Raw genomic sequence first — 54,663 nt, 5'->3', positions numbered from 1 at the left:
ATCTCCTGATCGTCGAAGCACGCTTCTATGACGACATGGCCGATGCCCTGCTGGAAGGTGCAACCGAGGCGATCAAGGAAGCTGGCGCGACCTGTGATGTCGTCACCGTGCCCGGTGCGTTGGAAATCCCCGCCGCTATCGCCATGGCGCTCGACGGTGCCGACAATGACGGCACCCATTACGATGGTTTCGTCGCGCTCGGCATGATCATCCGCGGCGAGACCTATCATTTCGACATTGTTGCCAATGAATCCGCGCGTGCGATCATGGATCTCGCGGTCAGCGAGTCGCTCGCCATCGGCAACGGCATCCTGACCGTCGAGAACGACGAGCAGGGCTGGCGGCGCGCCAAGCTCAAGGACCTCAACAAGGGTGGTTTTGCCGCCAAGGCGGCGCTGACCATGATTGCGCTCAAGAAGAAGTTCGGCGCCTGAAATGACGGCTGACGGTAACAAGGACGAGATCAAGCAGGCCAACCAGCGCGGCGCAGCGCGGCTGGCCGCTGTGCAGGCGCTCTACCAGATGGAGCTGTCCGGCACCGGTGTGTTGGAAATCGTCTCCGAATACGAGAACTTCCGGCTCGGCCAGGAACTCGACGGCGACCAGTATCTGAAGGCCGACGCCTCCTGGTTCCGCTCGATCGTCGCGGGCGTGGTCAAGGATCAGCGTGCGCTCGATCCGTTGATCGCCGATTCCCTGATCGAAGGCTGGCCGCTCTCGCGCCTCGATGCCACCATCCGCGCCATCATGCGGGCAGGGGTGTTTGAACTGATCGAGCGCAAGGATGTGCCGGTGGCAGTGATCGTCACGGAATATGTCGAGATCGCCAATGCCTTCTTCAGCGAGGATGAGCCCAAGCTTGTCAACGCGGTTCTCGATTCCGTTGCGCGAAAAGTTCGCGGCGACAAGAAGTAAGGCAGATATCTCATGGCAGCAGTGGCGGGTACGGGCAGCGAAATCGATCTCGGCTCGGCCAAGCGCAACGTCGCGCTGCTGACGACCGCACAGGCCATCCTCGGCAGTGCGCCGCCTATCGCATTCGCTGCCGGCGGCCTGGCCGCTTATCAGATGTTGGGTGACGACAAAGGGCTGGCGACCGCGCCGCTCACAGGGTTCAATGTCGGCACTGCGCTCGGCGCGATCGGCGTTGCGCTCGCGGCCCGGTATCTGGGAAGAAAGCTCGGCTTCATTGCAGGCGCCTGCATCATGGCGATGAGCGGCCTTATCGCGACCATCGCAGTCTTCCAGCAGAATTTCTGGCTGATGATTGCAGGCTTCATCGTCTGTGGCTTCTCGGCCGGCTTCACTCAGAAAATCCGGTTTGCTGCGGCCGACGCATCGCCGACGGCATACAAGGCGACTGCCATTTCCTGGATCCTTGCGGGCGGTATCATTTCGGGCCTTCTCGGGCCACAACTCGCGATCTATACAGAGGGCCTGTTCGAAACCGTGCCCTATGCCGGCGCCTTCATGATGTTCGTGCCGCTGGGACTTATTGCGGCGGCGGTCATGCTGTTCCTGAGACTGCCCGCGCTCACCGATCATACCACTGTCAGTGCTGAACCGGCACGGCCGCTGTCCGAGATCGTCATGACCCAGAGATTCATGACGGGCATGTTCTGCGGTATTTCCTCCTATTGCCTGATGACGTTCATGATGACCGGGGCACCGCTTGCCATGGTCTACGAATGTGGCTTCTCCAATGTGGAGTCCTTTTATGGCATTCAGTATCATGTGCTCGGCATGTTCGGCCCGAGCTTCTTCACCGGCAAGTTGATCAACCGTTTCGGCGCGGAGAGGGTGGTCGCTGCAGGGCTCGGCATTCTCATGGTCTGCGCTGTGGTTGCCCATGCCGGCGTCGAGCTGTGGAATTTCTGGGGCGCGCTGATCCTGCTCGGGATCGGCTGGAATTTCGGCTTCATCGGCTCGACGGCGATCGTCGCTTCGAGCTACCGGCCGAGTGAGGCCGACAAGGTGCAGGGCTTCAACGACATCATCCTCTTCTCCTCGGTAGCGCTCGCCTCCTTCGCTTCCGGACTGGTTTTCAACGCCTTCGGCTGGGCGGGGATGATTCTGCCGGTCTGGCCATTGGCGATCACAGGACTGGTGCTTCTGTTCCTCCTGTCACGCCGGAAAGTGGCTGTGGGCGACCCCGCCTAAACATTTTAAGCAAAACTACTGAATTCTTTGCACCCTTTCGGACGAATGGGTGGGGGGATACTTGACGCGGCATTTTGCAGCAAGCAATCTCGCCCGCGGTTCCGCACGCCTGCGCATCGGGGAGTATTTGCAGGGCGGCCGCGGCAGTCTTTGGGCGGGACGCGTGTCCGTCAAATTTGGAGGAATTGAGGAATGAGCATCATGTTTGCCGTCATAGTCTGCGGACTTTTGTCCGTAGCCTATGCGATCTGGGCAACCCAGTCGGTCTTGGCGGCCGACCAGGGCAATGCCCGCATGCAGGAAATTGCAGGTTATATCAGGGAAGGCGCGCAAGCCTATCTCACACGCCAGTACCGGACGATCGGCATTGTCGGCGTCGCTGTTTTCATTCTCGCATTCTTCCTTCTGTCGGCGGAAGCGGCCTTTGGCTTCCTGGTCGGCGCGGTGCTTTCGGGCGCCGCCGGCTTCATCGGCATGCATGTCTCGGTCCGCGCCAATGTGCGCACGGCCCAGGCGTCGTCCAAGAGCCTCGCGGCCGGTCTTGAAATCGCCTTCAAGTCGGGGGCCATCACCGGCATGCTGGTGGCGGGTCTCGCGCTGCTCGGTGTCTCCGTCTACTACTGGTTTCTCACCGACGTCATGGGCCATGAGCGCGCCAGCCGTGATGTCATTGATGCCCTCGTCTCGCTCGGCTTCGGCGCTTCGCTGATTTCCATTTTCGCCCGTCTCGGCGGTGGCATCTTTACCAAGGGTGCCGACGTCGGTGGCGACCTCGTCGGCAAGGTCGAGGCCGGTATTCCCGAAGACGACCCGCGCAACCCGGCAACGATTGCCGACAACGTCGGCGACAATGTCGGCGACTGCGCCGGCATGGCGGCTGACCTGTTCGAAACCTATGCGGTGACCGTGGTCGCGACCATGGTACTGGCGGCGATCTTCTTTGCCGGCACGCCTTCGCTCGAAAGCGCCATGATCTATCCGCTCGCCATCTGCGGCGGCTCGATCATCACCTCGATCATCGGCACCTTCTTCGTCAAGCTCGGTTCCGACAACAACATCATGAACGCGCTCTACAAGGGCCTGATCGTCACTGGCATACTCTCGATCGGAGCACTTGCGGGCGCCACCTATCTGACCGTCGGTTGGGGCGATTTCGGCAAGGAAGGCGCCATGGTCAATGGCACCAGCCTGTTCCTTTGCGGCCTGGTCGGCCTGGTCGTGACCGCGCTTATCGTGGTGATCACCGAATATTACACCGGCACCAACAAGCGGCCGGTCAATTCGATCGCCCAGGCTTCCGTTACCGGACACGGCACCAACGTCATCCAGGGTCTCGCGGTTTCCCTTGAGTCGACCGCGCTTCCCGCGATCGTCATCGTGTTCGGCATCATCGCCACCTACCAGCTCGGCGGCCTGTTCGGCACCGGCATCGCGGTCACCGCCATGCTCGGCCTTGCCGGCATGATCGTCGCACTGGACGCCTTCGGCCCGGTCACGGATAACGCTGGCGGTATCGCGGAAATGAGCCATCTCGATCCTGAAGTCCGCAAGGTGACCGATGCGCTCGACGCGGTCGGTAACACCACCAAGGCCGTCACCAAGGGCTATGCGATCGGTTCGGCCGGTCTCGGCGCGTTGGTGCTGTTTGCGGCCTATTCCAACGACCTGCAGCATTTCGCGGCGAACGGAACGCAATATCCGTATTTCGCGGATGTCGGGACGATCTCCTTCGACCTCTCCAACCCCTACGTCGTCGCCGGCCTGATCTTCGGCGGCCTCATTCCTTATCTGTTCGGCGGTATCGCGATGACCGCAGTCGGCCGTGCGGCCGGCGCGATCGTCGAGGAAGTGCGCCGCCAGTTCAAGGATAAGCCGGGCATCATGGCGGGCACCGAGAAGCCCGACTACGGCCGCGCGGTGGACCTGCTGACAAAGGCCGCGATCCGGGAAATGATCGTGCCGTCGCTGCTGCCGGTGCTGGCGCCGCTCGTCGTCTATTTCGGCGTGCTCCTGATCTCCGGTTCGAAGGCCTCGGCCTTTGCCGCACTCGGCGCCTCGCTGCTTGGCGTGATCGTCAACGGCCTCTTCGTTGCGATCTCGATGACCTCGGGCGGCGGTGCCTGGGACAATGCGAAGAAGAGCTTCGAGGACGGCTTCGTCGACAAGGACGGCGTCAAGCACCTGAAGGGCTCGGAGGCCCACAAGGCGTCGGTGACCGGCGACACGGTGGGCGATCCCTACAAGGACACCGCCGGCCCTGCCGTCAACCCGGCGATCAAGATCACCAACATCGTGGCGCTGCTGCTGCTCGCCGTGCTGGCTGGTTGATATCGCTGAAACAAGAAAACCGCGCCGGAGCGATCCGGCGCGGTTTTGTTTTGTTCGTTGCGAAAGCCGGGTGGAAAGCAGCCCGGCCGGAAATCAGTATTTCGTGCCGCGGTTTGTGTTGAGCAGCTGTGCCGCCGCGTCGGCCGGGTTGACGCCACCCTTGAGCAGACGCATCAGGAATGTCATCTCGCTGCCACCGGTCGGCGTCGTGCGGCCGAGCATGTTGATCACGCGGCCGTCCTCGAGCTTGTAGTTCGCCAGTCGATCGACTTCACCGTCCTTGTTGAAATAGACAGCCAGAATGCTCTGCTCGACGAGCTTGGGCTTCATGAAAGCCACCATTCGGGTGCGCTTCTGCGAAATGTAATAGAAGACCTCGTTGTCGAAGGTCGCCATTGCAGATGGCGAACCGAGCGACAGCAGCACTTGTTCGCGGCTCGAACCTGCCGGGGCCAGCGCCAGCGTCTGCTCATCCACCACGTAACCGTTTTGGATCGTATCGCCTATGCCCTGGCAGGAAGATAGCGAAACCGTCGTCGCAAGCGCAGCCATTACGATGCCGCTCGCTTTCAGGGTGCGGTTATTCTTGACTTCAATTCCCAACACTATCTCCCAAGATCGTCGCCCGGCGGACTGGGTCGGCCGCCATTTTTGTCTCACTGCCATCGAAGCGACGCAGTTTCCCTGAATAAGCCTGCGCCATTGCTTTTCGTGCCTGCTTCGGTAAACCAGCTTCTTTGCGGATGCAACAAGCCGTCCACGCTTGCATCGGATTTCAGAACGCCAAATCAGGGCAAATTGATGATTTTCAGACTGTTCCGGAAAAATAAGGTGAACCAGGCCATCATGGTTCGTCAGTATGGTATTCTGACAACAGCTGCCCGTGCGCCGGCGTTCTTTGAAGCCATGAACGTGCCCGATACAGTAATGGGCCGCTTCGAGATGCTTTCGATCGCGCTGATTCTGTATTTCCGCCGTACGTCCAGCGCCGGCGACGAGGTCAAGGCGATCGCGCAGGACATTGTCGAGGCCTTTTTCGAGGACCTCGACCACTCGATGCGGGAACTCGGCATCGGCGACAATGGCGTGCCGAAACGGATGAAGAAACTGGCGGGCATGTTCTATGGCCGGCTCGATTCCTACGCCCGGGCGTTGGAAAACTCCGACGAAATCGCGCTGGAGGCCGCACTTCTGCGGAATATTCATCCGGAAAACACGGACGAGACGCTTTCTATGCGCGGACTGGCGCATTATATGCTGAAGGCAGAAGAAGAATTGAAAAAAGTGCCCGAATCCATCCTCAGGAGCGGCGAGGCGCAGCTCGCCGGGGTGGAACAGGAGGAAGCATGATGAGGGACACGTCCGGTCCGCCGCCCTTCAGCTATCGCGTGAAGGTCGGCCATATCTCGCACAATGCGCTCGACGTCCGCATCGAGGCCGATGCCGGGGAGCGCGCGGCCCTTGCCAAGCTCTGGGACATTCTGGGCGTGGAGGCGCTATCGGCGGAACTCAAGCTGCGCCGGTGGAAGAAGGACGGCGTCAAGGTGTTCGGAACGGTGCATGCCGAAGTGACCCAGGCTTGCGTCGTGACCCTCGATCCCGTGCCCGAGACTATCGACGAAGAGTTCGACGAACTGTTCGCGCCCGAAGGATCGCCGCTGGCGCGCATTCCGGCGAACGACCAGGGCGAGATCATGATCGATCCGGATGGTCCGGATATTCCGGAGACGTTCATCGGCGATGCGATCGATGTCGGCGCGGTCGTGTCGGAGATCGTCGCCATGGCGCTCGATCCCTATCCCCGTAAGCCGGGCATCGCATTCGCAAATCACATTGAAGGCAGCCCGGAGAAGGACAGCAAGCCGTCCCCCTTCGCGGTACTCAAGAGCCTGAAAGGCGAATAATGGCGGTCGTCAGCGATCTCGCCACGTCGCCACACCGAACCACAATCGGCCGGCAAAACGGTCAAGGCAACAAGGAAGACGCAAGCGTGGTCAAGATTTCGATCGATGCGATGGGGGGCGATATCGGCCCGGAAGTCTGTATCGAGGGTGCCGCAATAGCGCTCGATCGCGAGCCTAGCATCCAGTATATCATCTTCGGGCAGGAAGCGGCCTGCAGGCCGATACTCGACCGGTTTCCGAAGCTCAAAGCCAAGGCCGAATTTCGCCATTGCGATGTTGCCATTCGGATGGATGAAAAGCCCAGCCAGGCATTGCGCCGGGGGCGATACACCTCGTCGATGTGGAAGGCGATTGAGGCGGTCAAGCTCAAGGAGGCCGATGTCGCGGTTTCAGCCGGCAATACCGGTGCATTGATGGCGATGTCGAAATTCTGTCTGCGCACCATGGCCAATGTCGAACGGCCGGCGATCGCCGGCATTTGGCCCACGAAGCGCGGCGAGAGCATCGTGCTCGATGTCGGCGCCACGATCGGTGCGGATTCTCAGGCATTGCTCGACTACTCGATCATGGGCGGCGCCATGGCGCGCGCGCTGTTCGAGGTCAAGCGGCCGACGGTGGGCCTGCTCAACGTCGGCGTCGAGGAGATCAAGGGTCAGGAAGAGGTGAAGGAGGCCGGCCGCCTGCTGCGCGAGGCCAATCTCGACACAATCAATTATTTCGGCTTCGTCGAGGGTGACGATATCGGCAAGGGCACCGTCGATGTCGTGGTTACCGAGGGCTTCACTGGCAACATCGCTCTCAAGGCGGCCGAGGGCACGGCCCGGCAGATAGCCGAATATCTCCGGGAATCGATCATGCGAAGCTGGACGGCCAAGATCGGTTACCTGCTGGCCAAGAGCGCTTTCGACCGGGTCCGCGAGAAGATGGATCCAAAGAAGGTCAATGGCGGCGTCTTTCTCGGATTGAACGGCATTGTCATAAAAAGTCATGGTGGAACCGATGGCGAGGGCTATGCCGCAGCCATCAAGGTGGGCTATGACATGGTCCGCAACGGGCTTTTCGAGAAAATTGAAGCCGATTTGAAGAAATTTCATGCCCTCGTCGTCCCGCCGTCGGACGTCGAGGAAGAAACGGCGACAGGGATTGTTTGAATTGAGCATGATCCGATCAGTGGTCCGCGGCTTTGGCTCGGCTCTGCCAAAGCGTGTGCTGACCAATCAGGAAATGGAATCCAAGGTCGACACCACGGATGAATGGATTGTACAGCGAACCGGCATCCGCCAGCGCTACATCGCCGATGAGAGCGAGACGACGGCGTCGCTCGGGGAAGCGGCTGCGCGCGCCGCGCTCGACAATGCCGGGCTGACGCCCGACGACATCGACCTGATCATCCTGGCGACTTCGACGCCCGACAACACCTTTCCGGCAAGCGCCGTGGATATCCAGAACCGGCTCGGCATGAAGCATGGCGCGGCGTTCGACATCCAGGCCGTCTGCACCGGGTTCGTCTATGCGATGTCGACGGCCGATCTCTATATTCGGGGCGGCATGGCCAAGCGCGTCCTCGTCATCGGTGCGGAGACGTTCTCCCGCATTCTCGACTGGAACGACCGCACGACCTGCGTGCTGTTCGGCGACGGCGCCGGTGCGGTGGTGCTCGAAGCACAGGAAGGGCAGGGAACAGCCGGCGATCGCGGTATCCTCACCTCGCATCTGAGGTCCGACGGCAGCCACAAGGACAAGCTCTATGTCAACGGTGGTCCATCGACCACCGGACAGGCGGGCTTCATCCACATGGAAGGCCGCGAGGTCTTCAAATACGCAGTCGGCATGATCACGGATGTTGTCTACGACGCCTTGGCCGCGACCGCACTCGAAGTCGAGGATATCGACTGGCTGGTCCCACATCAGGCCAATATCCGCATCATCGAAGGTTCGGCCAGGAAGCTCGGGATTCCGATGGAGAAGGTTGTCGTGACCGTCGATCAGCACGGCAATACCTCGGCTGCCTCCATCCCGTTGGCGCTTGCCGCGGCTGCCGGCGACGGCCGTATCAAAGAGGGCGATATCGTGCTTCTGGAAGCGATGGGCGGCGGCTTTACCTGGGGCTCGGTTTTGCTGCGCTGGTAATCATTACAGTATCATACGCCTGTTCATGATCCCGCTTGACCCGAACCGCCAACAACAATACTCTCCCGAAAAATCCACTTTAATCAGTGAATGATAAGCGGGGGATCATGAGCGGCAAGACTGTGACGAGGGCGGATCTGGCAGAATCGGTCTTCCGCAAGGTGGGACTTTCGCGCACCGAATCGGCCCAGCTCGTCGAAACTGTCATCGACGAGGTTTGTAACGCGATCGTGCGCGGCGAGAGCGTAAAACTCTCTTCCTTCGCCACCTTCCAGGTACGCTCGAAAAACGAGCGGATCGGCCGCAATCCGAAGACGGGCGAGGAAGTGCCGATTTCGCCCCGCCGTGTCATGACCTTCAAAGCCTCCAACGTACTCAAGAGCCGCATCCTGAAGAGCCATCTGAGCCGCAAGACTAAAAAGACCTGAGGCTGACTTATGGAGAAAAGCCCCGACGCTTTCAGGACGATCAGCGAGGTTGCCGACGACCTCGACCTTCCCCAGCACGTGCTCCGTTTCTGGGAGACGCGCTTTCCGCAGATCAAGCCGATGAAGCGCGGCGGCGGCCGTCGTTATTACAGGCCCGATGACGTCGAACTGCTGAAAGGCATCCGGCATCTGCTCTACGATCACGGCTATACGATCAAGGGCGTGCAGAAGCTTCTGAAGAACAACGGCAACAAATTCGTCGCCGCCGCCGCTTCCGGTGATCTCGCGACCATGGAGGCGCTCGCCGCCCAGAGCGAAGCCGAGGACGAGACGCACGCGCCACAGAATCAGCAGAAGAATGTGGTTTTCGAAGACGACCAGATCGTCGGACGGCCCAAGGCGCCATCAAGCCGGCGATTCTTCGGTCTGATCAGCGGCAATGAGGACCAGGACTTTTCCGCGACTGGCAATATGATCGGCAAGGAAGACCGGGCGTTGTTGCAGGAGGCGTTGTTCGATCTGCTCGAATGCAAGCGCCTGCTCGATCAGGTTCGCTGATTCTATCCAGAAATTGGCTGACTTGAGGCACCATACGTTTTTCGCAGCAATCCTCGTGCAAGCAACACGCGCTACACCCGACGCCATAGAATGACTCTATGACGAAAAGGGGAGCCGCCATGAGGACGGCAGAGTGGACAAAAGTAGTCTATATCGAGATCGTTGGCGACAAGCGTGAATATGTCCGCATTTCCAACACGCGTGAGGCCGCTCTCTGCCTTCTCGAAAAGTGGCCGGCGAAGGACAGCCGCAGCTACAAGCACGCCGTTGTCGGCTGCTCACGGGCGCTGAAGGGCTATATTTCGGATGACATGGCGCGGCTTTTCCTGGTCGAGGCTGCCAAGGCGGCGAAATTCCCCTACGTCGTCAACCAGCGTGCGAACAATTTCGAGCAGTTCGAAATGGAAATCGGAGAGGTGGCCCGCCAATTGATCGCCGCCGAACAGGTATTTCTCCAGTCCCGGAATTAATCCGGAGAATTGTTCAGCGGCCGGGCATTTCCAGGATTCGTGCGCTATCGTACGCAGCGTTTCCGTCATCATTTTTTGGTGGAGTTCGCATAAATCTTCCCTACATATATACGAGGGTTCTAATGGTGCTAGGGGAGGAAGCGCATGAGGAATTATCCGGGCATTTTGCGGTCCGACGAGTTTCAGGTGGTGCAGGATGTCTTCAAGAAGATCGTCGCCGAGCCCTGGTTTTCACGCGATATCGCGCGCCAGCAACAGTTCGGCGCCTTTGTCATTCGTGCCTATCAGAGTGGCACGACGGAAACAGGCAAGCTCTATGATCTATGCGCGCGCACCGCGCAGGACAGGTTTTCAGACACGAAGCACTGAGATTAATACCAGCACGATCGACGCCCGCCGTCCCACGACGGCGGTTTTTTTATTTCGCGGGCATGCCGAAAACCCCGAGTGGTTTCCCAGGCGGCGAATTCCGTCAATTATTGATTGGTGACTTACGGGGGCTAAGTCATTGATCTAAAATGGTCGGAGTGGCGGGATTCGAACCCACGACCCCTTGACCCCCAGTCAAGTGCGCTACCAGGCTGCGCTACACTCCGACCCTGCCCGAAGGCTTGCACTCGTTAGCTTTTCCGGCTTTTAAGCGCAAGAGGCAAAATCCGTTTTTTCGGCTCAAGTAGCCCGAACGGTTGCTCCCGCATTGCAATCAGCCCGGCGGGTCGATAGAAACGCACCATCGAAGCGGGCAGGCATCATGTCTCATCAATGAAAAGATTAGTCCTGCACATCGGCGTCGAAAATACCGCCTCAACCTATCTGCAGCAGACATTTGCCAATTCGAGGGACGCCCTTCGCAGCGCAGGCGTGCTCTATCCTCATGCGCCGGGGGAGGCGAACCACATCAAGCTGGCCGCGTTCGCCATGGACGACGCACGCGGTGACGAGATCCAGATGATGGCGGGTATCGAGTCGCCGGAAGATGCCGCTGCATCGAGGGCGGGCTTCCTGGGCGAACTGGCGCGCGAGGTGTCGGAGTGCGGCTGTGATGCCATATTGCTCTCTAACGAGCATTGCTCAAGCCGGTTGATTCACGAGGACGATGTCCGGCGCCTGAGGGACTTGCTAGCGCCGTTGGCAGAGACGATCACGATTGTCGTCTACCTCAGGCGGCAGGACGAAGCGATGCTGAGCATGCATTCAACGGCCGTGAGAAGCGGCAGCGCCCTGCCGCTCAGATTCCCCTCCGAACACGTTATTGCAGCGAGATTCGATTATGAAAAGCTTCTGCAGCGATGGGCGATAGTTTTTGGCAAAGAGAACATCGTAGCGAGACTGTTCAATCATCTGCATAACAGCAATATCCTGGACGACTTCGCGGCCGCAGTGGCCTTGCCGGAAGACATCGGCTGGAGCGAGCCGGAAGAGCCGCTGAACACTCGCCTCGATGCGAGGCAGGCCGAATATCTTCGCATTCTCAACGCATTTCTTCCCAACGTGGGAGACAAAAACCATCTTGCGCGGCGTGGAAACCTTTCGGATGTTGTCTCCAAGGTGAAAGATCCAGGTCCCCCCCTAGGACTTCCGCCGGATATGGCGAAAGAGATTCTGGAACGGATGCGCGCCAGCAACGGGGCCGTTGCGAGAGAATATTTTGGCCGCGAACTTCCGGGCGACCCGCTCTTTGGAGAAGTCCATATTCCACAGGCTGCGGAGCCTTATGAGATGACACTCGAGGAATTTGCCAAGACGACAGCGGAAATATGGGCGCTCAAACACAAACAAAGCCGGTATCTTCTGCATCGTCTGAAGGAAGCCTTGAAAGCACAGGACGAGTCTTGAATACCGCACTTGGTCACATGCGGTCTTTTCGCATCGCCTTCTTGTCGGGCAGCGAGTCCCGTCATCTTGCCGCTAAGACATGCCGGTACACCGCTTCGGTCTGCCCGGCCATAACATCTAGCGAGTAGCGATTCTTCCGGGCCTCGGCCGCGTGCCGCATGGCGTCGAAGCCCTCGGCTGTCGAGAGCGTGCGCATGGCTTCCGCAAGCTCGTGCGGATCGTCGTCATTCGGCACGATGAAGCCATTGATGCCGTGATCGACCACTGTTGTCGCGCCGCCGACATCGGTGAGCACCATCGGCAGGCCGGCAGCCGCGCCTTCCAGCATCACATAGGACATCGCCTCGTAGCGACTCGGCATGACCAGTGCGTCGAAGGCCTGCATCGCCTGGGCACCGGGGATATCGGAGGTCACATGCACCCGGTCCGAGAGCCCGGCTTCCAGTATCTGGATTTTGACGTCGTCGAGCAGTTCGCCGAAGCCGACCATCGCCAGTTCGATATCCGCGCGATCGGCGCCGATCCGCCGGAATGCCTCGATCAGCCGCTCCGGCGCCTTCTGCGGAGAGAGCCGGCCGACGAAACCGAAGACGAAGTTTTCCGGCCGCACGCCGAGGTGAGAGCGGACTTCTTCTCTGTCCGCCGGCTGTGCTTGGTCTACGCCATTGACGACGGTATGCAGCAGGCGCTCGGGAATACGGAGCGCTGTCGCAGCGTGCCGTTTTTCGTCCCCGGACACGCAGATGACTGCGTCCGAGAAATGTCGCCCAAGCAGGCTCTCGATCGTGCCATAGAGGCGCCTGCCGCTTTTGCTGAGCGTCGGATCCATGGTCCGGAACGCGTGCGGCGTGTAGATGCGCGGAACGTGCCGGCCGGGAAGCCTGATACGGGTCAGCGCGCCGGCCTTGGAACTGTGGCCGTGGACGACGTCGAACGGCCCGTGTTCGTGGATCACCCGGTTGATGGCTCGCCATGCGGCGAAATCCGATGGCGACGGGGCGCGGCTCATCGGAACCGCGACGACGGATTGGAGCGGCAGGGCGGTCAGTTCATCGGCGAAGCGTTGCTCGGCACGGGTGGGGGAATAGATCGCAGTGACATCGTGGCCGGACCTTGCAAGCGCGCCGCAGAGATCGACGAAATGACGGCCCGACCCGCCACCGCTTGGCTCCAGCACCTGCAGGATATTGAGTTGGGCGTTCGTCGTCATGTCGCCGCGGGCGCCCTGGCGCGCCGCTTCTGATAGCCGTGTTCGAGTGCCGCGCATCCCCAGACAATGCCGAACAGCAGGAAGTGATGGCGCCAGTGGTCGGTATCGATGACATTGCCGATAAGTTCATGGCCGCAGATGGTGATCCAGGCGATCATCAGATAGGGCTGCCAGGGCCGTTCGCGCAGCAGGTAGCGAAAACCGAACCAGATCGTCGTCCAGACAAGGCCGATATAGGCGACGAAGCCGAGCCAGCCGTAGGAGGTCAGCGATTTCAGCCAGATATTGTGCTCGTCCTCGGGATAGATCGTACTGAACACCATCGGCCCGATGCCGAGCGGCTCGCTCATCGCCGCGAGGAAGCCGAGCTTGTGGCGATCGAAGCGGCCGAGATGGCCGCTGTCGTAATCCTGCTCGAGCGACGCGCGTGAGGTCAGGAGATCGGCGACCTGCGGGATCTGCAACGCCACGACCAGCGCGACGACCGCGAAGATCGCGCCGCCGAGCGCCAGCGCGATGATCTTCAGGCGGAACGCGCCCGAGCGCTCCTTGATGAACATCACCAGCACCATCATCATCGCCGAGAACAGAAAGAGCGCCCAGGCCGCGCGCGAGAAGGAGAGCAGGACGCCGATGGTGATGACGGCGAGCGAGAACGCCTTGATCGGGAATGTGGCGATCTTGCCGGTCAGCATAGAATGGATGAGATAGAGCGACGGGGCGATCAGGAACGGTCCAAACACATTCGGGTCCTGGAACGCGCCCTTGGCCCGGTCGTAGAGCGTGAAGATCTCCGAGCCGGGAAACAGCTTGAAATAGCCCACGATGCCGAGCATGGCCGTGATCACGGCGGCGGCGGCCCAGGCATTGAAGATCAGCCTCAGCCGTTGCCAATCATCCTCGATGATCGCCGAGAAGAAGACCGACGAAAGGCATAGAAAGAGCGACACACCCAGATAGATCGGCGACTCGCCGATCCTGGCCATCTGGGTGAGCGACAGGAAGCCGCCGGTCATGAAGACCAGCATGAAGGCGAGCAGGAGACCCGTCGTGCGTGATATCCTGAGGCCGAGGATGAACCATCCGGCGATGAGGAACGCCATGAAGACTTCGTAAGGCGCAGGTTCGTTGATGACGAAGCCCGACAGGAACACGCCAAAGGCCACAAGGCCGGAGCCGACGAGCCGCACGCTTGCGAGGCCCGGCTTGAAGGCTCCAGCGTGACTGGCCCCGATCGCGGTCAATAGGCGTTTTCCGTGTTGAGCAGCCGGATCGGCGTCAGGAACAGGATCTTGAGATCGAACCAGAGCGACCAGTTCTCGATGTAATAGAGGTCATAGGCCGTGCGGAAGCGGATCTTCTCATCCGAGTCGATCTCGCCGCGCCAGCCGTTGATCTGCGCCCAGCCGGTGACGCCGGGCTTGACCCGGTGGCGGGCGAAATAGCCCTCCACGACATCGGCATAGACGCGATCATGCGTCTGGGCGAGGACGGCATGCGGGCGTGGGCCAACGAGCGAAAGTCCGCCCGCCAACACGTTGAAGAGTTGCGGCAATTCGTCGATCGACGTCTTGCGGATGAAGCGGCCGACAGGCGTCACACGCGGATCGCCCTTGGTCACCGCGTTGGCGGCGGTGACATCGGAGAGATGCGTGTACATCGAGCGGAACTTGAAGACGTTGATCGTCTCGTTGTTGAAGCCATGCCGCTTCTGCTTGAAGATAACAGGTCCTCTGGAGGTGAGCTTGACGGCAAGCGCCGTGCCCAGCATGACCGGCCACAGGCAGGCGATGGCGATGGTCGCGAAAACGATGTCGAAGATACGCTTGGCAACCGAGTCCCAGTCGTTGATCGGCCTGTCGAACACATCAAGCATCGCGACCTTGCCGATATGGGAATAGGCGCGCGGACGGAACTTCAGCTTGCTCGAATGCGCTGCGAGCCGGATATCGACCGGCAGGATCCAGAGCTTGCGCAGGAGATCGAGGATACGCTTCTCGGCCGTCATCGGCAGCGAGATGATCAGCATATCGACGCGGGCCGCACGGACGAACTCGACCAGTTCCGTCGCCGTGCCGAGCTTGGGGTAGCCGGCAACCAGATCCGGCGAGCGGCGATCAAGCCGGTCGTCGAACACGCCGAGGATGCGGATATCGTTGTCGGGCTGGCTTTCGAGATTGCGGATCAGTTCCTGCGCCGGCTGGCCGCCACAGACGATGACGGCGCGGCGCTCGAGCATGCCGTTGCGCAGCCAGCGCCTCAGGCTCCATGCCAGCAGGAAGCGCTCGGCCACGAGATAGGAGGCGCCCAGCATGAACCATGTCGCGAACCAGACGCGCGAATAGGTGCCGCCCGCCTTGAAGAAGAACAGCATCATGGTCATGGCGGCGAAGGACAGTGCCCAGGCGCCGAGAAGCGGCGGCAGCGAGTTTTTCGGGGCGCGCAGTACCGGCAGCTGGTAGCAATCCGCCATCTGGATGAACAGCACGCTGAGTGCCGCGCCCGATGCGATCGTGACCGTATAGAGCGCCATCACGCGCGGTTCCTGGACGTAGGAGAAGCTGATAGCGCAGCCGATCAGGAACAGCATGACGAAATCGACCAGCCGGAAAAGACCGGTCATCATCGCAGGCGAGAACTTGTCCTCGCGGAACTGCGCGGCGACGCGTTTGGCGAAATCATTGAGCTCGGCGGGCTGGCTCGGCCGCTTGCCCGACGTGGTTTCCTCGGTGCTGATCGTGCGGATCTCGGAGACCTGCTTGCGCAAGCGCTCGACGTCGAACTCGTCTTCGTTCTTGTCTGCCTGATTCATGCTCTTTTACTCAAAACGCGTTTGGGCGCCAGAGTAGGGCAAAGGAACTAAGAAACGCTTACGAGGAGCTCGCCGGCTGGCACTGCCGAGTTGGTGGATCCTGAAATCACTTCCCGTCCCGATTTTCATGTTGCGTCTGGGCAAATAACCTATACGATATATAGTCTACTGATAGGTGAGCCGAATGCCTCTGAGCCGTAAGCAATTTAAGTCGGAGGTGGTCGATCTCATGGAGAAGGGCCGGTTGGCATTGTCGGAACATGCTCGCCTGGGCCATCCGGAGCGGAACATTGATCTGCTTGAAATCAGGCAATGCATACGGCTCGGAATGGTGCAGGATGACCCATATGAAACCCTGAGAGGTGATTGGAAGGCCGAGTTCTTTCGTCATGCAGCGGGCAAGAGCCTTACGGTGGTCGTGGCGCTTCGAAGAGAAACGCGAGCAGTGGTGGTGACCGCATACAGATAGAGGATGGAAATGGAAAAGTATCACTACAAGGAATCTGGCCTCGATAATGTTTGGCTTGTTGGCGGTTTCAAGACTGAGCATGATGAGGAGTATGGCGAGCTTGTCTATATCGACGATGTCGAAGGGCTGCATAAGGCAATCGCCGAGGAGCTTCTGATGAAGAAGTCGCCTTTGACCGGGGCGGAATTCAAATTTCTACGCAAATATTGCGAGCTTTCCCAGGCAGATGTCGCAAATATCATTCAGTCGAACGAACAATCCGTTGCGAAGTGGGAAAAGGCACGAGAGAAGGCTGTAGGGAACAGACCAGCGGAAGCGCTATTTCGCACCTTCGCTGCTCGAGTTGTGGGCGGCGACAAGATGATGATCGGTTTCGTAACGATGCTGAACGAGATACATGCACGCCTCGGCGCGGCAATGGATATCGAGGTCAACCACGAAGACGGCAATGTTTGGCATGTGGAAATGAAGGCGGCGGCATAAGGCCTCGCCGGTCTCCGGCAAACTTGTCGTATCGCGGTTCCGGCACGTCGCTCAACGCCCGGCCAGTTCCTGATAAAGCGCGGTAATTCGCGAAGCCATGGTCTTGGAACTGAAGATGGCGTGGAATTTCTCGCGGTCGGGCAGATGAGATTCTTTCCAGCCCGGCACGGTGATGCTTTCCGCCATGGCCTTGGCGAGTGCATCGCTGTCTCCGGGGGGGATGAGGGCGTCGCTGCCCTTGCCGAGCACTTCCGAAATGCCGCCGACATCCGAGGCGAGAACGGTGCGGCCGGCCGCCAGGGCCTCGAGCACGATATAGGGCATGGATTCGGCACGCGATGGCACCACGACATTCTGCGAGCTGGCGAAGGCCTCGCGGATGTTCATCGCCGGCAGCATGGTGATGCGGCGTCCGAGACCGCGCGAGGTCATCATGTCGAGATATTTCTGTTTCTGCGGCCCGTCGCCGATCATCATTGCCGACAGCGGGCGCTTGAGCAGGCGCTCGGTCTTGGCAAAGGCATCGACGAAGATATCAGGCCCCTTGAGATCGCGCAGCATGCCGACATAGAGGAAGTTGACCGCATCGGGGCTTTCCGGGACGATCTCGAAATCGGCCTCGCCGACGCCGTTATAGACGACTTCATGACGCCGGAAGAGGCGTCCGACCTTCTCTTCATAGGTGCGGCGCTCGAAATCGCAGACGAAGATCAGGCCGTCCGTAAACCATTCCTGCAGGCGTTCGAGCGCAAATACGCCCCGGCCGCTCCAACTCCCGCGGCTGAAATGCAGACTGCCGCCATGCGGCGTATAAAGGCGGGATACGCGATACCTGTTCACCCGCAGCAACGAGCCGGCGAGACGTGCCATAGCGCCACCCTTGGCGCCGTGACCGTGCAGGACATCCGGCTGCAAACTTCTGATTTCCTTGTAGCTTCTCCAGAATGCCGGGATGTCGCGCGGCGTGATCGAGCGATCGATCGCCATGCGCGTGAGACCCAGCGAGAGGTATGGCATGATGGTCTGGAAGAGGCGTTCCTCGTGTTCCCCACCCGTCGAGGAATCGCAGAGGATACCGACTGCATGGCCGGCGCGGCTCTGCTCCATTGCAAGATCCCGGACATGGCGAAAGATGCCGCCGACGGGAGATCTGAAGCAATGAAGGATTCGTAATGGCGGGTCATCCGTCATCATTAGTCCTTAAAACAGGCGTTCGCGGACGTAAATCGTGTCGCCTGCAAGGACCGGGTTCGAAATCAGCACACGTCCGGTCAGAATCTCGCCGTTGATCTTGCGGGTCACGTCGGCATTGGCTTGAAGGGCGCGCGGCGTATAGCCGCCGGCAAGCGCAATCGCGTTCTGCACGGTCATACCAGGCACATAGGTATATTGGCCGGGTTGTCCCACTTCGCCCATCACGAAGATCGAGCGGTAGCGGTCGACCTCGATGGAAACATCGGGATTGCGCAGGAATCCCTTCTGCAATTGCGTTGCGATCTGGCCTTCGAGTTCCTGAATCGTGCGGCCGCGGGCTGCCACCGAGCCGATCAGCGGGAAGGCGACATAGCCTGCCTGATCGACGGAATATGTATTGGTCAGGTCCTTCTGGTCGAAGACGGTGACGCGCAGCCGGTCGCCGCTATCGACGCGATAGGGCTGGATCGTCGCTTCATGGAACGCCTTCGGCGCCGGCCGGTATGACGAGCACGAAGCGAGCAGGGCGGACGCTGCCAGAAACAGGGCGATCGAAAGGCGCTGCCGTTTACCGACGGTTACCATTCGCGTCATTCTCCGCGTTTTCCGGCTGGTCACATTGAGAATTGCGGCCGGAGATTGATCTCGGGTTCCGGCGCTTAACGAATGGAATATCCGCGTGGGGCCGGTTTCATTCCCCTGTTATCGTTCGATTAAGGTTAACAGCCGGTAAAACCCTTGCTTCGACATGTTTCTTTTTTGCCGGGAAGTATCCCGCGTAAGACGACCGTGTGCATTAACGCTTCGCTTACCTTGTTTCTTTAGATTTCGCTCCAGCAAGGTGTGGAGTATTGCGGCATGTCGTCGGGTGATAGGTATAGCGATCAGGATGCGGATATCGATCTGGGCGGCCTCGTCGGTGCGATCTGGCGCCGGAGGATGCTCGTTCTGCTCTCGACCGTGGTCATCGGCGGCGCCGCCTTCGGCATATCGAGCATGGTCGCCCCGCGCTATCAGGCCGAGACGCAGATCCTGATCGAAACCCGCAATCCCGGCCTGATGTCCGCCCAGCAGAACCAGCAGATCGCGCCCGAACCCATTCTCGATGAGGCGGGCGTCGCTTCCCAGGTCGCGCTGCTGCAATCATCCGACCTGATCAAGCAGGTGGCCAAGACACTCAATCTCGGTGATCGCGCCGAATTCGATCCGGCCGCCAATCCCGACCTGCTGACCAGGCTTCTCATCCTCACACGGCTCGCGAAGAACCCGCTCGACGTGCCGCCCGAGGAGCGTATTCTCAAGGAATTCACCAGCAAGCTGCAGGTCTACCAGATCGAGAAATCGCGCGTCATCGCCATTCAGTTCTCGTCGAAGGATCCGAAGCTCGCGGCCCAGGTGCCGACCGAGATGGCGAAGGTCTATCTGTCGCTGCAATCGGGCGCCAAGCTCGACACGACATCCGAGACCGCCAAGTGGCTCGAGCCCGAAATCGCCAATCTGCGCGAGAAGGTGCGGGAGGCCGAGGAGAAGGTTGCGGCATACCGGTCGTCCGCCGATATCTACAAGACAGGCGAGTTGAACACATTCGCCGAGACCCAGCTCAATGACATCTCGGTCGAACTGGCGCGCGTCCGCGGTGAGCGGGCCAATGCCGAGGCGAGGGCGGAGAGCGTGCGCGCGACGCTGAAATCCGGCCGCAATGTCGATACGCTGACCGATGTCGTGAGCTCGCCGATGATCCAGCGGCTCAAGGAAACGCAGTCGGGCATCGAGGGCCAGATCGCCGATCTCTCCACGTCGCTGCTCGATGGACATCCGAAATTGCAGGGCCTTCGCTCGCAGCTCGACGGTATCCGCCGGCAGATCCGCACGGAAACACAGAAGATCCTGTCGAGCCTGGTCAACGAGGCCGGCATTTCGCGAACCCGCGAACGGCAGTTGATCCAGCAACTCAACACGCTAAAGGCGGATAACGCCGAATCCGAGGAGCGGCAGGTTGGCCTCAAGGCACTTGAGCGCGAGGCCACTGCACAGCGCCAGTTGCTCGAAACCTATCTCGCGCGCTATCGCGAAGCGGTCTCGCGGCAGGATATGAACGCAACGCCGGCCGATGCGCGCGTCATTTCCAATGCCTCGATGCCGTCGGAGCCCTATTTCCCCAAGGTCCTGCCGATCACCATCGTGGCGGCGCTCGCGGGCTTCATCCTGAGCTCGATCTTCGTCATGCTGGCCGAACTCTTCTCCGGCCGCGCCATACGCTATTCCGGTCCGGAATATGACCAAGAGCCCGCGCCGGTCGCCCAGCCGCGCCGGATGATCGAAGAGCCCGCCGTCGCCACCGCTTCTGCCGTCGAATCCGATCCGGCGGACGAGGATGAATACACAGACGAATCCACTTCGACGGCTGCAAAGCCCGCCGTTGCGAGCCTGCTTTCGCTTGAACCCGATGCACCAGCGCTGGAGAAAAGCATGGAACAGGCAGCAGAGGACTTCATCGATGGAGAATTCTCCGTCAACGCAGTGGCGCGCCATCTCGTGGAGACGGATGTGAATATCGCGGTCTCCGTGTCCCTGTCCGGCGACGATGGTTCGACGTCCACCGTCATTCTCGCGCGCACGGTTGCCGAAATGGGCCGGAAGACAATTCTCATCGACATGACCGGTTCGGCACTGCCGACGCGGTTGATGGCCGAGAACATCCGCCAGCCCGGTATCACCGACCTGCTCTGCGGCGAGGCGGCCTTCGCTGACACAATCCACGGCGACCGCCTGTCCGACGCCCATATCCTGCCGCACGGCAATGCCAATGCCAAGCGCGCCATGCGCGGCGCCGAACGGCTCGCCATGATCGTCGATGCGCTCGCCAACGCCTATGACCTAGTGATCGTGGAATGCGGTCCCGCGAACGTCGAAGGCGTGAAGCGCCTTGCCCGTAACGGCCAGGCCGAGATCATCCTCTCGACCACGGACGCGAACGCCGAGGAAATCGAAGCCGCCGCGGGAAGCTTCATCGAAGCGGGCTACGAGGATGTGGTGCTGCTCTTCGGCCAGAACAATCCGCCGTCTCCGAAATCCGGGCGCGAGGCGGCTTGATTCTCAATCCTCGTCGGCTTCCTGCTGCCCGGCCTTGTCGTGCGGCGCGTTGTGCACCTTAGCGCGGATGCGCTGCAGGAAGGCATAGACGGCCGGATTCTGCTTGATCATCGCCTTGAGACGCGTCGTTGTCTCTTCCTTGAGCGCGGCGAGGCGGCCGAGCGGTGTGACGGGAATGGTCACGTTGACCTGCACCGTTTCGACATTGGTCCAGGAGCGCTTGAACGCCATGTCGCCGATGCCGAAATCGAACAATCCCAAACGCTTGGTATTGTATTGCTCGACCATCAGGTGAAAAAGCAGTTCGCCGGGAGCTGCCTGCGTCAGTGGTCCGCTGCCGATAGTGCAGAACTGCACGATCAGGTGGTCGCCCTTGCGCGACAGGCCGGCAATCGCCGGAATTTCACCTTCGTGCTCGCCGCCGGTCATGCGAAGCGCATGCAGGCGGAGTGCAAAGCGCTCCTCCGTTTGCGGCAGCTGCGCGGCCTGGTGCAGGAATTCGCGGGTGCGCGGGCAGGCGAAGACATTGGGCAGGTCGAGCTCGACAAGACGCGCGCCCTTCTGCTCGAAGAAGAGATCGAGAAAGCGGTTCTTCTCCGCCGACGTCTCTGCGATCACATGCTCATAGCCACCCATGCCCTCCAGCTTGCGATGACTGGAGCTGAACTTCTTGCGGCGGCGCTTCGCGCTGAGTTGCGCCAGCGTGCCGACAAAATCGGCCTGCATGGTAAGCGCGAAGGCGTGGTTCTGGTTCTCGACCGAGGGCAGCATGGCAAACGGCATCGCGACGCCGCGCCATTGTTCGGGAATATTGGTGAGCAGGACGAAATCGACATTGCCGACGGCGCCGCGGATCGAGGCACCAATTGTCGTCATCAGCTCCGACGTCGCGGCATCGATGAAGCGCTGCGTCAGCAATCCGGTATTGAGATTGGAATGTTCCGCACCAATGAACTGGGCGCTGGTAAACATGCGGCCGCGCACCACTTCGAGCGGCAGGATAAAGGCGAGTTCACCCTGCATCCGGCCTTCGACGATGATCAGCGGGCGCTTGTACTGGGCGATCCAGGCGCGGCACCAATCGTAGCCATGATGCAGCGAATTGATATTGAGCGCTTCAAGCGCGCGCCACTCCGCTTCCAGCGGCTCCATCCGGTCGTGGATCGATACAGAAATCATGCCGGCCATGAAAAGGGAATCCGCGCTCACGATAGATAGATCATATGCCGGGCGATCATCTGGCAAGTCCATGGATTGAAATTTTATCTGCGCTGCCTGCACGGCGTCTGCTCCCCGGGGAAATACCCGAACCTGACCTGACGGCCGACCATGTATCCGGCGGGGAACTTAGCCGGAAAGAAGCGGAAGAAAACTTAAACCCGCCCGCTCGCTATGCTTATTTGGAAAAGCCTGGTTAACAATCTCTTACTTTGCCTTGGGCCGGTGCATCCATTTGATGATGCCCATGGCGGGAAGGATCCAGAGAAAGCCGGTGAAGAAGAAATAGAGCAGATGAACGTACCACGGGGAGGTGCCGAGTGTGGCCGATGCGATGGTGACCGCCAGGAGCGCATAGACGAGGACCAGGACGACCATCAGGATCGTACCGATGATCTTGCGCAGCGTATCGGGCATTTTGTCTCACATCCCTGGTTTTCATCTTGCCAGCCGGAGCGGCCTCATGCAGAGCATTGGGCGAAAGGATCCCGCCATGGCTGACAGCGCAATAAACCTCGAAACCCGGATTTTCAAGGAGATTGACCGGATCGAGCGCAATCGTCGCGCCATACGCGTCTGGCTCTTCATTGTCCTCCTGGCGATCTTCGCGCTGGTGCTGGTCGGCGGTGCGACGCGGCTGACCGATTCGGGGCTGTCTATCACCGAGTGGAAGCCGATCCACGGCGTTATTCCACCACTCAACGCCGAGGAATGGCAAGAGGAGTTCACACTCTACCAGCGTATTCCGGAATACAGCCAGATCAACAAGGGCATGACGGTCGAGGCATTCAAGCGCATCTTCTGGTGGGAATGGGCGCACCGGCTGATTGCGCGCTCGATCGGCATCATATTCGCCGTGCCGCTCGCCTTCTTCTGGTTGACGGGCCGGCTGGAAAGGCGCTTGCGCTGGCCGCTGGTAGGCATCCTGGCGCTCGGCGGCATGCAGGGCGCGATCGGCTGGTGGATGGTCGCCTCGGGCCTCTCCAGGCGCGTCGATGTCAGCCAGTACCGGCTGGCGGTTCACCTGACTGTCGCCTGTCTGATCTTTGCCACTGTCACCTGGGTGTGGCGCGCGCTTTCCGCCCATTCCGGCCGTGTTCTGGCGGGCACGGGTGCCAGCCTGCTTGCCGGTGTGATCGTCTTCTTCATCCTGCTGCAGATCTATCTCGGCGCGCTGGTCGCGGGTATTGATGCAGGCCTTGCCTACAATACCTGGCCTCTGATGGATGGCGCCATCGTGCCGGATGGACTGGCCGTGATGCAGCCCGTCTGGCTCAACGCCTTCGAGAATGCCAAGGCGGTGCAATGGCTGCACCGGATGAACGCCTATCTGCTGCTGACGCTGGCCCTGATCCAGATGATCACGCTTCTTGCCCGGCACCCCGGCACGCCGCACGCCAATCGCGGCGTGGTGTTCTTCCTGCTCGTCTGTCTCCAGGCCGCCGTCGGCATCGTCACGCTTCTCATGGCCGTGCCGATCGATGCGGCGCTGACCCATCAGGGCCTGGCGCTGATCGTGCTCGGATTCGGCGTCGCACACTGGCGCGGTTTTCACGGCGAATACGCGCGGCCGACCGATGTGGCAGTCAGAAGCTGATCACTGCTTTTCGAGCGTGAAAATCCGGTTGTTCATGCCGAACAGCAGGGTCTTGTCGTCGCGCTTGTGGAGACTGATCTCCGAGCAACCCTGGAACAGGGTGGGCACCGGCTCGGCGGTGAAGCCGAGTTCGAGCGCGAGTCTTATCGCCTTTGCCTCATCATACTTGCCGCCCGGATCCTTGGGGTCAGCGGCAAGGCCGCCCTCGAACAGGCCGGCATAGGGCAGGGGCTCGATCGTGATCTCGGTCTTGCCGCAACCGAGAAGGTCCGGACCCTTCAGCGCATCCGGCGTGATCTCGACGACCTTGCCGAGATAGCGTTCCGCATGGTCGGTCACCATCGGATGAGCCGGGTCTTCCCAGGGCGCGACGGTGGCCTTGCTGATCTTCCAACTGCCCTCGAAGGGAAAATCGGCGGCAAAGGCGGGAACGCCAGCGCCAAGGACCAGCACTGAAAATGCAAGGCGGCGGAAAAGCATGGAAACTCCTGTGACGGCGGGCAATCCGCCCACCGATCAGAGACGGTTGACACGGCATGATTATTGCCGTGCCCACCCGTTTTCAATGCGAGTTTTTGCCCGACGATTCCCGCATGGCGGAAAAGTCCACTTCAGGCGCGTAAGCGGCAAGCGGGGTCTTCCTGATGCCCAGCCCCGGCAGATGGCGGAGCGTGCCGCGTCCTGTCACCGGATTGACCAGTTCATCGTCGATCGAGAGCACGCTCTGGCGGATGCCGAACATCTGGTGGTGTCGACTGAGCGCCGCCATGGTCGCGCCGATATAGACGGGCACGACGGGCACGTTGTTGATGACCTGCGGCGTGTGCAGCGTCTCCGCCACATAGCCGGTTTCCAGCATCCATGTGACGAGCTTCGGATGCGTCTCGACGATCAGCCCCCTGATGCCGGAGACAAGGCAGAATTCCAGCACGCCGGTGATCAGCATATGCGAAGCCTGCACGTCCCCGAACTTTCCGGCATGTTCGTCGGAGATGCAGCGTGTCCACTCGTAGATTGTCCGCTCACGCGGCCACCCATGGCCTTCCATGATATGCGGATAGATCTCCGACAGCAGATGCGGCCCCGACGTGCGCAGCAGGCGCGTATAGCCGACGACCTGGTCGCCCTTCTCGACGACGAGATGAATCGCGTCGTCCGTGTCGAACCGGTCGATTTCACGCCCGTCCTCACTCGTCAGTTCTTTCCAGCCGAGTCTTTCGACGAACTGAGCGTGGCGGAACCGCCAGACCTTCTCCATCAGGTCCGGATAATCTTCGGAATTTTGCGATGTAATAATTCTGATCACTGGTCAAACCCCCTAGAATTTGGGGGGAAGTTGCAGCCAAATGCCGGACCGCGCTATAGGTAGATTTACCCTATTGACAGTCTAGCGAATGAGGCCTGCGCGTAAAGATTCTGCAATTAGATGTGTCCGATTGGTGGTGTTCATCTTACGTTGTGCATTCTCAAGGATATGTGCAACTGTTCTCTCGGATATACCAAGGATTGCAGAAATTTCCCAGGCAGTTTTGCCTTCGGAACACCAGGAAATACATTCACGCTCGCGCAAGGTGAGGTGTCTGCCACTGTCAAATACAACCTGCTTGCCGCCGGTCTTCAGCTCCTTGATCTTGTTATGCGCATAGATGGAAATCATGTGGAGCGCCCCGCGCGCCTCCGACGACAGGTCGATCCGGTCCGAGGCAAAAGTGACGATGGCGCGAAAGCCCGTCAGGGAATGGATTGGCACGCTGAAGCCATTGATAAAATTGAACTCTCGCGCTTCGTTCATGAAGTTCAATCCTGATTTGCCGATGTTCATATGCCTGAGCGCATCCTCCCAGACGAAGGCATTGTCGGAGAGGATTGTACGCTGGATCACCGGGTCGACAGTGAAATACTGCTTGGCCATGTAGCGCGTGGCCCATTCCTCCGGCCAGCCGTTGAGCAGCACGTACGGATCGATGCGCTCATGAGGTTCCGGAATACCGGAAATTGCAAAGGAGCTGAACCCGAAGGAGTCCGCAACCTTTCGCAACTCTACGAAAGCCTCCTCCTCGCTGGTGATCTTTTCCAGCGCTTCGATGAAATCGAACATGGTATTGGCGACTTGTGAACGCATAGGCGCTCCGTGTTTGGTTGCGGATCTATAGCATGATTTGCGGGTCGTCAAAACCAACCGAACTTGTATTTCAGTTAACAAGTCACTTCTGAGGAAAGCAGGTCGCGTACGACTTTGAGAAAGTCGAGGCGATCTTGCGCATCCTTCACATCTTCTTCCGATACCGGATCGTCGATTGACCAGGACGCCGAGAGTGCAGCATGGCAAGCCGCGTACTGTAGAATCTTGCTTTCCGAGCACCCGATCACCTGAGCCGTGACCAAGGCGATCGCAAGGATGCGATCGGTGTCGCAGGTTATGTCCGGTCGGCCCAGCGGATTTCCGAAGAAATTGGCCGCGTCATAGGCCGGATCGCCGATCAATCCATGGGGATCGATCGCGCGCCAGATCGTGCCTTCTTTCGAGATGATGTTCTCGTGATGAAGATCGCCGTGAAGTGGAATGACAGGCTTCTGGCTCGCAAGCAGATCGCGAGCAAGCGCCGCCGCCCAGACTAGATCGCAAGCGTGATCCGGATGGGCAGGCGCGGCGCGTTCGGTGAGGCCACGAAAATGCCGTGCGAGCGGTGTCAGGCCAGGCGGCGGCGAATGCGGCGAGGGGGCATGCAGTTCTGCCAGAACCTTGGCGAAGACCTCGGTTGCGGCTGCCTCGCCATGGCTTGTACGGAAGTCTTCAAGCGTCAGGAGGCCGGCATCTTCCAGCAGGCAGGCATTGTCCCGCCGGGCGATCAGGCTGACCGCACCATGGCCGTGCCGCCAGGCAAGATAATCCATGCCCGCCAGCTCTTCCATGCCGCGCGGCTTGAGAAGCTTGGCGACGACTGATCTGCCATCAGGCGTTCGGGCGCGATAGACGAGCCTGCCCGGTGTGTCGGCGACGGGCGCGATCTCCTCGAGATGCCAAAGATCCGCCGCCGCATTGATATCCATCGGCAGCTCAGGCCGACAGCATCAAGTCCATGTTCTGGACCGCGGCGCCAGAGGCACCCTTGCCGAGATTGTCGAGGAGTGCAACCAGGTTCAACTGCTCGCCATCGGGCGCGCCGAACACGAAGAGCTTCATCGTATCCTTGCCGGCGAGTTCGACCGCGTTGACACGCGGAAGCTTGGCGGAAACATCCAGCGGCACGACCTCGACGACGTCCTGGCCGGCATAGTGCTCGGCGAGCGCCTTGTGCACGCTTTCAAGGTTCGCGCCGTCCTTGAGGTCGTCGACATAAAGCGGCACCTGCACGATCATGCCCTGCGCAAACTTGCCGACCGAAGGCGAGAAGATCGGCGCATGGTCCAGCATGCCGTGGATTTTCATCTCCGGTACGTGTTTGTGCTTCAGGCTCAGGCCATAGAGGAAATGCGGAGCGTCGATATGGTCCGGATTGTTCGCATCCTCGATCTGCGCGATCATCTGCTTGCCGCCGCCGGTATAGCCGGAGACGGCGTTGACGGTGACCTTGTGACCTGCCGACAGGATGCCAGCCATGACCAGCGGTCGCACGAGACCGATGGCGCCGGTGGGGTAGCAGCCGGGATTTGCAACGTAGCGTGCCGCCCGGATCTTCTCGCCCTGCGCCCTGTCCATTTCGGCAAAACCGTAAGCCCAGTCGGGATGCACCCGATAGGCGGTCGATGTGTCGATGATCCGCACATTGTTGTTGGCGGCGGTCATCGCCACGGCCTCCTTCGACGCGTCGTCGGGCAGGCAGAGGATCGCGATGTCGGCCGAATTCAGGAAATCCTCGCGCATCGCGGCATTGCGGCGCTCGGCCTCGGGGATCGACAGAAGCTCGACATCGGCGCGGCCGGCCATGCGCGTGCGGATCTGCAGACCCGTCGTGCCGTGTTCGCCATCGATGAAGATCTTCGGTTTCATGGTCATTCCCGTCATTCCATAAGGTTTCACAGCGCAGGGGCAGTCTGCGGCCAGCATATAATTGCCGTTTAACAGATAAGCAACAAAAACGCGGCATCATCGCGCCTTCGAACCAAGGGAAAGCGCAGCAGTGGCACCTGCCGACCAGAAGACGCTTGCCGGCAGACTGATCCAGATGATCCGCAAGGTGGCGCTTCACCCTGTAACGGTGATTATCCTTGGCTTGGCCTTCTTCGCGATAGTCCGCTATCTTGATACGCGCCAGCGCTATCTTCTCTATACGGGCGTCATCACGCTGGCATTGTCGTCGCTGTTCTTCCTTCTTTCGCGCAGGCTTTGCTTCTCGCTCTATGCGGGGGGTGCCGTGACCATGCTGCTCGCCGTGGCGTCGGTCATCAAGTACCAGCTGAAGGGCATGGCTTTGCATGCCTATGATTTTATCTTCATGGGCTCCGATTCCTCGGTGCTCGATTTCCTGGTCTCGGCCTATCTGTCGTTGTTTGTCTCCGGTCTTCTGGTTCTTGTGGGCGTGCTGGTGCTGCTCGGCGTGATCTGGCGCGTCGAGAAGCCGCTGTTGCTAAGCTGGATTTGGCGTGCACCACTCCCGGTGATTTTCACCGCGCTGGCTGTCCTGCTCTACCCGGCCAAACGGCCACTTGAGGAGGACTATCTGCCCTTTATCGATGGCTATAACGGCTCGGCCCTCTACATCTCGCTCGGCCAGGTCAGCTTTCCCTTGGACAAGCTCAATTTCGGCGTACCCCTCGACACTGTGAAGATCGATACACCGTTTGAAAACACGGTCACCTGCAAGACAGGCCCGCAGCCAGATTTCTATCTCGTGCTGTCCGAAAGCCAGACCGTGCCAACATATTACAAGGAAATCACTGCGCCTGAAGAACTGTTGACGAGCTACCGCTCGGGCGATGACAAGGTGCATCCGCTTTATGTGGAAACCTTCGGCGGCGGCACATGGGTCACCAATTTCTCCGTCATGACCGGGCTTTCAACCTTCGATTTCGGCGTGCAGGCGCCTTACGTCACGCAACTCATGGAAGGCCGGGTCAAGGGAGCGTTGCCCGATGTGCTGGCGCGTTGCGGCTACCGCACCGTGACGATTATGCCGATGAACTTCAACTTCGTCGGGGAGGGGTTATTCCTTAAATCCATCGGCTTTCAGGAAATCTATGACGCCGAGGCAATGGGCATCGAAACCCATGGTATTCGCGACGAGGTCTATTTCGCCTTCGCTCGCAAGCTGATTGCCGAGCACAGGGCGAAGGACAAGCGGCCGCTGTTCCTGTCGATCCAGACGCTTTTTCCGCATGGAGGATATGATAGCTCGCTCGTGCCGGAAAGTGAGCTATCGACGGTTTTCGCGAGCAATGCGCATGCCAACGAATATATGCGCCGCATGGCTGTCGCACGCCGCGACCTCGGCGCGTTCTCAAACTGGCTGAAGGCAGATCCGGGGCTGAACGGCAGCGTGCTGGCGGAGTATGGCGACCATCAATCAGAAGCCACCAAGGTCTTTGCCGAAGCAAAGGACAAGGATGGCCATCTGTTTTCCGATCCAAGGTCGGACGTCTACAAGACCTTCTTCACCCTCCATGGCTTCGGCACGCCGATCGACTATACGATGCTCAAGCAGGCCGAGGATGTTGGCTTCCTCTCGGCGCGGCTGATCAAGGCGGCCGGGCTTTCGACGTCGCCTGTGTTCGAGGATCTTCTGCGGCTGAGCGATCTTTGCGCGGGCCGATATTTCAGCTGCGTCGATCACCAGGACGAACTTGACCGGCATTTGAAGAAGCGCGTCGATGCCGGCATGCTGAGAGTCAATTGACCAGAATATTCAGCGCGTTGGATTCAATTCCGGAATCCGTTTCGTAGCGCGCTGAATCTCTTTCTCAGCCGGCCGCGATCTTCTCGCCCCGGAGTGCCAGGAGATACATTGCCACCGTCGCACCGGCGATTGCGGTGATGCTGGCATGATCATAGGGCGGGGATACCTCGACCACGTCACCGCCACGGATATCGAGAGACCCGAGCTTCTGCAGCACCGAGAGCATCTTGGCCGACGAAGGCCCGCCCGCGACCGGTGTGCCGGTGCCCGGCGCATAGGCCGGATCCAGGCAATCGATATCGAAGGTGACGTAACACGCTCGGTCGCCGACATGGCCGAGGATCGTCTCGGCGATCGCCGCCGCGGTCATATCCTCGACCTCGTGGCCATAGACCATGCGAATGCCGCAATCCTCCGGGGCGTGCGTACGAATGCCGATCTGGATCGAATGGCTGGTGTCGATCACGCCGTCGCGTGCGGCACGTCCCACGAAGGAGCCATGGTCGATACGCTTGCCGTCATCGAACCATGTGTCCTGATGCGCGTCGAAATGCACCAGCGCCAGTGGACCATGCTTGGCGGCATGCGCCTTCAGCACCGGCCAGGTCACGAAGTGGTCGCCACCGAGCGTGAGCAGGAAGGCGCCGGACTTGATGATCTTGGCCGCTTCCTTCTCGATCGCACCGGGGATCTTCGGATGGTCGCCATAGTCGAACAGGCAGTCGCCATAATCGATGACGGTGAAATCCTCAAACAGGTCGCGATGGAAGGGATATTGCGGATCGTTGTCGAAAATCGCCGACGCCTCGCGGATGGCACGTGGCCCGAAACGGGTGCCCGGCCGGTTCGAGACCGCAGCGTCGAAGGGAATGCCCCAGACGACGGCATCCGCGCCAGACAGATTTTTGGTATACTTCCGTCGCATGAAGGAAAGCGCGCCGGCATAAGTCGGATCGCTCGCGGCGCCCTTGACGGCTTTTGCGGTGAAGGCGTTGTCGGTGGTGCGTGATGGCATGATTCTGGTCCTGCGATGCTGATCGCAGGCTAGAGCCTTCCAGTTCATCCGTCAAAGCTTGGACGACACACTTATTAAAAGTCAGCTGCTCCACAAAAGCAGAAAGGCCGGGTTTCCCCGGCCTTTCCAAATCCGATAAATCGGAAAGCGATTAACGCTTCGAGAACTGGAACGAACGACGTGCCTTCGCACGGCCGTACTTCTTGCGCTCGACCACGCGGCTGTCGCGGGTCAGGAAGCCACCCTTCTTCAGAACGCCGCGCAGCGCGGGCTCGAAGTAGGTCATGGCCTTGGAAATGCCGTGGCGAACCGCACCGGCCTGGCCGGACAGACCGCCGCCGGCAACCGTGGCGATGATGTCGAACTGGCTGTCACGGGCAGCGGCAACCATCGGCTGGCGCAGGATCATCTGCAGCACCGGACGGGCGAAGTAAGCCGAATAGTCCTTGCCGTTGACGACGATCTTGCCGGAGCCGGCCTTGACCCAGACGCGGGCGACCGCATCCTTGCGCTTGCCGGTCGCATAGGAACGGCCGAAATTGTCGACCTTGCGAACGTGAACCGGAGCGGAGGTTTCAACCTGCGTGCCGAGGTCCTTGAGGGAAGAAAGATCAGCCATAATCAGCCTCGCTTGATGTTCTTGGCATTGAGCGTTGCAACGTCGAAGGCGACGGGCTGCTGGGCTTCATGCGGATGGGTTGCGCCGGAATAGACCTTGAGGTTCTTCATCTGGCGACGGCCGAGCGGGCCGCGCGGAACCATGCGTTCGACGGCCTTCTCGAGCACGCGCTCGGGGAAGCGGCCTTCGAGCGTCTGGCGCATCGTGCGCTCCTTGATGCCGCCCGGATAGCCGGTGTGCCAATAGAACTTCTTGTCGGTGAATTTCTTGCCGGTGAAGACGACCTTGTCGGCATTGATGACGATGACGTTGTCGCCGTCGTCGACATGCGGGGTAAAGGTCGGCTTATGCTTGCCGCGAAGGCGGTTGGCGATAATGGAAGCGAGGCGTCCTACAACGAGGCCTTCGGCATCGATCAGGATCCATTTCTTCTCAACTTCCGCCGGCTTCTGTACGAAGGTGGACATGATGTTGTCTCTCATCTGATCCCCGCAACCGGCAGGCCGGCAAAGGGGCGTTTCTTGTTGCTTGGCTTGGGTCGCCTGAGCGCCCAAAAAGAAAGCCACCTCGAAGGGCGGCATTTCTGATGGGGCTTATAGGGCAGGTGGCCGGGATCGTCAAGAACACGATTTCCGAAGCGTCGAAAAATTATTTAGCAATTTCAATTGGTTGGATATGTGGTATTATTTTACCACGCTATTTCTGCGGCGGAATGGAATAGGTGGTCGTTGCATGCGCGATAATCTGGCGCGTATCGACCCGCTCCACCGACACTTCCATCACCGCCAGCGAGCGCCCGAGCTTGAGGATGCGGCAGACGCCATCCAGCGGCACCGGCTCTGGCCGGTTGAGGAAATTGATGTTGAGATTGGTGGTCAGCGCCAGCGCTACCGGCCCGATATGGGCAAGCAGGGCGACATAGGCAGCCACATCCGCAAACGCGAAGATCGAAGGTCCCGACACCGTGCCGCCCGGCCTGAGATGCGCCTCGGTGGGCCAGAAGCGGAGCGTCGCCGTACTCGGGGCGACATCGACGCATTTATAGACATGTCCAGCCGCCGTGATCTGCGGGAATTCGCGTGTGAGGAACTGGTCGATCTGTTCGGCGGTGAGGATGGGGGTCATGGATATCTCATAAACCAGATCATCGGCCTGCGGCTACCCCAGTTTCATCACGAGGGCACCGGCGGCGATGATGCCTCCCGCCACATAGCGCCAGGGACTTGCCTTCTCCTTCAATATGAAGACCGAGATCAGCAGCGCGAAAAAGATCGAAGTCTCGCGAAGTGCCGCGACGGCCGCGATCGGTGCCTTGGTCATGGCATAAAGTGCGAGCCCGTAGGACGCGACCGAGCCGGCGCCGCCGAACAGTCCGCGCTTCCAGGTCTTGCCGACATGCGCGAGAACTGGTCGCGTGCCGCGCGTTGCAAAGGCATAGGCGAAGAGCGGGATCGGCGGCAATATGCATATCCACAGCGTGTAGGCGATCGGATCACCGGCGATATGTGCGCCGCGGCCATCCACGAATGTATAAAGCGATATGACGACTGCGTTGATCAGGGCGACGGCGATCGCCTTGCCGCTGCCGCCTCGCGCTTCGAACGCGAGCGCCAGCACGCCGGCGGAGATCGTGAAGATGCCGAGATACATCGTCGGCTTCAGCGTTTCGCCAAGCAGCAGCCAGGTGGAGAATGTCACCAGCAGCGGGGCGGCACCGCGCATGAGCGGATAGACCAGCCCGATATCGCCATGCTTGTAGGCGGCGCCGACCAGTTGGTAATAGGTGAAATGTATGCAGACCGAGGCGAGGATATAGGGCCATGCCGCGATATGCGGCAGCGGCACGAAGGGCAGGGCGCAGATCGATGCGACCGACGCGCCAAGTGCCACCATGGTCGAATCGAGCTGCTTGTCGGTCCCCGACTTGACCAGCGCATTCCATGTGGCATGCAGGCAGGCGCCGAGAAGAACGAGCAGGACGACATCGAAGGGCATCGGGACCAGCCGCGGGAGGGGCCGGCCGGGGCCGGACATAAGAAGACCGCGCACCTTCACCTGAGTCAGCATCAAAAATCAAAGCGAAAAGCGTAAAAAGCCGGTCTCTTTGCGCAATCACGCCGGCCCTCGACGGTTTTCGCCGGGAAGCGCGCGCTTCAATAAACGGGCGAGCCCCATTGTTGCCATTTTGTTCTCTCAGATGAAAGCGCTTGATCTTTGCGATTGATGTTATTGAAGCGTCGGGTATGGATCGTGTACATCATGCGTACAAAAATAGAACATGGAGACTGCATATGTCACTCGACCCCAGAATCTCATTGGTAACTTTAGGGGTCGAGGATGTGGCCCGCGCGACGGAATTCTATGAAAGGCTCGGTTGGAAGAAGTCCTCGGCCAGCCAGGATTCCGTCACCTTCATCCAACTGAAAGGCACCGTACTTGGGTTATTCTCGCGCGAGGCGCTCGCCCACGATGCCCATGTCGAGAATACGCCGAAAGGGTTTTCCGGCATAACGCTTGCCCATAACGTCACCAGCGAGCGCGGCGTCGATGCGGTCTTCAAGTTCGCGCTTTCCTGTGGCGCCACTGAAGTCAAGAAACCGGAAAAGGTGTTCTGGGGCGGCTATTCCGGCTATTTCGCCGATCCCGACGGCCATCTCTGGGAGGTGGCCTATAATCCGTTCTTCCCGCTCAACGCCGAAGGTCACATTGTCCTGGAAGCGTGAGAAGCCGCGCGCCTAGTAACAGGCGCCGCCCATGCAGGACCGCGTCACGCAGCGCTGTACCAGGCACTGATCGGCATTGGCCGAGGGAATATAAACTTTCTCGGTCGATTGATGCGAACTGCAATATTGCTCGTTGCGCACGTAGCGATCGTAGAGGGTGAACCCTTTCCGGCGCGGCGAGGGATAACGGAAGATCGCCGCACCCTCATTTCGGATGATCGATTTGATCTCGCCGCAGGTTAGTTGCATCGCGGAATAGCGGGAAGTGGCACCGGCGGATGAGAATGCGATCATTGTCATCAGTATCGCCAGCAACCTTGACATCCCGCATCGTCCTCCCAACTTCCTTGTGTCATTCGCCGCGATCCGCGGCCTTCGTCGCCAGCCATCATGAGAGGCACGCATGGACCACGACAATTATGATCGTAACCTGATCCGCGACATTTTGAAAACAACTAAAAATATTGCCATGATCGGTGCGTCTCCGAATCCGGCGCGCCCGAGCTACGGCGTCATGCGCTTTTTGCTCGGCAAGGGCTATCGTGTGATCCCGATCAATCCGGGGCATGCCGGCAAGGAGATCCAGGGCCAGAAGGTCTATGCCTCACTGGCCGACATCGAGGAGGATGTTGACATGGTCGATGTTTTCCGCGCCGCCGACCAGCTTTCCGCTGTCGTGGACGAGGTTCTGGCGATGAAGAAGCTGCCGAAGGTGATCTGGGGCCAGTTGACCGTGCGCGACGATGCGGCCGCGGCAAAGGCCGAGCAAGCGGGCCTGACGGTGATCATGGACCGTTGCCCTGCGATCGAATATCCGCGCGTCGTCGGATGATCAGCGATCGTCTTCGCCGAGCCGCGCGCGAACTTGCGTGGCGCGGATAAGATCGCGGCGTTCGACGGGGGTCGACATGAAGATCGACGCGGCCGCCTGGCCATAGTGAACCGCAGCCTCGAATTCCGATCCCGAGGCCATCTGGCTCGCCAATGCTCCGACGAAGAAATCCATCGCCCCATGCATCGATTCAGGCTTTCCCTTCATCGCGGGGTGATATTCCGGACGGCCACCGCGTTCCATATGCACCAATCCGCCCGCACTGAGAATGATCGCGACGCGCGGCACCTTGTCGGCGAATGGTATGATGGCTTCGAGGGCCACTTTGGGACTGGAGAAAGAACGGCCGGCCATGGCTTCGCCTTCGGCCTGGCCGAGAACGAGAATATCCGAGAGATAGAGCAGTTCTTCCTGCGCCGGTCGCAGGGGGCAGTCATTCAGCATGACAAGCGCACCCGCAGCCTTCGCCTTGCGCGCAAGCACGACATTGGCGTCGGCAGGCAATTCGTTTTGCAGCACGAGATAGCCGGTTTCCGGCGGGATCGTCACCGCGCTGGCGTCAAAGGACAGGTTGGCGCCGCTCACCACGATGGCACCAAAATCACCAAAGGGATTGACGATGGCGACACTTGCGCCTGAAGTCTCGCCGGCGACCGTCTGCAGCATCGAGATATCGACGCCCGCCGCTTCGAGATTGGCAGCCATGATGCGGCCGGCTTCGTCATCGCCGACGCGGCCCGCGAACCACGTCACGACACCGTTGCGCGCCGAGGCAATAGCCTGGTTGCCGCCCTTGCCGCCCGGGATGTAACGGAGCGAATGACCGGGCAGGTATTCGTCGGCAATCGGGAATTTCTCGGCATTGACGACAAGGTCGTGATGCAGCGATCCGGCTACCAATACGTGCTTTGTCATGCGATTACCCTCTCCCGGTAAAGGGTTAGGGCACTTGGCGCCCAAAGTAAATCGCCAGAAAGCGTCTACGACTTCCTGTTGACCGCGATTTCGCCGAGAAGGCGCGCGACCTCTTCCTCCGAGGAAAGATCCGGCGTGGCGCCGGTGATCGGAGACGTGGACCGCACGACGGGCGCCGTCGCATTGCCGGTGAGATTTGCGGCTTCGCGTGGCTCGGCCTTCACCAGCGGCGGCGCGCTGGTATTGCCGAATATGCCGCTGGCATCCAGTTCGGCTTCGAGCAGCTTTTCGAAATCGCTCGGGGTGGCATCGCGCGATGCCGCGGTTGCAGCATCGTCCACGATCGGCGAGGCGGGAGGCGTGACGGTCTGGGCAAACGGCTGAGCGAAGGGCGGCGCATTGTACTGGCTCGCGGGTTGGGCGGATTGCACGCGGCGCATCGCGTCGCTTCTTGCGGCCTCCAATCGGGCGGCGATCGCCTTTGCCTGATCGGCATCCGTCGCCGATTGATCCGAAGTCGTAACAGCCGGCTGCGTGCCGAGCATCCGCGCTCGCGCCTGGTCCAGAGCGCTCTCGGCTGCATCCGCCGTTATAGTGCGCGCCGGCTCCTGACGCGTCTCGACTGGTGTCGCGACCGAGGGCTGGGCGGCGACCTGTTGGCCGAACGACTGGCTTGGCCGCAGGATCGGCGAGGGCCTGGCGAAAGATGCCTCAGTAGGCTCCTGCTTCTGCATCACAGGCCGCTCGATCGGCTGAAAAGCCGGCGTCTGCGCGCCGGGCTTGATGCCTGTCATGGGCTCGCGATCCTCGTCGTAGAGCATCGAGCCCATGGCCGACACATTTCGCTCCGTCTGCTGCTGGTTCCGGCCGGGCAGAGCCTCAAGCGGCACCACGGATTGGACCGGCGCCAGCTTGATTTCGGGCTGCGCATACCGCGCTTCCGCGACGACAGGCCTGGCTTCCGGAACAACCGGCTTTACCTCGGAAAAAACAGGCGTTGCCTCAGGGACAACCGGCCTGGCCTCGGCCTGTACCGGCACGTGACGCTCAACCGGGCGCATCACCGGCTGCGGTGCAGGCTCAGGCCTCCGCTCCGGCGTGGCGACTGGCGTCAGTCTTGGCTCGCTCACCGATTCCGGGCTACTTGCGGCAGTCGCTTTTGCAGCGACCGGCAATTCCTGGACAGCGGGCTCGGCCTTGTTTGCTACGACCGCCTGACGGTCGGCGATGCCGGTCTCGATGACGATATCGGTCGGCCCGCCGATCATGATCAGGTGCTCGACATCGTCGCGACGGATCAGCACCAGGCGGCGCTTCGGATCGACCGCGGCGGCATCGAGGATCATCAGACGCGGCTCGCGCGCCTTTCCGCCTTTGATGAACAAAGGAGAGTTCCGACGCTTGAGAAACAGGAGCACGAAGATCAGCACGATGAAGGCGACACCGACGCCGCCGATCGCGAGAACAAGCCGAGGCGCCAGGTCGGGGGTCAATCCGTCGAGCATGGTCATATCCTTTCCGGCAACGTTCTATGAGCCTTGAGCGGCTGCCTCCAACATAACTGAATCCTTATCGGATCAGCCAGTCCTATTGGTCATAGACGGCTTTTTTCGGGCTTGGCAAGCGGTTTTGGGCCACCAGCCGCCCGAAACCGGGGACGGAGTTGTGCGAGGCTTGCTGCATGGCCTTTTTTGCCAGCCAAAGCGGTGAATAGATGGTGATGCCGCTTTTTGCCCGGCCCCCGAATTGATAAGGATTGAGTCGCGGGACCGTTCGTCTCGCTGTATTTGAGGTATCGATGACAAATCTGAAACCGGCGGGCGACTATCAGATGCCTGTGGTCGAGAACGCCCACAGGCCCGGTTTGGTCCTGCGCCTGGTTCTGCTCGCGCTGGTGCTGCTGGCGACGGCCGCCGCCTTCGTCTGGTTCCGCGACCAGATGGAAAACGAACTCGTGCTTGGCATACTCGGCGTGCTGGCGATGGCCGGCATATTCTTCGTCGTCTCGGCGGTCATCGGTTTTGTCGAGATCATGCCGCAGAACCGCACCGACCGCATACCGCGCGCCTTTCTCGATACCCATCCCGACGGCACCATCGTCACCGACCGGAAAGGCCGGCTGATCTATGCGAATGCCGCCTATGCCAGGCTCACAGGCGCGGAAAATCCTGCCGCCATCCTTACACTGGAAACGCTGCTGTCGAAGAACCGCGAGACGACCGAGGCGGTCTACCGCCTGACCAACGGGCTGATGGAAGGCAAATCCGGTTATGAGGAATTCCGCCTTGCTCATCCGCTCGGCCATCCCGAGGGCGGACCGCAACAGGCATGGTGGTACCGGCTGAAGGCGCGGCCGCTGAAGCTCGAGGACGAGGGCGGCGGCCCGATCTTCCTCTGGCAGATCTCCGATATTTCCGCCGAACGCGACGACCAGGAACGTTTCTTCCGCGAGCTTCAGAACGCGATCGATTATCTCGACCACGCGCCGGCCGGTTTCTTCTCAGCCGGGCGCAAGGGCGAGATTTTTTACGTCAACGCGACGCTCGCCGAATGGCTCGGCATCGATCTCACCCAGTTCCAGCCCGGCTCGCTCGGCATCCGCGATATCGCGGCGGGCGAGGGACTGACCCGGATGGAGACCATCCAACCCGAGCCCGGCCAGACCCGCACCGAAACGCTCGATCTCGATTTCCGCAAGGTCGGCGGCCAGAGCCTGCCGGTGCGGATCGTGCACCGTGTGTCGGCCATGAAGGACGGCGCGCCGGGCGAAAGCCGCACGATCGTGCTCAAGCGCCAGCGCGACGAGACGGCCGCGAACGACGATTCCTCAGCCGCCCAGCGCTTCAACCGCTTCTTCAACAACACGCCGATGGCGATTGCCTCGGTCGATGGGGAAGGGCGCATCCTGCGCACCAATACCCAGTTCATGAAACTGTTTTCGGGGCTGGTTTCGCATGACGATGGCACCGTAGACCTCAGCGTCGTCGTCCACGAGTCCGACCGCGCCCGTCTCGCTGACGCTTTGGCCGCCGCCAAGGACCGCAAGGTCGATATCGAGCCCGTCGATTCCCGCCACCCCGCCGATGAGGCGCGCGCCTTCCGCTTCTACGTCAATGCCGTGATCGACCAGTCGGGCGAGGCGCCCGAAGAGGCGGCGATCGTCTATGCCGTCGAGACCACGCAGCAGAAGGCGCTGGAAAACCAGATGGCGCAGACGCAGAAGATGAATGCCGTGGGCACGCTGGCCGGCGGCATCGCGCACGATTTCAACAATGTGCTGACCGCCATCCTCCTCTCATCCGACCACCTGCTGCTCCAGGCCCGGCAATCGGATTCGAGCTTCGCCGATCTCATGGAGATCAAGCGCAACGCCAATCGCGCCGCCGTGCTGGTGCGCCAGTTGCTGGCCTTCTCCCGCAAGCAGACGCTCCGTCCGGCCGTCATCAACCTCACGGATGCGATCGGCGACTTGCGCATGCTGGTGGCGCGCATGCTGTCCGGCACCAAGGTGAAGCTGGAGGTCGATTACGGCCGCGACCTCTGGCCTGTCAAAACCGACCTCTCGCAGTTCGAGCAGGTCATGGTGAACCTCTCGGTCAATGCCCGCGACGCCATGCCCGAAGGCGGCACGCTGACCATCAGCACCCGCAATGTCACTGCCGAAGAAGCCGGTCGTATGGGCCATCGCGGGCTGGCTGCCGAGGATTTCGTGCTCGTCGATGTCTCCGACACCGGCACCGGCATCGCGCCCGAGATCATGGACAAGATCTTCGAGCCCTTCTTCACCACCAAGGAAGTGGGCAAGGGCACCGGGCTCGGACTGTCAATGGTCTACGGCATCATCAAGCAATCCGGCGGCTATGTGATTCCGGAATCCGAAATCGGCAAGGGCACTGTCTTCCACATCTTCCTGCCGCGCCACATTCCGGTCGAGCTGCCGGAGAGCGAACGTGTCGCGGTCGCCGAGGCCGTTAGCACCAAGGCGGCGGATGCCGATCTCGACCTCACCGGCAATTCAGCCGTCGTTCTGCTCGTCGAGGATGAAGAAGCGGTGCGGCGCGGCGGCAAGCGCATGCTGGAAACGCGCGGCTATACCGTCCACGAGGCCGGCTCCGGCGTCGAGGCACTCGACATCCTCGAAGAACTCGACGGCAAGGTCGATGTGGTCGTCTCCGACGTCGTCATGCCGGAAATGGATGGTCCGACGCTGCTCGGCGAAATTCGCAAACGCTGGCCGGACCTGAAGTTCATCTTCGTCTCGGGCTTCGCCGAGGACGCCTTCGCCCGCAACCTGCCCGAGGGCTCGAATTTCGGCTTCCTGCCGAAGCCGTTTTCGCTCAAGCAACTGGCGACGACGGTGCGGGAGATGCTGGATAGCTGAGGCCCAAGCGATTGTCGCTGGCCGTTTGACTGCGAGGTTCTGACATGCCCGAATCCGCTTTGACAGTCCTGACGGTTCCGGTTTTCAGTACGCTCTGCAATGAGGCTTTCAGGTTGCGTCGCGCTGTCTTCATCGTCGAGCAGAGGGTGCCGGAGGAAGAGGAGTTCGACGCCGACGACCTCACCGCGATCCATGTCGTCGCAATTGCCGACGGCGAAATCTGCGGTACGCTGCGCATCATCCGCGACGAAGAGCACATCAAGATCGGTCGTGTCGTTGTTGCGATATCCGCACGCGGACGTGGTGTCGCGAGCGCCATGATCGCCTATGCGATGGCACTGCAGCCGCAAGGCTCGAATTTCTACCTCACGGCACAAACCGATAAGACCGCGCTCTACGAGAAGTTTGGCTTCATAGCCTTCGGGGACGTATTCGACGACGGCGGAATGCCGCACATCGCGATGAAGACTTATTGAAGGTCCGTCACGCCGCTAGCGCCACCGCGATCTTCGCCGCCAGCCTGGCATTGTTCTCGACCAGCGCGATGTTGGTCGTCAGGCTCCGGCCCTCGGTCAGGTAATAGATGTCGGAGAGCAGGAAAGGCGTCACCGCCTTGCCCGCGATACCCTTTTCTCCGGCATTCGTGAGTGCCTGGCGGATGTAGTTTTCCATTTCGCCTGCCGGAATCTCATCCTTCTCCGGCACCGGATTGCCGATCAGCATGCCGCCGGCGATGCCGAGGGACTCACGCATATGCTGGAAAGCCGCGATCCGTTCGGCGCTGTCGAGCCTGAGCGGGCTCTTGAACCCTGAACTGCGCGACCAGAAAGCGGGAAAATCATCCTGGCCGAGGGTGACGACGGGCACGCCCTTGGTTTCCAGCACTTCCAGCGTCTTCGGCACGTCGAGGATCGCCTTGGCGCCGGCTGAGACGACGATCACCGGCGTCCGCGACAGTTCCTCGAGATCGGCCGATATGTCGAAACTCTCTTCCGCCTTGCGGTGGACGCCGCCGATGCCGCCGGTGGCAAACACATGAATGCCCGCGCGCGCGGCGGCAATCATCGTTGCGGCGACGGTCGTGGCGCCGGTCCGGCCTTCGGAGATGGCGAAGGCGAGATCGGCGCGCGACAGCTTCATCGCATCGGATGTCCGGGCCAGCGCTTCGAGTTCCGATGGTTCGAGGCCGATATGCAGGTTGCCGTTGATGACGGCGATGGTCGCGGGGACAGCGCCTTCCGAACGAATGATCTCTTCGACGCTCTGGGCCATTTCGAGATTGCCGGGATAGGGCATGCCGTGGGTGATGATGGTCGATTCAAGCGCCACGACCGGCACGCCGTTGGCCTTGGCCGCGGCCACTTCGGATGAATAGGAAACGGGGAGGGCGTGCGCGTCGGTCATCGGTTTTAGGTCCTGAAACGTTGTTGGCGGCTTACAACACGATTTCGGCTGATGGCACAAGGGGAAGGGTGCTCATCAGCAGATCGCGCGTGAGATCCTCGGCGGTGGCCATTTCGCTGGCAAGCGCAAGCCGCGCCGAGGCAGCGCCATGCACGATGCCGTCGCCGAGTGTACCACCTTCCAGCCGCGCATGCAGGAAGCCCGCGGCAAAGCCGTCACCCGCGCCGGTCACATCGCCGATCACCTCGAGCGGTGGCGGTAGCAATGACGCCTGCGAGGCCTCGTCCCAGGCGACGATTTCCCGGCCGCCGCGTGTGATCGCACCGCCTTTGAGACCTGTGGCCCGCATGATCGCCGGCCATGCGCGGTGGTCATTGGGCGTCTCTCCCGTCAGCGCGCGCGCCTCGGCCTCGTTCATGAAGAGATAGTCGAGCCGGTCGAGCAGATCCTGGAACCGCACGACTTTGGCCGGCGAAATGCCGATCGCCGCGACCGACAGGTTCCGTTCGTCCGCAGCCTCGGTCAGCGCCGCGAGCGTCTCGGCGGGGAGGTTGGCATCCGTGAGGATGAATGCAGCGTCGTCGAACTGGTCGCGGACCTGCCGCGCGGCCAGCCGCTTGGGGCTGAAAAACCGGTAGAGATCCATGTCGGCGAGCGCGATGACCAGATTGCCGTCGCGCTCCATGATCGCCGTATAGGTCGGCGTCCGGCGATCGAGAAAGGTGAAGGGCCGGTCGATGATGCCGGCGCTTTCCGCCGCCGCCGCGACCGCGTCGCCCTCGGAATCGCCGCCGCGCGCCGAGATCAGCGTCACGCGGTGGCCGAGGCGGGAGAGGCTGCGCGCGCAGTTGAAGGCGCCGCCGCCGGCCTCTTCCTTCCACATGCCGGGGTTGGATGCGCCCGGTGCGGTCGCGCCGGAAATCCGTCCGCGCCGGTCGATATGGGCGCCGCCCAGAACGAGGATGTCAGTCATGCCAAAAATTCCGTCTGCCACTCGAATCATCCATATCGCCCCGGGGCAAAAAGAAGCAAGTGCGCCTGTTGATAAACCCTTGCAGGGATTGCGAAAACAAAAATAGAACACGCATCGGATTGACCCATAAGTTCAATAATTTAAGACCCACTTGCAATAAGAGAACAAATAGGGTACACAACCTTCATCGACACATTGCTTCGTCGGCTCCGATAACTTAAAGGTGGACCAAATGGCTCAGAATTCGCTGCGACTGGTAGAGGACAACAAATCGGTGGACAAAAGCAAGGCACTGGACGCGGCGCTCTCCCAGATCGAACGGTCGTTCGGCAAGGGATCGATCATGCGCCTCGGCTCGAACGAGAACATCATCGAGATCGAAACCATCTCCACCGGTTCGCTCAGCCTCGATATCGCGCTCGGCGTCGGGGGCCTGCCGAAGGGCCGCATCGTCGAGATCTACGGTCCTGAAAGCTCGGGCAAGACCACGCTTGCCCTGCAGACCATCGCCGAGGCCCAGAAGAAGGGCGGTATCTGCGCCTTCGTCGATGCCGAACATGCGCTCGATCCCGTCTATGCCCGCAAGCTGGGTGTCGATCTCGAAAACCTGCTGATCTCGCAGCCCGATACCGGCGAACAGGCACTCGAAATCACCGATACGCTGGTTCGATCAGGCGCGATCGACGTGCTGGTCGTCGACTCGGTCGCGGCACTGACGCCACGCGCCGAAATCGAAGGCGAGATGGGCGACAGCCTGCCGGGCCTGCAGGCCCGCCTCATGAGCCAGGCGCTGCGCAAGCTCACCGCATCGATCTCGCGTTCCAACACGATGGTGATCTTCATCAACCAGATCCGCATGAAGATCGGCGTCATGTACGGTTCGCCGGAAACCACCACCGGCGGCAACGCGCTGAAATTCTATGCCTCCGTCCGCCTCGACATCCGCCGCATCGGCTCGGTCAAGGAGCGCGAGGAAGTCATCGGCAACCAGACCCGCGTCAAGGTCGTCAAGAACAAGCTTGCACCTCCCTTCAAGCAGGTCGAATTCGACATCATGTATGGCGAGGGCGTCTCCAAGAATGGCGAACTTGTCGATCTCGGCGTCAAGGCCGGCATTGTCGAGAAATCCGGCGCCTGGTTCTCCTATAACAGCCAGCGCCTCGGTCAGGGCCGTGAGAATGCCAAGACCTTCCTCAAGGAAAATCCGGATCTCGCCAACGAGATCGAACTGGCGCTCCGCCAGAATGCCGGCCTGATCGCCGACCGCTTCCTGGAGAACGGCTCGCCAGAGGCCGATGTGGACTCGCCTGACGCCTGATCAGCGACGTTGAAACCGGTGCGTGCCAGCGCATCGAATGAACCCAACCCGGCCGCCGCCGAAACCGGCGCGCCGGGTTTTGTTTTTCTGGACATGGTCAAGCACGGGCGATAAAAGCCGGTGTCCAAAATGGCGCCGGTTGCGGCGTCTAGAAGGTTTGAAAGGCATATTATGAGTGGCGTGAACGAAATCCGGTCGGCATTCCTGGATTACTTCAAGAAGAACGGGCACGAGGTCGTTCCTTCTTCGCCGCTCGTTCCGCGCAACGACCCGACCCTGATGTTCACCAATGCCGGCATGGTGCAGTTCAAGAACGTCTTCACCGGCCTGGAACAGCGCCCCTACAAGACCGCTGCGACCGCGCAGAAATGCGTCCGCGCCGGCGGCAAGCATAACGACCTCGACAATGTCGGCTACACCGCGCGCCACCACACCTTCTTCGAAATGCTCGGCAATTTCTCCTTCGGTGACTATTTCAAGGAACGCGCGATCGAACTCGCCTGGAACCTGATCACCAAGGAATACGGTATCGACCGCAACCGCCTGCTGGTCACCGTCTACCATACCGATGACGAGGCATTCGGGCTCTGGCAGAAGATCGCCGGCCTGTCGGACCGTCGCATCATCCGCATCCCGACATCGGACAATTTCTGGGCCATGGGCGATACCGGCCCCTGCGGTCCCTGCTCGGAAATCTTCTACGATCACGGCGAGCATATCTGGGGCGGTCCTCCGGGTTCCGCCGATGAAGATGGTGATCGTTTCATCGAGATTTGGAACCTCGTCTTCATGCAGTATGAGCAGCTGACTAGGGAAGAGCGGATCGACCTCCCGCGTCCGTCGATCGATACCGGCATGGGCCTCGAGCGCGTCTCGGCGCTGCTGCAAGGCAAGCACGACAATTACGATACCGACCTGTTCGGTGCGCTGATCGCTGCCTCGATGGAAGCGACCGGCGTCGATGACCAGGGTGATCGCCGCGCGAGCCACCGCGTCATCGCCGACCATCTCCGCTCGACCGCCTTCCTGATCGCCGATGGCGTTCTGCCGAACAATGAAGGTCGCGGCTATGTGCTCCGCCGCATCATGCGTCGCGCCATGCGCCACGCCCAGTTGCTCGGCGCCCGCGATCCCTTGATGTACCGGCTCGTGCCGGCGCTGGTGTTGCAGATGGGCGCGGCCTATCCCGAGCTGATCCGCGCCGAGGCCCTGATCACCGAGACCTTGAAGCTCGAGGAAACCCGTTTTCGCAGAACGCTGGAGCGCGGCCTCGGCCTGCTCAACGAGGCCGTTGGGGGCTTGGGTGAAGGCGCCGAGCTTGACGGCGATACGGCGTTCAAGCTCTACGACACGTATGGCTTCCCGCTCGACCTCACGCAGGACGCGCTGCGCCAGAAGGGCATCGGCGTCGATACCGAGGGCTTCTCCAAGGCCATGCAGCGGCAGAAAGCCGAGGCACGCGCCAATTGGTCGGGTTCCGGTGACGCCGCAACGGAGACCGTCTGGTACGAGCTGAAGGACGTCCACGGTGCGACCGAATTCCTCGGCTACGAGACGGAGCGCGCCGAAGGCGTCGTGCAGGCGCTGGTCGTTGGCGGCAAGCAGATCACCGAAGCCAATGCCGGCGACAAGGTTCAGGTCGTCGTCAATCAGACGCCGTTCTACGGCGAGTCCGGCGGCCAGATGGGCGACACCGGCGTCATCGTTTTCGAAGGCGGCCGCGCGATCGTCACCGACACCCAGAAGAAGGGCGAAGGCCTCTTTGTGCATTCGGCCGAGATCACCGAACGCACGCTGAAGGCCGGCGATCCGGTGACGCTCGAGGTCGATCACGCTCGCCGCAGCCGGATTCGCTCCAATCACTCCGCCACCCATCTCATCCATGAGGCGCTGCGCGAGGTGCTGGGCACCCATGTCGCGCAGAAGGGTTCGCTCGTTGCACCGGAGCGGCTACGTTTCGACGTCTCGCATCCCAAGCCGATGTCGGCGGAGGAACTGAAGGAAGTCGAGGAGATCGCCAACGATATCGTGGTGCAGAACGCCTCGGTTTCGACGCGGCTGATGAGCGTCGATGACGCGATCGCCGAGGGTGCGATGGCGCTGTTCGGCGAGAAATACGGCGACGAGGTGCGCGTCGTGTCGATGGGCACCGCCAAGCGTGGCGCGAAATCCGGCAAGCCTTACTCCGTGGAACTCTGCGGCGGAACCCATGTCCGTGAGACCGGCGATATCGGGCTGATCCGTATTCTCAGCGACAGCGCCGTGGGCGCCGGCGTGCGCCGCATCGAGGCGCTGACCGGCGAGGCGGCACGCGAATATCTCTCGACGCAGGACGAGCGCGTCAAGCAGCTCGCTTCGATCCTCAAGGTCCAGCCGGACGACGTGCTCGCCCGTGTCGAGGGCCTGATGGACGAGCGCCGCAAGCTCGAGCGCGAACTCACTGAGACCAAGAAGAAGCTCGCCATGGGCGGCGGCGGTTCTTCGGCGGAGCAGGGCGTGCGCGACGTCAACGGTATAAAATTTCTCGGCCGCGTGATCACCGGCGTCGAGCCGCGCGATCTCAAAAGCCTGGCCGACGAAGGCAAGAAGACTGCCGGTTCCGGCATCGTCACACTGATCGGCGTGTCGGAGGATGGCAAGGCAAGCGCCGTCGTGGCCGTTACCGACGACCTGACGGGCCGTTTCTCGGCTGTCGATCTTGTCCGTGTCGCCTCCCAGGCGCTTGGCGGCAAGGGCGGCGGCGGCCGGCCGGACATGGCTCAGGCCGGCGGGCCAGATGGCGCGAAAGCCGATGAGGCACTCGAAGCGGTTGCAGCCGCGCTCGGCTGAGCACGGCCTTCCGGCATGCCAATTGCCTGAAATACATGACGAATGGCGGTTCGTTTCGCCGTTTGTTAAACTTTTTCGCGTAAGCAATTCCCATAGCTGGGAGTTGCAATCTTGAATGCCGTCTTGAGCGTCCCGACAATCTTCATTTGCACCGCTATCACTTTTCTGATGGTCGCCGTGGCGCTTACGCTGCTCTCGGCCCATGACCGCAAGGAAAAAGCGACACGCTGGTGGGCAGCCGCCATGTGGATGGGGGTGCTGGCGGTGTCCGTCGCGGCCACCCGCACGGTGGCCCCAGCCTGGTTCGCCATTGGCATCGGCAATAGTTTCGTCATCATGACGATGTCGCTCGTCTCGGCGGGCTTCGCCGTCTTTTCCGGCGATCGACCGAAGCTGTTGCCGCTCTTCGCGGGCGCCCTCATCTGGACGGGATGCTATGCGGGCCTGGAGGTCTTTCGAGAGGAAATCACCTACCGCATCGTCGTGCTGACCTCTATCATGGCGACCTATAGCGTCACGATCGTCCATACGGCGTGGCGGGGGTGGCAGACCGAACGGCTGCCGACGTTTGTGGCGACCGTCGTGGTCTATGGCGCACACGGCGTCGTCTATGTCGCACGGATTGTGGCAGGCGTGCTCTACCCGGCGACGGAAGCGGATGGGCACATCCAGGCGCCGTGGCTGGTCGCCTTCGCGCTGGAGGGTTTCGCACTCACCGTGCTGAGCGCCTTCGTCTTCACCATGCTGATCAAGGAACGCGCCGAACGGCGCTATCGGCTGGCGGCTGAAATCGATGGCCTGACTTCGGCTGCCACGCGCCGCTTCTTCGTCTCGGAGACGCGGGATCTGATGGCGCGCAAGCAGCCAAAGGGCGTGCTCGCGGTGATCGACCTCGACCACTTCAAGTCGATCAACGATTCCTTCGGCCATATGGGCGGCGATCGTGTGCTGCAGACTTTCGGCGCCTTCGTCACGCAGCGGCTGGAACCCGGCATGGTTTTCGGCCGCCTGGGCGGCGAGGAATTCGGCATTTTCGTGCCAGATGTCACCGATCGGCAGGCCGGAGAGTTTTTCGAGTCGATCCGGGCTGGTGTCGAGGCGATGGAAATTCCCTTCATGGGCAATCCGGTCCGCATCACCATCAGCGTCGGCGTTGCATCGATACGCGATGCCGGCCAGGATTTTGACCACCTCATGGCGGCCGCCGACAGCGCGCTATACATCGCCAAGGATGAGGGCCGGAACCGCCTGCGCTTCTTCTCGCTTGCCATGCGCATGCATAGGATCATCGAAGACGGGCAGGAGAGCCGCGTTGGCCTTGCGGAATCCAGGCTGAGCCGCACAGGCGTGCGAATGCAGGTGAAACGAGCCTGAGCCTCACGCCGGCCTCTTGCGCGCCCTGATCTCGCTCAAGCCGAGACCGAGAACGGCCACCAGCACGCAGCCGGTACCTAGCACATGGTTGAGCGAGATTGTCTCACCGAGAAAGATCCCCGCCATGAGCACGGCCGATACCGGAGCCACTGACGTGAAGACCGAGGCCTCCGCGCCTGACACGCGCCGCGCGCCGGCGTACCAGAAGAGAAATCCCGCGACGGTCGGGACGAGTGCGTAATACGCAATAGCCCAGAGCGCAGGCTCCACCTCAAGCGAGCTGAACTGTGGTTCCAGGGCCGCCGGTATGATGCAGGCGATCAGCCCGAAGGCGGTCACCAGGGTCGAAAGCGCCAGCGGTTCCACCGGTGTGTGCAGGCGCTTGTTGATCAGGATGAACAGCCCTTCACAGAGCACGGCGCCGAAAATCAGGATGTTACCTATCAGGGACGACTGTCCTTCATCGGGCTGGAGGACGATGGCTAGAACGCCAGAGGCGGCAATCGCGATCGCGAGATAGATGCCGGGCCGGGGACGCTCACCAAGCAGCAGGATGGCGATCGCCGCCGAAACCACCGGCAAGGTTCCGATGATGATGCCGGCATTGGCAGCCGACGTCAGGCTGAGCCCCGAGATCAGCAGCGTCGTATAGCCGACGCTTCCCGCGACCGCCTGCAAGACGACGAGCAGCCAATCCCGGTACGACAGTCGCGGCAGGCGCTTGCCGGTGAGAAACATGATCGCGATGAAGACCGGCAGTGCCATGGCAAAGCGCAGCGCCGTGGCGGTGAATGGCGCCATGCCCGCAGCGATGATCTTGCTCGCAATCACCGTGCTGCCCACAGTTGCCATGGCGGCGATAAGATAGAGATAGCCCTTGATTTTTTCCGACATCGATCACCTCGTTTTGCCTGAGGTACGTCGGTGCGGGGAGCGGCGTCTTGAAGGAAATTGCAGGATCAGTTGAGGGCGCCGGCGAACTTACCGGGCGAAATGCCGTATTTGCTGACGAAAACGCGGGTCATGTGGCTCTGGTCGGAGAAGCCGCTCGATGCGGCGGCTTCGGCCAGCGAGACGCCATCGGCGATCAGCCTGCGGGCGAGATCGACACGTCGCTGGACGATGTAGGCATGTGCGGTGAGACCGGTTGTTTTCTCGAAGGCGCGAAGCAGTTGGAATCGGCTCAACCCGGCTTCGCGCGCAAGTCCAGCCAATGTATGGCCGGCCGATGGATCGTCGTCGATCATCGCTCGAGCGTGGCGAATATCCGGAAAGACGACCACGGCGGCACGGCGTTCGCAAATGACCCGTGCGACGATGTCCAGCAGGCCGGATTCTCCCGCGAGCCCTGCATCGGGCATCGAGGTCAAGATTCGGAACAGGCCGCGAAACCGGCTTGCGAGCAGCGGATCGGCCATAACAGGGTGCGTGATCTCAGCTTGCCGGTCTTCTGCGAAAACATCCGCTGCGGCCTCCGCCACCAGTTCGGGCCGGAAATAGAGGATCGACCATGTCCGGCCTTCGTCGCCGATCGGAATGCCGTCATGTACCTCGCCGGGATTGACGGTGATCAGGTTGCCCGCGCCCGCCTCGACCATGCCACGACCGCTGAGCGACTTCTGCGCGCCATGCTCGATCACGCCGATGCCGAATTCTTCATGTGTATGCCTTGCGAAGGAATGCCGCGACGATGCCACCACGGCGGTGACGCCGGGTGTTGATGTGTGGAGAATTCTGAACTCGCCTTGGGTCACTAACGTTTCCTGCCGAGATAATCATTCTTGCCCAAAGGTCGATTTCAGGCAAATCTTGCAAAGGATTTCAGTGAGGCAGCAAGCTGCAATGGCTTTCCCTGCAGCGCCTCGAAGCCGAAATGCCGATAGAAGTTCGCCGCATCCTGGTTCTTGGCATCCACCAATATAAGTGCGGCACCGATCTCCAGCTTCAATGAACGCCTGATTGCGTCCGCCAGCAAGAGGGAGCCGACGCCTTTTCCACGAAATGTCTGATCGACAGCGAGCCTGCCAAGGCGAATGGCAGGCACTTCAGGATAGAGCGGCAAGGCCTTCTTCATCAGCTCACTTATATCCGTCAACAGCAAGTGACAGGCTGAGAGTGTGTAAAAGCCGCTGATCGTGTGTTTTGGTTTCTCGATGGCGACGAAGCAGCTTGCAACGCGCCGCTTCATATCCTGCGTCGCGCGCATTTTCAGATAGTTATTGAGTTCGGGGACACCACAATCAAACCTGGTTCGATCATGGCCAGAAAGCATCTCAATCTCGAACGCGACGTCTTTCATAGATCGCCGAAGAGCTTTTTATGTTGTTCCAGCGCGCGTTTCATCGCATCGTTCGCCGGCGGAGGATTGACCAGCAATCCGGCGATCATTGCGGATGCTTCGCTCGACAATCGGATGACTTCGCTTCTTTCCACGGTCTCGAAGGCGGCGGTCCTAGCTGCCGATACGACGAAATCGGTGAGCGTGCGGCCTTCGATCTCGGCTGCGCGCTTCAACAATGCGTGAACGTCCTGCGGAATGCGCGCTTCCAGGCGGGCAGAGGATTTTGATGCGGTCATGGTGAAGCTCCTTCACCCAAGGTATACGGCATATTGCCGTACGCATCAATACACGCTCAACCCAAACCCCTGCATCAATCGCCGCGTCGAAAAATCCGGCTTGCCCGAGGTCAGTATAGCACGATCGGCGTGGTGTTCCGGCTGCAGGCTCTCATCCAGCGGCACCAGGCGGCGGGCCTGGCGGGCGATGGCTTCGGCGGGGTCGATCCAGTCGACCGGCCAGGGCGCCAGCCTGCGGAAGACATTGGCCATGAAGGGATAATGCGTGCAGGCCAGCACGACGATATCGGTCTTGGCGCCATCCTGCTCGTGGAAGCATTGCGATATCTCGGCCATCACGTCGGCATCGGCGATCGTCTCGCCACGTATATAGGCTTCCGCCATGCGGGCGAGATCGACCGAGCCGACGAGCCGCACATGACACTGGGTGGCGAAGGACTGGATGAGGTCGCGGGTATAGGCGCGCTTGACGGTTCCGGGTGTCGCCAGCACCGAGATCAACCCAGAGCGGGTGCGTTCGGCGGCGGGCTTGATCGCTGGTACCGTGCCGACGAAGGTATGGCCGGGATAGGTGGCACGAAGATCAGCGCCGACCAGCGTGAATGCCGTGTTGCAGGCAATCACCGTGATTTCCGGCTTCAACTCGTCCAGCAGCCGGCCGAAAAGCTCGACGATGCGGATGCGCAGTTCCGGTTCGGCCCAGTTGCCGTACGGAAAGCCGGCATCATCGGCGACATAGACGAAATTGCGCTCGGGCATCAGCACCCTGAGCTCGCGCAGCACAGTCAGCCCGCCGATGCCGCTGTCGAACACGAGGATGGGCTTGGGCGCGTCAGTCATCGAAATCATCCGGGTTTCCGGTGCCGCGCGGATGCTTGCGGCTAAACCGGTCGAGGGAGGAGATAATTCCGCGCATCACCTTGATCTCGGGCGCGGTGAAGGCGCGGCGGGAGAGAACGGCGCGGAGATTGTCGATCATCTTGGGCTTTTTCGCGGCAGGGCGGAAGAAGCCCCGCGCATCGAGCGCCTCTTCGAGATGATCGAATAGACCGAAGAGCTGGTCCTTGGTGGCGGGCGTCTGGTCGACGGCCTGGAAGGGCGTTTCGTCCTTCGATGCCATCGTCGTCTTCATCCACTCGTAGGACATCAGCAGCACGGCTTGCGCGATATTGAGCGAGGCGAAGGCGGGATTGACCGGGAAAGTCACGACCTCGTCGGCGAGCGCCACATCTTCGTTAGACAGCCCGGATTTTTCCCGGCCGAACAGAATGCCGACCTTCTCGCCGGCATCGTATTTCGCGCGGAGGGTTTCTGCCGCAACGATCGGCGACCGCACCGGCTTGAAGCCGTCGCGCACGCGAGCCGTCGTGGCATAGACGAAATTGAGATCGGCCAGCGCTGCTTCGAGCGTTTCATAGATTACCGCGCCGTCGATCACATGATCGGCCTTGCTGGCAGCCGCGCGCGCCTTGTCGCTCGGCCAGCCGTCGCGCGGCGCCACGAGCCGAAGCTCGGACAAGCCGAAATTCGCCATGGCGCGGGCGACCATGCCGATATTCTCGCCGAGTTGCGGTTCGACGAGCACGACCACGGGGCCGCCGGTGATCAGTTCGCGTTCGGAATTGGTGCCGGACATCAGTCGTTCCAGATAAAGAGACTATTTTCCGCACTCACTGGCACATCTGGCACGCATCCGGCAATTCCCACTACGGATTTTTACCGCGCTCGATATTATCAAGCATTTCCGCGACCAGCGAATCCCACTTGCCTTCGCTCAGGCGATGGACGTCCGATATCACCGGCTTGCCGCCTTCTGTCACGATGTCGAACTTCAGTTCGTTGACCTTGGCTTGGCTCTCGGCATCGGGCGCACAGGTCATGAGCTTGAAGCGGACATCGACGACCGCTGCGCCGTTCGCATCACCCGTAGGTGACACCATGAGATCCTTGAGCGGGCAGCCGTCCTGACTGGAGGTGATCACATCATAGTCGAACGGCGTATCGCCTTCGTCATAGGCGGGATACTTCATATTTTCGCGATAGGCGGCGGCAAAATTCTTGCTGAAGTCGCGGTCGAGACTGTCGAAATAGCCCGTTGTCGTGCCTTCATTGGTCTCCCAACGGGCCTTGGCGACATCCATGATGCGGTTGACTGGCTCCTCGATCGAGGCGGCAAAGGTGGTAAGCGGCATCAAGAGTGCCAGCGAGAAAAAGCCAAGTCTCTTCATTGCGGTTGCGATTCCTGCTGCTGCGCTGGGTTCTGGTTGGGATCGTCTGCGGTCGGCGGTTCGGCCGGCGTCTCGGCGCCGGTCTTGGCAAGCTCTTTCATTTCCTTGACGAGCGAATCCGGCTTGCCGTCGGTAATGCGGTGAATGTCCGCAATGACCGGCTTGCCATCCTCGGTGATGACGTCGAAATGGACTTCGGAAATGGCATCCTTGCCGGGATCCTCGGCGTAGCAGCTCATAAGCTTGAAGGTGACCTTCACGTCGCTGACGCCAGCCGCTTCATGCGCGGCGACGATGGCCATATCCTTGAGCGGGCAGCCGTCCTGGCTCGAAGTGATCACGTCATAGCCGAACGGCCCGCCGCCCTCGTCGTAGATCGGATATTTCTCGGCCTCGCGATAGGCGGCGACGAAATCCTTCGAGAACAGGACGATGTGGTCCTTGTCGAAATAGTCCTTGCCCTCGGGCGGCTTGTCGCTCCAGAGCTGGCTGGCGAGATCCATGATCGCCTTCACCGGCTCGTCGGGTCCTGCCCAGGCCGGTGTCGCGATCACGAGTGCGATGGCGATTGCTAGCGCCTTCTTCATGGAAAATTCCTTCCCGGGTGATTCCCGCCCTGTCATGCAAGACGTGGAACACGGCCGGGAAATTCCGTCAATTCGATGGCTTCCATGAATATCCCGTTTGCGTCCCGGTTTGTCGATGTTATAGGCAAGCCATCCGCCTATTTGCGGCGCGCTTCCCACGCCGCGGCCACCTAAGGAAAGAGGAAATTCCATGAGCAAGATCAAGGTCGCAAACCCCGTCGCCGATCTCGACGGCGACGAGATGACGCGCATCATCTGGCAGCTGATCAAGGACAAGCTGATCCATCCCTATCTCGATCTTGACATCGATTACTACGACCTCTCCGTCGAGCACCGCGACGCCACCAACGACAAGGTGACGGTCGATGCGGCCAATGCCATCAAGAAATACGGCGTCGGCATCAAATGCGCGACGATCACGCCCGACGAGGCACGCGTCAAGGAATTCAACCTCAAGGAAATGTGGAAAAGCCCCAATGGCACGATCCGCAACATCCTCGGCGGCGTGATCTTCCGCGAACCGATCATCTGCAAGAACGTGCCGCGCCTGGTTCCGGGCTGGACCAAGCCGATCGTCGTCGGCCGCCACGCCTTCGGCGACCAGTACAAGGCGACCGATTTCAAGTTCCCCGGCAAGGGCACGCTGACCATGAAGTTCGTCGGCGAGGACGGTTCGGTCATCGAGAAGGAAGTGTACAAGTCGCCGGGTGCCGGCGTCGCCATGGGCATGTACAATCTTGATGAATCGATCAAGGAATTCGCCCGCGCCTCGCTGATGTACGGCAAGATGCGCGGCTGGCCGGTCTATCTCTCGACCAAGAACACCATCCTCAAAGTCTATGACGGCCGCTTCAAGGATATTTTCGAAGAGATCTACCAGAGCGAGTTCAAGGCCGATTTCGACAAGCTCGGCATCACCTATGAACACCGCCTGATCGACGACATGGTCGCGTCCGCGCTGAAGTGGTCCGGCGGCTATATCTGGGCCTGCAAGAACTACGACGGCGACGTCCAGTCCGACACGGTGGCGCAGGGCTTCGGCTCGCTCGGCCTGATGACCTCGGTGCTGCTGACCCCGGATGGCAAGACCGTCGAAGCCGAAGCCGCCCACGGCACGGTGACCCGCCACTATCGCCAGCATCAGAAGGGCCAGGAAACGTCGAC

At 60.7% G+C, this 54,663-nt stretch carries 57 protein-coding genes and 1 tRNA gene (2 of these 58 cut by a window edge); 26 read left to right on the top strand and 32 right to left on the bottom strand.

Features of this window, described 5'->3' with window-relative positions; translation table 11 throughout:
• From ribH to ACSQ26_RS12725, 4 genes are all read left to right on the top strand, one after another.
• Positions 1-434: the 3' portion of a 6,7-dimethyl-8-ribityllumazine synthase gene (gene ribH / locus ACSQ26_RS12740; RefSeq protein ID WP_436009268.1), read on the top strand. The gene continues 25 nt to the left of window position 1, outside the view; 434 of the gene's 459 nt are visible here — the last part of the coding sequence; its start codon lies off the left edge, out of view; its stop codon occupies positions 432-434.
• 1 nt (position 435) lies between these two features.
• Positions 436-915 carry a transcription antitermination factor NusB gene (nusB, locus tag ACSQ26_RS12735; protein WP_258161673.1) on the top strand — a complete coding sequence of 160 codons (480 nt, stop codon included), beginning with the start codon at positions 436-438 and terminating at the stop codon, positions 913-915.
• A gap of 12 nt (positions 916-927) precedes the next feature.
• Complete coding sequence (locus tag ACSQ26_RS12730; protein WP_436009265.1) at positions 928-2,160, top strand: MFS transporter; 1,233 nt, start codon at positions 928-930, stop codon at positions 2,158-2,160.
• A gap of 192 nt (positions 2,161-2,352) precedes the next feature.
• Positions 2,353-4,488, top strand: a complete 2,136-nt coding sequence (locus tag ACSQ26_RS12725) for a sodium-translocating pyrophosphatase (RefSeq protein WP_436009263.1) — start codon at positions 2,353-2,355, stop codon at positions 4,486-4,488.
• A 93-nt stretch (positions 4,489-4,581) separates the two neighbouring features.
• Here the strand turns inward: ACSQ26_RS12725 and ACSQ26_RS12720 are convergent, their stop codons facing one another.
• Positions 4,582-5,040: an outer membrane protein assembly factor BamE gene (locus ACSQ26_RS12720; RefSeq protein WP_436015252.1), complete on the bottom strand. Its 459-nt coding sequence runs from the start codon at positions 5,038-5,040 to the stop codon at positions 4,582-4,584.
• A 249-nt stretch (positions 5,041-5,289) separates the two neighbouring features.
• On the opposite strand from ACSQ26_RS12720, the gene ACSQ26_RS12715 reads away from it, so the two are divergent.
• From ACSQ26_RS12715 to ACSQ26_RS12680, 8 genes are all read left to right on the top strand, one after another.
• The gene (locus ACSQ26_RS12715) at positions 5,290-5,838 is read left to right on the top strand and encodes a ubiquinol-cytochrome C chaperone family protein (RefSeq protein ID WP_436015250.1); all 549 of its coding nucleotides are present in this window, start codon (positions 5,290-5,292) and stop codon (positions 5,836-5,838) included.
• Complete coding sequence (locus ACSQ26_RS12710) at positions 5,838-6,392, top strand: YceD family protein (RefSeq protein ID WP_436015248.1); 555 nt, start codon at positions 5,838-5,840, stop codon at positions 6,390-6,392. Before ACSQ26_RS12715 ends, ACSQ26_RS12710 begins: the two co-directional genes overlap by 1 nt.
• Positions 6,393-6,478: 86 nt before the next feature.
• Positions 6,479-7,543, top strand: coding sequence for a phosphate acyltransferase PlsX (gene plsX, locus ACSQ26_RS12705; protein ID WP_436015246.1), 1,065 nt, complete (start codon positions 6,479-6,481; stop codon positions 7,541-7,543).
• 7 nt (positions 7,544-7,550) lie between these two features.
• Entirely contained in the window at positions 7,551-8,522 is a 972-nt protein-coding gene (locus ACSQ26_RS12700; protein ID WP_436009261.1) for a beta-ketoacyl-ACP synthase III, read from the top strand.
• Positions 8,523-8,629: 107 nt separating this feature from the next.
• Positions 8,630-8,950 carry an integration host factor subunit alpha gene (locus tag ACSQ26_RS12695; RefSeq protein ID WP_436009259.1) on the top strand — a complete coding sequence of 107 codons (321 nt, stop codon included), beginning with the start codon at positions 8,630-8,632 and terminating at the stop codon, positions 8,948-8,950.
• A gap of 9 nt (positions 8,951-8,959) precedes the next feature.
• A complete protein-coding gene (locus ACSQ26_RS12690) occupies positions 8,960-9,508 on the top strand; it encodes a MerR family transcriptional regulator (RefSeq protein ID WP_436009257.1) in 549 nt (182 codons plus the stop codon).
• 119 nt (positions 9,509-9,627) lie between these two features.
• Positions 9,628-9,978: a DUF982 domain-containing protein gene (locus ACSQ26_RS12685; protein WP_436009255.1), complete on the top strand. Its 351-nt coding sequence runs from the start codon at positions 9,628-9,630 to the stop codon at positions 9,976-9,978.
• 144 nt (positions 9,979-10,122) lie between these two features.
• The gene (locus tag ACSQ26_RS12680) at positions 10,123-10,347 is read left to right on the top strand and encodes a hypothetical protein (protein ID WP_436009253.1); all 225 of its coding nucleotides are present in this window, start codon (positions 10,123-10,125) and stop codon (positions 10,345-10,347) included.
• 150 nt (positions 10,348-10,497) lie between these two features.
• Here the strand turns inward: ACSQ26_RS12680 and ACSQ26_RS12675 are convergent.
• A tRNA-Pro gene (locus tag ACSQ26_RS12675) sits at positions 10,498-10,574 on the bottom strand.
• 166 nt (positions 10,575-10,740) lie between these two features.
• On the opposite strand from ACSQ26_RS12675, the gene ACSQ26_RS12670 reads away from it, so the two are divergent.
• Complete coding sequence (locus ACSQ26_RS12670) at positions 10,741-11,814, top strand: hypothetical protein (protein ID WP_436009251.1); 1,074 nt, start codon at positions 10,741-10,743, stop codon at positions 11,812-11,814.
• Between the two features lie 61 nt (positions 11,815-11,875).
• Here the strand turns inward: ACSQ26_RS12670 and ACSQ26_RS12665 are convergent, their stop codons facing one another.
• From ACSQ26_RS12665 to ACSQ26_RS12655, 3 genes are read right to left on the bottom strand one after another with little or no spacing between them, the layout of a single operon-like run.
• Complete coding sequence (locus tag ACSQ26_RS12665) at positions 11,876-13,024, bottom strand: glycosyltransferase family 4 protein (RefSeq protein WP_436009249.1); 1,149 nt, start codon at positions 13,022-13,024, stop codon at positions 11,876-11,878.
• A complete protein-coding gene (locus tag ACSQ26_RS12660) occupies positions 13,021-14,268 on the bottom strand; it encodes an O-antigen ligase family protein (protein WP_436009247.1) in 1,248 nt (415 codons plus the stop codon). The genes ACSQ26_RS12665 and ACSQ26_RS12660 overlap by 4 nt, the downstream gene beginning before the upstream one ends.
• Positions 14,265-15,836 carry an undecaprenyl-phosphate glucose phosphotransferase gene (locus ACSQ26_RS12655; RefSeq protein ID WP_436009245.1) on the bottom strand — a complete coding sequence of 524 codons (1,572 nt, stop codon included), beginning with the start codon at positions 15,834-15,836 and terminating at the stop codon, positions 14,265-14,267. The genes ACSQ26_RS12660 and ACSQ26_RS12655 overlap by 4 nt, the downstream gene beginning before the upstream one ends.
• Before the next feature lie 184 nt (positions 15,837-16,020).
• Between ACSQ26_RS12655 and ACSQ26_RS12650 the strand changes: the two genes are divergently transcribed.
• Together ACSQ26_RS12650 and ACSQ26_RS12645 are read left to right on the top strand one after the other, a co-directional pair.
• Positions 16,021-16,305 (top strand): DUF4258 domain-containing protein, encoded by a 285-nt coding sequence (locus tag ACSQ26_RS12650; RefSeq protein WP_436009243.1) that lies wholly within the window; start codon positions 16,021-16,023, stop codon positions 16,303-16,305.
• 9 nt (positions 16,306-16,314) lie between these two features.
• Positions 16,315-16,788 carry a helix-turn-helix domain-containing protein gene (locus tag ACSQ26_RS12645; protein WP_436009241.1) on the top strand — a complete coding sequence of 158 codons (474 nt, stop codon included), beginning with the start codon at positions 16,315-16,317 and terminating at the stop codon, positions 16,786-16,788.
• Positions 16,789-16,839: 51 nt separating this feature from the next.
• Here the strand turns inward: ACSQ26_RS12645 and ACSQ26_RS12640 are convergent, their stop codons facing one another.
• Positions 16,840-17,979 carry a glycosyltransferase gene (locus ACSQ26_RS12640; RefSeq protein WP_436009239.1) on the bottom strand — a complete coding sequence of 380 codons (1,140 nt, stop codon included), beginning with the start codon at positions 17,977-17,979 and terminating at the stop codon, positions 16,840-16,842.
• A gap of 9 nt (positions 17,980-17,988) precedes the next feature.
• Complete coding sequence (locus ACSQ26_RS12635) at positions 17,989-18,567, bottom strand: polysaccharide biosynthesis/export family protein (protein ID WP_436015244.1); 579 nt, start codon at positions 18,565-18,567, stop codon at positions 17,989-17,991.
• Positions 18,568-18,840: 273 nt separating this feature from the next.
• Here ACSQ26_RS12635 and ACSQ26_RS12630 point away from each other — a divergent pair, with 273 nt between their 5' ends.
• Positions 18,841-21,075, top strand: a complete 2,235-nt coding sequence (locus tag ACSQ26_RS12630) for an exopolysaccharide transport family protein (protein ID WP_436009237.1) — start codon at positions 18,841-18,843, stop codon at positions 21,073-21,075.
• A 3-nt stretch (positions 21,076-21,078) separates the two neighbouring features.
• On the opposite strand, the gene ACSQ26_RS12625 is transcribed toward ACSQ26_RS12630, so the two are convergent.
• Together ACSQ26_RS12625 and ACSQ26_RS12620 are read right to left on the bottom strand one after the other, a co-directional pair.
• Positions 21,079-22,263, bottom strand: a complete 1,185-nt coding sequence (locus ACSQ26_RS12625) for a GNAT family N-acetyltransferase (RefSeq protein ID WP_436009235.1) — start codon at positions 22,261-22,263, stop codon at positions 21,079-21,081.
• A gap of 237 nt (positions 22,264-22,500) precedes the next feature.
• On the bottom strand, positions 22,501-22,710 hold the full coding sequence (locus tag ACSQ26_RS12620; RefSeq protein ID WP_258161693.1) for a DUF2842 domain-containing protein: 210 nt from the start codon (positions 22,708-22,710) through the stop codon (positions 22,501-22,503).
• Positions 22,711-22,786: 76 nt separating this feature from the next.
• On the opposite strand from ACSQ26_RS12620, the gene ACSQ26_RS12615 reads away from it, so the two are divergent.
• Positions 22,787-23,890 carry a COX15/CtaA family protein gene (locus ACSQ26_RS12615; protein WP_436009233.1) on the top strand — a complete coding sequence of 368 codons (1,104 nt, stop codon included), beginning with the start codon at positions 22,787-22,789 and terminating at the stop codon, positions 23,888-23,890.
• On the opposite strand, the gene ACSQ26_RS12610 is transcribed toward ACSQ26_RS12615, so the two are convergent.
• From ACSQ26_RS12610 to argC, 5 genes are all read right to left on the bottom strand, one after another.
• Positions 23,891-24,370: a hypothetical protein gene (locus tag ACSQ26_RS12610; protein ID WP_436009231.1), complete on the bottom strand. Its 480-nt coding sequence runs from the start codon at positions 24,368-24,370 to the stop codon at positions 23,891-23,893.
• Positions 24,371-24,452: 82 nt separating this feature from the next.
• Positions 24,453-25,196: an acyl-homoserine-lactone synthase gene (locus ACSQ26_RS12605; RefSeq protein WP_436009229.1), complete on the bottom strand. Its 744-nt coding sequence runs from the start codon at positions 25,194-25,196 to the stop codon at positions 24,453-24,455.
• A gap of 81 nt (positions 25,197-25,277) precedes the next feature.
• A complete protein-coding gene (locus tag ACSQ26_RS12600) occupies positions 25,278-26,012 on the bottom strand; it encodes a LuxR family transcriptional regulator (RefSeq protein ID WP_436009227.1) in 735 nt (244 codons plus the stop codon).
• Between the two features lie 74 nt (positions 26,013-26,086).
• Positions 26,087-26,941 carry an aminoglycoside phosphotransferase family protein gene (locus tag ACSQ26_RS12595; protein WP_436009225.1) on the bottom strand — a complete coding sequence of 285 codons (855 nt, stop codon included), beginning with the start codon at positions 26,939-26,941 and terminating at the stop codon, positions 26,087-26,089.
• Positions 26,942-26,948: 7 nt separating this feature from the next.
• Positions 26,949-27,881, bottom strand: coding sequence for an N-acetyl-gamma-glutamyl-phosphate reductase (gene argC / locus ACSQ26_RS12590; RefSeq protein WP_436015242.1), 933 nt, complete (start codon positions 27,879-27,881; stop codon positions 26,949-26,951).
• A gap of 130 nt (positions 27,882-28,011) precedes the next feature.
• On the opposite strand from argC, the gene ACSQ26_RS12585 reads away from it, so the two are divergent.
• The gene (locus ACSQ26_RS12585; protein WP_436009223.1) at positions 28,012-29,724 is read left to right on the top strand and encodes a sulfatase-like hydrolase/transferase; all 1,713 of its coding nucleotides are present in this window, start codon (positions 28,012-28,014) and stop codon (positions 29,722-29,724) included.
• Positions 29,725-29,788: 64 nt separating this feature from the next.
• Here ACSQ26_RS12585 and speB read toward each other — a convergent pair whose 3' ends face one another.
• The 5 genes from speB to ACSQ26_RS12560 all read right to left on the bottom strand — a co-directional run bounded on the left by speB (position 29,789) and on the right by ACSQ26_RS12560 (position 33,353).
• The gene (gene speB / locus ACSQ26_RS12580; RefSeq protein WP_436009221.1) at positions 29,789-30,739 is read right to left on the bottom strand and encodes an agmatinase; all 951 of its coding nucleotides are present in this window, start codon (positions 30,737-30,739) and stop codon (positions 29,789-29,791) included.
• A 151-nt stretch (positions 30,740-30,890) separates the two neighbouring features.
• The gene (gene rpsI / locus ACSQ26_RS12575; protein WP_436009219.1) at positions 30,891-31,358 is read right to left on the bottom strand and encodes a 30S ribosomal protein S9; all 468 of its coding nucleotides are present in this window, start codon (positions 31,356-31,358) and stop codon (positions 30,891-30,893) included.
• A 2-nt stretch (positions 31,359-31,360) separates the two neighbouring features.
• Positions 31,361-31,825, bottom strand: coding sequence for a 50S ribosomal protein L13 (gene rplM / locus ACSQ26_RS12570; RefSeq protein WP_258161702.1), 465 nt, complete (start codon positions 31,823-31,825; stop codon positions 31,361-31,363).
• A 229-nt stretch (positions 31,826-32,054) separates the two neighbouring features.
• On the bottom strand, positions 32,055-32,489 hold the full coding sequence (locus tag ACSQ26_RS12565) for a PaaI family thioesterase (protein WP_436015240.1): 435 nt from the start codon (positions 32,487-32,489) through the stop codon (positions 32,055-32,057).
• 27 nt (positions 32,490-32,516) lie between these two features.
• Positions 32,517-33,353 (bottom strand): EamA family transporter, encoded by an 837-nt coding sequence (locus tag ACSQ26_RS12560; RefSeq protein WP_436009217.1) that lies wholly within the window; start codon positions 33,351-33,353, stop codon positions 32,517-32,519.
• A 296-nt stretch (positions 33,354-33,649) separates the two neighbouring features.
• Here ACSQ26_RS12560 and ACSQ26_RS12555 point away from each other — a divergent pair, with 296 nt between their 5' ends.
• Complete coding sequence (locus ACSQ26_RS12555) at positions 33,650-34,081, top strand: VOC family protein (RefSeq protein ID WP_436009215.1); 432 nt, start codon at positions 33,650-33,652, stop codon at positions 34,079-34,081.
• Positions 34,082-34,093: 12 nt separating this feature from the next.
• Here ACSQ26_RS12555 and ACSQ26_RS12550 read toward each other — a convergent pair whose 3' ends face one another.
• Positions 34,094-34,381 (bottom strand): hypothetical protein, encoded by a 288-nt coding sequence (locus ACSQ26_RS12550; protein ID WP_436009213.1) that lies wholly within the window; start codon positions 34,379-34,381, stop codon positions 34,094-34,096.
• Between the two features lie 103 nt (positions 34,382-34,484).
• On the opposite strand from ACSQ26_RS12550, the gene ACSQ26_RS12545 reads away from it, so the two are divergent.
• A complete protein-coding gene (locus ACSQ26_RS12545; RefSeq protein ID WP_436009211.1) occupies positions 34,485-34,913 on the top strand; it encodes a CoA-binding protein in 429 nt (142 codons plus the stop codon).
• On the opposite strand, the gene ACSQ26_RS12540 is transcribed toward ACSQ26_RS12545, so the two are convergent.
• The gene (locus ACSQ26_RS12540) at positions 34,914-35,828 is read right to left on the bottom strand and encodes a PfkB family carbohydrate kinase (RefSeq protein WP_436009209.1); all 915 of its coding nucleotides are present in this window, start codon (positions 35,826-35,828) and stop codon (positions 34,914-34,916) included.
• A gap of 65 nt (positions 35,829-35,893) precedes the next feature.
• Positions 35,894-37,333 carry a hypothetical protein gene (locus ACSQ26_RS12535; RefSeq protein WP_436009207.1) on the bottom strand — a complete coding sequence of 480 codons (1,440 nt, stop codon included), beginning with the start codon at positions 37,331-37,333 and terminating at the stop codon, positions 35,894-35,896.
• Positions 37,334-37,626: 293 nt separating this feature from the next.
• Between ACSQ26_RS12535 and cckA the strand changes: the two genes are divergently transcribed.
• Together cckA and ACSQ26_RS12525 are read left to right on the top strand one after the other, a co-directional pair.
• The gene (gene cckA / locus ACSQ26_RS12530; protein WP_436009205.1) at positions 37,627-40,209 is read left to right on the top strand and encodes a cell cycle histidine kinase CckA; all 2,583 of its coding nucleotides are present in this window, start codon (positions 37,627-37,629) and stop codon (positions 40,207-40,209) included.
• Between the two features lie 44 nt (positions 40,210-40,253).
• Complete coding sequence (locus tag ACSQ26_RS12525) at positions 40,254-40,685, top strand: GNAT family N-acetyltransferase (RefSeq protein ID WP_436009203.1); 432 nt, start codon at positions 40,254-40,256, stop codon at positions 40,683-40,685.
• 7 nt (positions 40,686-40,692) lie between these two features.
• On the opposite strand, the gene ACSQ26_RS12520 is transcribed toward ACSQ26_RS12525, so the two are convergent.
• Complete coding sequence (locus ACSQ26_RS12520) at positions 40,693-41,613, bottom strand: pseudouridine-5'-phosphate glycosidase (protein ID WP_436009201.1); 921 nt, start codon at positions 41,611-41,613, stop codon at positions 40,693-40,695.
• 31 nt (positions 41,614-41,644) lie between these two features.
• Complete coding sequence (locus ACSQ26_RS12515; RefSeq protein WP_436009199.1) at positions 41,645-42,586, bottom strand: carbohydrate kinase family protein; 942 nt, start codon at positions 42,584-42,586, stop codon at positions 41,645-41,647.
• Positions 42,587-42,818: 232 nt separating this feature from the next.
• Between ACSQ26_RS12515 and recA the strand changes: the two genes are divergently transcribed.
• From recA to ACSQ26_RS12500, 3 genes are all read left to right on the top strand, one after another.
• Entirely contained in the window at positions 42,819-43,904 is a 1,086-nt protein-coding gene (gene recA / locus ACSQ26_RS12510) for a recombinase RecA (RefSeq protein WP_258161714.1), read from the top strand.
• A 171-nt stretch (positions 43,905-44,075) separates the two neighbouring features.
• Entirely contained in the window at positions 44,076-46,733 is a 2,658-nt protein-coding gene (gene alaS, locus ACSQ26_RS12505; protein ID WP_436009196.1) for an alanine--tRNA ligase, read from the top strand.
• Positions 46,734-46,856: 123 nt separating this feature from the next.
• A complete protein-coding gene (locus tag ACSQ26_RS12500; protein WP_436009194.1) occupies positions 46,857-48,107 on the top strand; it encodes a GGDEF domain-containing protein in 1,251 nt (416 codons plus the stop codon).
• A gap of 3 nt (positions 48,108-48,110) precedes the next feature.
• On the opposite strand, the gene ACSQ26_RS12495 is transcribed toward ACSQ26_RS12500, so the two are convergent.
• From ACSQ26_RS12495 to ACSQ26_RS12460, 8 genes are all read right to left on the bottom strand, one after another.
• Complete coding sequence (locus tag ACSQ26_RS12495; RefSeq protein WP_436009192.1) at positions 48,111-49,001, bottom strand: DMT family transporter; 891 nt, start codon at positions 48,999-49,001, stop codon at positions 48,111-48,113.
• Between the two features lie 65 nt (positions 49,002-49,066).
• Complete coding sequence (locus ACSQ26_RS12490) at positions 49,067-49,861, bottom strand: AraC family transcriptional regulator (RefSeq protein WP_436009190.1); 795 nt, start codon at positions 49,859-49,861, stop codon at positions 49,067-49,069.
• Positions 49,862-49,905: 44 nt separating this feature from the next.
• Positions 49,906-50,406 (bottom strand): GNAT family N-acetyltransferase, encoded by a 501-nt coding sequence (locus ACSQ26_RS12485; RefSeq protein ID WP_436009188.1) that lies wholly within the window; start codon positions 50,404-50,406, stop codon positions 49,906-49,908.
• Complete coding sequence (locus tag ACSQ26_RS12480; RefSeq protein ID WP_436009186.1) at positions 50,403-50,684, bottom strand: DUF1778 domain-containing protein; 282 nt, start codon at positions 50,682-50,684, stop codon at positions 50,403-50,405. The genes ACSQ26_RS12485 and ACSQ26_RS12480 overlap by 4 nt, the downstream gene beginning before the upstream one ends.
• A gap of 45 nt (positions 50,685-50,729) precedes the next feature.
• A complete protein-coding gene (gene murI, locus ACSQ26_RS12475) occupies positions 50,730-51,524 on the bottom strand; it encodes a glutamate racemase (RefSeq protein WP_436009184.1) in 795 nt (264 codons plus the stop codon).
• A complete protein-coding gene (locus ACSQ26_RS12470) occupies positions 51,517-52,320 on the bottom strand; it encodes an RNA methyltransferase (protein ID WP_436009182.1) in 804 nt (267 codons plus the stop codon). Before ACSQ26_RS12470 ends, murI begins: the two co-directional genes overlap by 8 nt.
• 70 nt (positions 52,321-52,390) lie before the next feature.
• The gene (locus ACSQ26_RS12465) at positions 52,391-52,912 is read right to left on the bottom strand and encodes a hypothetical protein (RefSeq protein WP_436009180.1); all 522 of its coding nucleotides are present in this window, start codon (positions 52,910-52,912) and stop codon (positions 52,391-52,393) included.
• Positions 52,909-53,499: a hypothetical protein gene (locus ACSQ26_RS12460; protein WP_436009178.1), complete on the bottom strand. Its 591-nt coding sequence runs from the start codon at positions 53,497-53,499 to the stop codon at positions 52,909-52,911. The genes ACSQ26_RS12465 and ACSQ26_RS12460 overlap by 4 nt, the downstream gene beginning before the upstream one ends.
• Before the next feature lie 190 nt (positions 53,500-53,689).
• Between ACSQ26_RS12460 and ACSQ26_RS12455 the strand changes: the two genes are divergently transcribed.
• A protein-coding gene (locus tag ACSQ26_RS12455) for an NADP-dependent isocitrate dehydrogenase (RefSeq protein WP_436009176.1) crosses the window boundary here: on the top strand, positions 53,690-54,663 show its 5' portion. The gene runs 241 nt beyond the window's last position; the window shows 974 of its 1,215 coding nt (coding positions 1-974); its start codon is at positions 53,690-53,692; the stop codon falls past the right edge of the window.

It is taken from the genome of Rhizobium sp. LjRoot254 (genome assembly GCF_964254105.1).
GTDB lineage: Bacteria > Pseudomonadota > Alphaproteobacteria > Rhizobiales > Rhizobiaceae > Rhizobium_E.
This window is presented reverse-complemented; position numbering and strand designations above follow the sequence as displayed.

What these genes read in the sequence shown, in the direction of transcription:
- ACSQ26_RS12730 (WP_436009265.1), top strand. Translation starts at nt 928, where the DNA reads ATGGCAGCAGTGGCGGGTACGGGCAGCGAAATCGATCTCGGCTCGGCC.
- ACSQ26_RS12470 (WP_436009182.1), bottom strand. Translation starts at nt 52,320, where the DNA reads ATGTCCGGCACCAATTCCGAACGCGAACTGATCACCGGCGGCCCCGTG.
- ACSQ26_RS12635 (WP_436015244.1), bottom strand. Translation starts at nt 18,567, where the DNA reads ATGGTAACCGTCGGTAAACGGCAGCGCCTTTCGATCGCCCTGTTTCTG.
- ACSQ26_RS12520 (WP_436009201.1), bottom strand. Translation starts at nt 41,613, where the DNA reads ATGACCGACGCGCACGCCCTCCCCGTTTCCTATTCATCCGAAGTGGCC.
- ACSQ26_RS12480 (WP_436009186.1), bottom strand. Translation starts at nt 50,684, where the DNA reads ATGACCGCATCAAAATCCTCTGCCCGCCTGGAAGCGCGCATTCCGCAG.
- ACSQ26_RS12620 (WP_258161693.1), bottom strand. Translation starts at nt 22,710, where the DNA reads ATGCCCGATACGCTGCGCAAGATCATCGGTACGATCCTGATGGTCGTC.
- ACSQ26_RS12645 (WP_436009241.1), top strand. Translation starts at nt 16,315, where the DNA reads ATGGAAAAGTATCACTACAAGGAATCTGGCCTCGATAATGTTTGGCTT.
- ACSQ26_RS12615 (WP_436009233.1), top strand. Translation starts at nt 22,787, where the DNA reads ATGGCTGACAGCGCAATAAACCTCGAAACCCGGATTTTCAAGGAGATT.
- murI (WP_436009184.1), bottom strand. Translation starts at nt 51,524, where the DNA reads ATGACTGACGCGCCCAAGCCCATCCTCGTGTTCGACAGCGGCATCGGC.
- ACSQ26_RS12630 (WP_436009237.1), top strand. Translation starts at nt 18,841, where the DNA reads ATGTCGTCGGGTGATAGGTATAGCGATCAGGATGCGGATATCGATCTG.
- ACSQ26_RS12650 (WP_436009243.1), top strand. Translation starts at nt 16,021, where the DNA reads ATGCCTCTGAGCCGTAAGCAATTTAAGTCGGAGGTGGTCGATCTCATG.
- ACSQ26_RS12680 (WP_436009253.1), top strand. Translation starts at nt 10,123, where the DNA reads ATGAGGAATTATCCGGGCATTTTGCGGTCCGACGAGTTTCAGGTGGTG.
- ACSQ26_RS12670 (WP_436009251.1), top strand. Translation starts at nt 10,741, where the DNA reads ATGAAAAGATTAGTCCTGCACATCGGCGTCGAAAATACCGCCTCAACC.
- ACSQ26_RS12540 (WP_436009209.1), bottom strand. Translation starts at nt 35,828, where the DNA reads ATGACAAAGCACGTATTGGTAGCCGGATCGCTGCATCACGACCTTGTC.
- rpsI (WP_436009219.1), bottom strand. Translation starts at nt 31,358, where the DNA reads ATGGCTGATCTTTCTTCCCTCAAGGACCTCGGCACGCAGGTTGAAACC.
- argC (WP_436015242.1), bottom strand. Translation starts at nt 27,881, where the DNA reads ATGAAACCGAAGATCTTCATCGATGGCGAACACGGCACGACGGGTCTG.
- speB (WP_436009221.1), bottom strand. Translation starts at nt 30,739, where the DNA reads ATGCCATCACGCACCACCGACAACGCCTTCACCGCAAAAGCCGTCAAG.
- ACSQ26_RS12725 (WP_436009263.1), top strand. Translation starts at nt 2,353, where the DNA reads ATGAGCATCATGTTTGCCGTCATAGTCTGCGGACTTTTGTCCGTAGCC.
- ACSQ26_RS12535 (WP_436009207.1), bottom strand. Translation starts at nt 37,333, where the DNA reads ATGCTCGACGGATTGACCCCCGACCTGGCGCCTCGGCTTGTTCTCGCG.
- ACSQ26_RS12655 (WP_436009245.1), bottom strand. Translation starts at nt 15,836, where the DNA reads ATGAATCAGGCAGACAAGAACGAAGACGAGTTCGACGTCGAGCGCTTG.
- ACSQ26_RS12715 (WP_436015250.1), top strand. Translation starts at nt 5,290, where the DNA reads ATGATTTTCAGACTGTTCCGGAAAAATAAGGTGAACCAGGCCATCATG.
- ACSQ26_RS12485 (WP_436009188.1), bottom strand. Translation starts at nt 50,406, where the DNA reads ATGAAAGACGTCGCGTTCGAGATTGAGATGCTTTCTGGCCATGATCGA.
- ACSQ26_RS12685 (WP_436009255.1), top strand. Translation starts at nt 9,628, where the DNA reads ATGAGGACGGCAGAGTGGACAAAAGTAGTCTATATCGAGATCGTTGGC.
- ACSQ26_RS12460 (WP_436009178.1), bottom strand. Translation starts at nt 53,499, where the DNA reads ATGAAGAAGGCGCTAGCAATCGCCATCGCACTCGTGATCGCGACACCG.
- ACSQ26_RS12545 (WP_436009211.1), top strand. Translation starts at nt 34,485, where the DNA reads ATGGACCACGACAATTATGATCGTAACCTGATCCGCGACATTTTGAAA.
- ACSQ26_RS12665 (WP_436009249.1), bottom strand. Translation starts at nt 13,024, where the DNA reads ATGACGACGAACGCCCAACTCAATATCCTGCAGGTGCTGGAGCCAAGC.
- ACSQ26_RS12625 (WP_436009235.1), bottom strand. Translation starts at nt 22,263, where the DNA reads ATGGCCGGCATGATTTCTGTATCGATCCACGACCGGATGGAGCCGCTG.
- ACSQ26_RS12600 (WP_436009227.1), bottom strand. Translation starts at nt 26,012, where the DNA reads ATGCGTTCACAAGTCGCCAATACCATGTTCGATTTCATCGAAGCGCTG.
- ACSQ26_RS12640 (WP_436009239.1), bottom strand. Translation starts at nt 17,979, where the DNA reads ATGACGGATGACCCGCCATTACGAATCCTTCATTGCTTCAGATCTCCC.
- rplM (WP_258161702.1), bottom strand. Translation starts at nt 31,825, where the DNA reads ATGTCCACCTTCGTACAGAAGCCGGCGGAAGTTGAGAAGAAATGGATC.
- ACSQ26_RS12525 (WP_436009203.1), top strand. Translation starts at nt 40,254, where the DNA reads ATGCCCGAATCCGCTTTGACAGTCCTGACGGTTCCGGTTTTCAGTACG.
- cckA (WP_436009205.1), top strand. Translation starts at nt 37,627, where the DNA reads ATGACAAATCTGAAACCGGCGGGCGACTATCAGATGCCTGTGGTCGAG.
- ACSQ26_RS12515 (WP_436009199.1), bottom strand. Translation starts at nt 42,586, where the DNA reads ATGACTGACATCCTCGTTCTGGGCGGCGCCCATATCGACCGGCGCGGA.
- ACSQ26_RS12560 (WP_436009217.1), bottom strand. Translation starts at nt 33,353, where the DNA reads ATGCCCTTCGATGTCGTCCTGCTCGTTCTTCTCGGCGCCTGCCTGCAT.
- recA (WP_258161714.1), top strand. Translation starts at nt 42,819, where the DNA reads ATGGCTCAGAATTCGCTGCGACTGGTAGAGGACAACAAATCGGTGGAC.
- ACSQ26_RS12690 (WP_436009257.1), top strand. Translation starts at nt 8,960, where the DNA reads ATGGAGAAAAGCCCCGACGCTTTCAGGACGATCAGCGAGGTTGCCGAC.
- ACSQ26_RS12495 (WP_436009192.1), bottom strand. Translation starts at nt 49,001, where the DNA reads ATGTCGGAAAAAATCAAGGGCTATCTCTATCTTATCGCCGCCATGGCA.
- ACSQ26_RS12720 (WP_436015252.1), bottom strand. Translation starts at nt 5,040, where the DNA reads ATGGCTGCGCTTGCGACGACGGTTTCGCTATCTTCCTGCCAGGGCATA.
- ACSQ26_RS12700 (WP_436009261.1), top strand. Translation starts at nt 7,551, where the DNA reads ATGATCCGATCAGTGGTCCGCGGCTTTGGCTCGGCTCTGCCAAAGCGT.
- ACSQ26_RS12710 (WP_436015248.1), top strand. Translation starts at nt 5,838, where the DNA reads ATGAGGGACACGTCCGGTCCGCCGCCCTTCAGCTATCGCGTGAAGGTC.
- nusB (WP_258161673.1), top strand. Translation starts at nt 436, where the DNA reads ATGACGGCTGACGGTAACAAGGACGAGATCAAGCAGGCCAACCAGCGC.
- ACSQ26_RS12595 (WP_436009225.1), bottom strand. Translation starts at nt 26,941, where the DNA reads ATGGATATCAATGCGGCGGCGGATCTTTGGCATCTCGAGGAGATCGCG.
- alaS (WP_436009196.1), top strand. Translation starts at nt 44,076, where the DNA reads ATGAGTGGCGTGAACGAAATCCGGTCGGCATTCCTGGATTACTTCAAG.
- ACSQ26_RS12695 (WP_436009259.1), top strand. Translation starts at nt 8,630, where the DNA reads ATGAGCGGCAAGACTGTGACGAGGGCGGATCTGGCAGAATCGGTCTTC.
- ACSQ26_RS12465 (WP_436009180.1), bottom strand. Translation starts at nt 52,912, where the DNA reads ATGAAGAGACTTGGCTTTTTCTCGCTGGCACTCTTGATGCCGCTTACC.
- ACSQ26_RS12610 (WP_436009231.1), bottom strand. Translation starts at nt 24,370, where the DNA reads ATGCTTTTCCGCCGCCTTGCATTTTCAGTGCTGGTCCTTGGCGCTGGC.
- ACSQ26_RS12555 (WP_436009215.1), top strand. Translation starts at nt 33,650, where the DNA reads ATGTCACTCGACCCCAGAATCTCATTGGTAACTTTAGGGGTCGAGGAT.
- ACSQ26_RS12550 (WP_436009213.1), bottom strand. Translation starts at nt 34,381, where the DNA reads ATGACAATGATCGCATTCTCATCCGCCGGTGCCACTTCCCGCTATTCC.